This is a genomic window from Candidatus Woesearchaeota archaeon (assembly GCA_021735165.1).
Taxonomy (GTDB): Archaea; Nanobdellota; Nanobdellia; order Woesearchaeales; family 21-14-0-10-32-9; genus JAIPET01.
Map to the genome: position 1 here is coordinate 1 of JAIPHP010000009.1, position 46,152 is coordinate 46,152.

Sequence of the window (46,152 nt, forward strand, 5' to 3'; positions counted from 1 at the left end):
AGTATAATGAATCGGAGTCTTGAAAATTCTGCGAAACTTGCGAGGCTTGCGTTTTTTGTGCTTTCTCAAAATCATCATTATTATTTCTGCTGTTGGTCACAGGCATTTTTATAGTTCTGTTTCCTTTTACGCTCTCATGCGTTATTTGGCCGTTTTGAATTGATATAAGCCTACTTATTACGCCGTGTTTGTTGCTGTATGTTTCAAAGTAGTGCGAGTCTGCTAATCTGTTAAAATTGTTTTTTGGCAAATCGTTATTACCTTGCTTTAGATCTATTTGTTCTTTTAGTATTTCTTGCATTAAAGGCACTGTGTACACGGCGTGTGTTAGTTGTGTGTTGTCTGTTGCAGACAAAAAACCTTTGTTATCTAAAATTATGTAGTTCATAGGCGCTAATGCTTGGTGTTCTTTCATGCCTGTTACAATAGTACTTATTTCGTATTGTCCTTGTTCGTTGCTCATCGTATTAGTTCTTGATTGCCATGAACCGCTAACTAACTGTTCTATGTTTATAGGCACTTGCAAAGGCCTCTCCATTTCAGTTTTAGTCTTTACTTCACCAGAAAACGTTAAATTAGTAGTCTGAGCAGCATTTATGCTGTTTAACAACAATAATCCTGATGCTGTCAAGATTACTTTTTCAAGGCCTTTCCTAAAGAAACTCTTTTTCCTCATAGTCTTTAACAGATCATTCAACAGCCTTTAAATACTTTACGATTTTATACCACTCAAAAGTGACTATCGTTATTTTTTAGTTGAAAATGATGCAATACAACGCACCTTTTTTCAATAACAAAAACCTTATAAAATGCACCAATTTGCTTAGAACATAAAACTAGAGAACATACGATGGACACTGAAAATAACGAAAAAACAGAAAAACAAGAAAAAATAATACCTCAAGTAATTGAAGATGAGATGAAATCTGCTTATCTTGATTATTCTATGTCTGTAATTGTCGGAAGAGCACTTCCGGATGTAAGAGATGGATTAAAACCAGTACATAGAAGAATTCTTTATGCAATGAATGACATGGGCATAAGACACAATACACCTTTTAAAAAATGCGCAAGAATAGTAGGAGAAGTCTTAGGTAAATATCACCCACATGGAGACTCGGCAGTATATGATTCGCTTGTGAGAATGGCCCAAGATTTTTCATTAAGATACCCGTTAGTGCAAGGACAAGGAAATTTTGGATCAGTTGATGGAGATTCTGCTGCGGCTATGAGATATACAGAATCAAGAATGGCAAAAATAAGCCAAGAAATGCTTCAAGATATTGATAAAGAAACCGTGCCATTCATGGAAAACTTTGATGGTTCACTAGAAGAACCAAAGGTTCTACCAAGCAAAATCCCAAACCTTTTGATGAATGGAAGCACAGGAATCGCAGTAGGAATGGCAACAAACATTCCACCACATAATCTAAAAGAGATAGCCTCAGCGGTAATAAAAATAATAGAAGATCCCGATATTAAAGATTTAGAATTAATGGAATTAGTAAAAGGACCAGATTTTCCTACAGGAGGACAAATAGTGGGTCAAATGGGAATAAAATCTGCTTACGTAACAGGAAGAGGAAAAGTCCTTGTAAGAAGCAAAACTTATGAAGAAGAAAAAAACGGAAGAAAAAAAATAATAGTTACAGAAATACCATACATGGTAAATAAATCAGAACTAATAATTCAAATCGCCGAATTAGTAAAAGACAAAAGAGTTGAAGGCATCTCTGATCTAAGAGATGAATCAGACAGAAAAGGAATGAGAATAGTAATAGAACTAAAAAAAGATGCAAACCCAGAACTCATAAAAAACCAATTACTAAAACACTCAAGACTTCAAGAAACATTTGGAATAATATTTTTAGCATTAGTAAACAACAAACCAGAAATTCTAACACTAAAAGATATGCTTTCACACTACTTGCAACATAGAAAAATAGTTGTAATAAAAAGAACAGAATACGATTTAAGAAAAGCAGAAGAAAGAGCACACATATTAGAAGGGCTCACAATCGCGCTAAACAATATTGACAACATGATAGAACTAATAAAAGGTTCAGAATCTGCAAATGATGCAAAAGAAAAACTGACAACAAATTATGAATTAACAGACAAACAAGCCCAAGCAATATTAGATATGAAACTTCAAAAAATTGCAAAACTTGAAACTCACAAAATAAAAGAAGAATACACAGAACTAAAAGAAAAAATAACAAAATACAAAGAAATACTAGCCGACGAAACAAAAATACTTAACATAATAAAAGAAGAGCAAGAAGAAATAATAAGTACGTACGGAGACGAAAGAAAAACAGAGATAATAGAACAAGAAGACGAAGACCTAGATATTGAAGACTTAATTGAAGAACAAGAAGTCGTAGTAACCGTAAGCAACGCAGGATATGTCAAAAGAATGCCGCTAGACACATATAAAGCTCAAAGAAGAGGAGGCACAGGAATCATAGGAACAGAAAACAAAGAAGAAGATTTCACAGAAAAAATATTCATAGCAAATACGCATTCATACTTACTTGTACTAACAGACAAAGGACAAGTCCACTGGGTAAAAGTTTACAGAATCCCTGAAAGTGGACGTTATAGCAAAGGCAAAGCAATCGTAAACTTAATAGATATAGAAAAAGAAGAAAAAATATCAGCAATCCTACCTGTAAGAAACTTTGAAAAAAACAAATTCTTACTAGCTGCGACAAAAAAAGGAATAATTAAAAAAACGTCTTTGGCAGCATATAGCAAACCAAGAAAAGGCGGTATAAGAGCAATAACTTTAGATGAAGGAGACGAAGTTGTTTCAGTAACAATAACAGACGGCAAACAACAAGTACTCCTTGCAACAAAAAACGGAAACGCATGCAAATTCAAAGAAACAGACGCAAGATCAATAGGAAGAACATCAAGAGGAGTCACAGGAATAAGGCTTAAAGGAAAAGATGAAGTTGTAAGCATGATACTAGTAAACGATGAAACAAAAGTTTTAACATTAACAAGCAAAGGATATGGAAAACAAACAATAGCTTCAGAATACAGACTGATAAACAGAGGCGGATCAGGCGTTATAAACATAAATTTAACAGAAAAAAACGGGTACGTAGTAAGCGTAAGATCAGTTAATGGAAACGAAGATTTAATGCTAATAACAAAAAATGGGATGGTTGTAAGAACACCTGTGAGAGGCATTTCGACAATAGGAAGAAACACACAAGGAGTAAGAGTTATAAAATTAAGAGAAAACGATCAATTAGTAGCAGCAGGAAAAATACTAAACGAAGAAACAGCAGAAGAAGAAGTAGAAAAAGAAGAAGAAGACTTAAAGAAAAACCCTCGACCAGTACAAAAAGTTGAAGAAAACAGCGATGATGACGAAACAGAAGATGATAAAAATATAGAAGAAGACCAAACTAATTCTGACGACTAAAAAAAAGCTCAAAAAAATAAAAAATTTTAACAAATATTATAAACAATTAATTATTCTCAAAGAAATATGTCAGACGAAAAAAAAGAAAAGAAGTACAAATTATTGCACGATAGACCTGGATGTATTGGGTGCAGCGCATGCGCAGCTGTGGCTCCTGATCACTGGGAAATGGCGGATGACGGAAAATCAGACATCATAAATGGAAAAGACAGAGAAGATGGCTGGCAGGAAAAAGATATTTCTGAAGAAGAATTCAAAGAAAACATGGAAGCAGCAGAAAGCTGCCCGGTAAATGTAATACACCTGAAAAGATTAAAAGATGAAAAAGATTTAATCTAAATATGAAAATAAGAAATGCCAAAAAAGAAGATATAAATCAAATAATTGATTTATGGAAAGAAACAAATCTTTATTTCGAACCATTTGATAAACAAGAAAGATTAGAAGAAAAAATAACAAATGAACCCGAACTTTTCTTGATTGCCGAAGAAAATAATAAAGTTGTTGGCGCAGTAATAGGTAATTATGGCTGGAGAATTTCTATAGATCATTGGGCCGTATTAAAGAATTATCAAGGACAAGGTATTGGCAAAGCACTACTAAAAGAAATAAAAAATAATCTCAAACAAAAAGGTGCAGAAATTGCCCTAATCGACACAAATCTTCCGGAGGAATATGCAAAAAAGGTAGGATTTGAATACAGAGGAACAAATAATAATTATACTATTAAGTTATAAGTATTAGAAAATTATTTAACTTCAAAGCGAAAAATTATTCTATGAACACAACACAAATAATACTTCAATTTATAATATCCGGAGCCGTAGTAGTCGGAGCAACACTTCTTTCAAGAACAATAGATTCAAAATGGTCTGGGCTTCTTGTAGCATTGCCAATAATGACGATACTTGGATTAATATTCATATCTATGAATCCTCAGCTAGCAGTCACACAAAGATATTTACTCTCAGCATTAATATTTATGATACCTGCAGCGCTTTACATTCTTTCAGTTTATTTACTTTTTGGCAAAGTATCCTTAGTAACAAATTTATTAATCTCTATAATACCCTTAGGAATAAGCGTATTTATTATTCAGAGATTTTGGTGAATACAAATTATAAATCCAAAAAATCAAAATTATCAGTAACGCCCCAAATAGCTCCATCAGAATGCGCACGATATAATTTCACCACCCTGTCTTTCCAGCCAGGTATAGTTCTCTCTTCTATAATTCTATTCATTTCATGCGCGGCAGTCAAACCGTACTTCTCCATGCCCTCACTAATCCCTAAATCTTTGTAAAATGCAGATACATCAAAGAAAGATGCAATTCTAAGACCTGCTTGTATGCCCGCCATTCTTTCCGGATCGATTTTGTCATCAAGAATTCCTGGTTGTGTAAAGAATATGTGAGAGCCATAAGGGAATTCTCCCCTCTTTATACAATCATTAGCAGCTATTCTTGCATACGCAAGATTCCTCCTTATTATTTCAATATTATCTGACTTGTAAGGCGACTCAATTAGCACTAACTGTCCTTTCATAAGTATGGGAAACTACAGGCAATTAAAAACATTACTATTTTTCAATGGTGTTTTTTAAACATATAACAATCATCATCATGAGCTCCAGGCAAATAATTTGTACTCATCAAGAATTCGTTTGTTATTTCTCCGCCTGTAAACTTAAAAGTTTTCTTAAAGAGTTTTACCCATTCTTCCTTATTTTTGCATTCTTGTTTATTAAGCCATTTCTTAAAAGAACCATGTTCCTTCTGAAGCTCAATTATTTTTTTTGCATTATGAATTGCTGCATGAATCTTGAGTTTGTTTCTTATTATTCCTGGATTTTGCATGAGTTCAGCTATTTCTTTCTCTCCGTACTTTGCAACTTTCTTTACAGAAGGGAATGCTTTGTGTATAGTTTTCTTCTTTTTTAGAATTGTATCAAAAGAGAGTCCTGCTTGACTTATCTCTAGAATTAGACGTCTGAATAAGTCATCGTCATTCTTCGCAGGCACGCCATGTTCTGTATCATGATGTTCTTTATGATGATCATTTCTAGCTCTTGCGTATGTACAATATGAGGACATAATTAAAGAGAATTATTTTCATTTATAGATTTTGTCATGATGATCGAAGTTATCAAAGTAAACAGTCATTTCTTGATGTTCAATTCTGAATACTAAAACAAAATGACCTATGTGAACTCTCTGAAATCCTTTCATCACATTTTTTAGATATTTATATTCATGAAAAGGATTTTCACATATATCTTTAATTTTTTTTACAACATCTTTTCTTTGTGTCGTGTCTAATTTCTGTATTTTTTTCTCTGCTGTTTTAGAAAATATGCTTTTATACATTAAAGTGTTTTTCAAGATCTTTGACTTTGATATATTTTCCTTTTCTGATTCTTTCAAGTCTTTCAAGGTATTCTTCTCTGACTTCCCGTTCATCTTCAGTCATCGTTTTCATGAAGTTGTTTATTTGCTTGCTCATGCTAATTCCGGAAGACTTGCAGTACTCGGAAAACTTACGATATGTTTCTTCATCCACATTAAATGTTTTTATTGCCATTAAATAAAGTTATTTAATGTTATTTAAATATTTTTTTAAATCAACTTCGGAAATATATTTATTTTCTGTATGGAAGTTTATTATGGTACCCACCCTCTCCTCGCCCTAAAGGACGAGGTACCATTCGGGTGGGTACTGGTTATTATTTGAAACTTTTTTAGGGCTAAAGCCCTTTTAAGAACTAAATTGATGTTTTATCAATGAAAAATCCTAAGAAACAAATGATGTTTTTTTGGAGTGGCATTCACTCAATGGACTAAAGTCCACAGTACCTCTGCCACATAATCTGTATAGTAAATAATTATTCACAACCCAAAACCATTATAAACAACATATGAATTCTATTTCATATGAAATGCTACTCGTACACTGACTTTTTCAGCAACCTTGCTAATGAAAGCAACATCAAAATAATTGAATCGCTAAAACAAGGACCTAAAAACGTTACAACAATAAGCAACGAAACAAAAATTGAGCAATCCGCAACAAGTCACCGTCTAAAAAAATTAGTTAGTTGCAATGTCTTAAATGTAGAAAGAAAAGGAAAAGAAAGAATATACTCATTAAACAAAGAAACAATAATTCCCATACTAAAGTTAGTAGATGAACACGTACATAAACAATGCAAGACTTGTTGGAAAAGAGACCAACGCAAAGTAAAAAGACCTTTAAAAATAAAACTATAAAAATGGAAATAAGTAGACAACTATACGACAATAGAGACGAAACAAAATACATATTCAAAGTACCGATAGGCATAAACGAAGAAGTAGTTCGGCAAATATCAAAATACAAAAAAGAGCCTGAATGGATGCTTAAAAAAAGATTACAAGCACTCAAAATATTTCAGGAAAAACAAGTACCAACATGGGGGCCTGATCTAAGCAAACTTGACTTAAACAAAATATGCTTCTACGCAGTAGCAGACGCAAAATACAATTCAACAAAATGGGAAGATGTTCCTGAAAACATAAAGCAAACCTTTGAAAGACTAGGAATACCTGAAGCTGAAAGAAAGGCACTTGCAGGAGCAGGAGCGCAATTCGATTCTCAAACAATATACCACAACCTAAAAGAAGACCTAAAGAAAAAAGGAGTCATCTTTGAAGACATGCACGTAGCAGTAGAAAAATATCCAGAGCTCGTAAAAAAATACTTTATGACACAATGCGTCTCCCCAGCTCTGCACAAATATGCAGCTTTGCACGGAGCAGTATGGAGCGGAGGAACATTCATCTACGTACCAAAAGGAGTTAAAGTAAACCAACCACTTCAAGCATATTTTAGAATGAACGAATCCGGAATGGGACAATTCGAACACACACTCATAATAGTAGAAGAAAACGCTGAATGCCACTACATAGAAGGATGCTTTACAAAAGGAACACTAATAATAACAGACGCAGGATACAAAAAAATAGAGGACGTAACAGAAAAAGACAAAGTTTTAACTCATGAAGGAGAATACAGAAAAGTAAAAGATCTTCAAAAATACAAACACGAAGGAGAACTCTATGAAATAGAATACTATGGGGACTCAACACAAAAAATAACAGCAACACCAGAACACCCCTTTCTCTTTGCAAAAAGAAAAACACAAAATGACAGAAACAAAGAGTTCGAATTAGAATGGAACATACCAAAATACATGGAAAAAAAAGATTATTTAGCAATGCCAATAAATCAAGTGACAAAAACAAAAAAAGAAAGAACATTTGAAGTAAAAAAATGGGACCCTGAGAAAAAATTCAAAACAAGCAAAGTAAAAGTAAAAGCGACACCTGAATTTTACAGATTAATAGGATATTATTTATCAGAAGGAAGCACCATGAAAGAGCATTACTTGTGTTTTGACTTTAACAAAAAAGAAAGAACATACATAGATGACGTAAAAAAATGCCTAAAAAAAGTATTCAAAGTAGAAGCATACGAAGTACACCACAAAAAAAATAATGGAACGTCCGTAAGAGTAAACTCAACGGAACTGGCAAGAATATTCAAACAATTCGGAGATAGAAACTATAACAAACAAGTACCGCCGTGGATGCTTACAGAAAGCCATGAAAACCAAAAACAAATAATTCTTGGATGGTTCAGAGGAGATGGGAACTACTACAACAAAAAACATGAATCAGGAACTAAAGAAGCATTCAGAATTAACACAACATCCAAAACGATGACAAGGCAAATACGAGATATACTACTAAGACAAGGAATATTTGCATTCATAAACAAAAGAAACAGAAAAAAAGAAAACAGAAGAACCATTTATACACTAGGAATAACAGGAGAACACATGGTAAAATTCGGAAACCTAGTCGGAATAAAAATAAATAAAACAATAAACAACCACAAAAGAGCATCAATGTTTGGAATTGATAAAAAATTCGCCTATGTACCCATAAAGAAAATTACAAAAAAGAAAACCAAAAACAAAGAAGTATACAATTTCGGAGTAGAAGGACACGAAACATACACCGCCGGAAGCGTAATAGTGCATAACTGCTCAGCTCCAAAATACAAATCTCCTTCAATACATGCAGGCTGCGTAGAAGTAATAGTACATAAAGGAGCAAGAATGCGTTACAGTTCAGTAGAAAACTGGTCAAGAAACACATACAACCTAAACACAAAAAGAGCAAACGTATACGAAGAAGGAATAATGGAATGGGTTTCTGGAAATCTCGGTTGTCTTGCCGGAGACACAAAAATATCAACAAACCCAAAGGGACCGACAAAAATAATGGAACTAAAACCTGGAGATTATGTATATGCACTAAATGAAAAAACTAACAAATTAGAAAAGGCAAAAATCAAACAAAAAATTTACAGCGGCGATAAAAAAACATACAGACTAAAAGCCGGAGGAAGAGAAATAGAAGCGACCGGAAACCATCCCTTCCTTGCACTAACACATAAAAAAAACAACCCGAATCACAAAAAAGGATTTTTCAGAACAGAATGGAAAAAGCTTGAAGATTTAAAAAAAGGAGATTTAATAGCTATAGCCAAATCTCTGCCAGTAGAAGGAATACCCTATAAACTTCCATCATACAACTACAACAAACAAGTAAAAAGCAAAAACCAATACACCAAGGAGTTCTCCATGAGCATAAACCATTTATACAAAAAAATAAAACAACCAAAAGAAACAAATGAAGACTTAATGTGGCTTTTGGGAATTCTTCTAGGAGATGGACATATATATCTAAACAAAAAAAATGCCAAGATAAATATAGCAATACCTGAAAAGGATTCGTTGAGAAAAGAGGTAAAGACTGCTGTAAAAAAATTATTTCATATTGACGTAAAATATGAAAAAGACAGATTCCTTGTTATAAATTCCAGACCCTTAGCTGATCTAATAATCAAAATTGGTTTTTCAGGAAAAGCAGACACAAAAAAAATTCCGCCATGGGTTCACAAACTACCAAAAAAACAAAAAATGGCTTTGCTAGCTGGATACATTGACTCTGACGGACACATAGGCGAAGGAGGCGCATACATAACAAGCATAAACAAAGAAATACTAGAAGACATCCAAGAAATTGCACTATCTTGTGGAATAGGATTTTCAAATGTCTTTGTACACGGCAAAAAAAGGAAAACAAAAATCCTTGGAATAGATTGCAATGCAAACGACTCATACAGAATACTTCTAAATGGAAAAAATGTAAAAGAAATCCCTATAAAAAACAAAGAAAAGAAAGAAAAACTAAAAATTGTAAAGACAAAAAGAAACTATGTAAGCAGTAAAGGAAAAAACTTCAGAAGCAAAACAACCGATGAAATTGGATTCACTACAATAAAAGACATAATCCCTACGGGAATAAAACCAACCTTCGACATAGAAGTTGAAAAACATCATAATTTTGTAGCAGAAGGGATGATTGTTCACAATAGCGGAATAACAATGCTCTATCCAGCATCACTCCTACTAGGAAGAAAATCTCAAGGACACCATGTAACTATAGCATACGCAGGACCAGAGCAAAACCAAGATACAGGAGCAAAAATATACCACTTAGCGCCAGACACAACATCAACAGTAAAATCAAAATCAATAAGCAAAGATGGAGGAATAACTGCATACAGAGGAATAGTAGAAATAAAAAAAGGAGCAACAAATGCAAAATGCTCCGTACACTGTGATGCAATGATGTTTGACAACAAATCTCAATCAAACACATACCCAACAATAAAAGTAGAAGAGAAAGACGCAGATATGGTGCACGAAGCAACAATAGGAAAAATATCAGAAGATCAAATATTCTACTTAATGAGCCGCGGACTTTCAGAAGAAGACGCATTAAAACTAATAGTCTCAGGATTCATAGAACCTCTAATGAAAGAACTCCCGCTCGAATACGCAATCGAAATGAACAAACTGATACAAATGGAAATGGAGGGAAGTCTAGGTTGAACAAAAATAAATATAGTGTATTCGCTGAAAGCGACATACGCTCAGGTGTCAATGGACGATACCACTGCATGAAAATAATAACAATTCCAGAAAACTCGCAGCAAATCCTCGACATAGAAGAAAAAGAAGTTAAAATAGTTGCAAAGAAAAACAGCAAAGCACATATTTTAATAAAAGCAGAAAACATAATAACAGAAACAGAAGAAAACGCTAAAATAATTCTCTTTACATTATCTTCAGCAAAAGTCCACGCAAAACTAATAGGAGATAACAGCAATCAAAGAACAATAAATCTCTTCAAAGCAAACAATGAAGAAATAACAATAGACACAAAAAGCGAACACACAGGAAAAAACACAAATAGCAGAATAGAAACAAAAGGAACGCTAACAAAATCAACAGCAACAACAAGAGGAATGGTAAAAATAAACCCGCAGGCAGACGAAGCAGACGGATACCAAAAATCAGACTTATTAATTTTGGATAATTCAAAAGCAATATCAATACCAGACCTAGAAATACACAACCACAACGTAACATGCAGCCATGGATCAACAATAACCAAACTAGACCAAGACCAAATATTCTACATGCAAAGCAGAGGACTAAAAAAAGAAGACGCAGAAAAAGAAATAATAAATGGTTTCTTCACAGCAATGCTAAAAGACATACCAGAAGAACTAACAAAAAAAATAAAACAAAAGCTGGAGCTAATATGAAACAAGATTTCCCATTACTAAAAAAACAGAGTAAATTAGTTTATCTAGATAACGCTGCAACAACACAAAAACCAGAGGCATGTATAAATGCAATAAAAGAATTCTATGAAACGAGCAATGCAAACGCACACAGAGGATTATACAAACTAAGCATGGATGCAACTTCAAAATTAGACTGGGCAAGAAAAAGAATAGCAAAATACATAGAAGTAAAACCTGATGAAATAATATTTACAAAAGGAACAACAGAAGGACTTAACATGCTTGCAATAGCACTAGAACCAGAAATAAATTCAAAACACAATATCATAACAACAGAACTGGAACATCATGCAAACTTCATACCATGGCAACAACTATCTAAAAGAAAAAAAGCAGAATTCAAAGTAGCAAAATACAACAAAGAAAAAAACAATTTTGAAGACATAACAAAACTTGTAGACAAAAATACAAAGATAGTTGCATTTACAGCAATGTCAAACGTAACAGGACAAATAATAGACATAGAAAGAATATCAAAAAAAATAAAACAAAAAAATCCTAAAACAAAAATAATAATAGACGGAACGCAACTGCTAGCACATAAAAAAATAGACTTAAGCAAAACAAACATAGATTTCATAGCATTCTCAGCACACAAATTATACGGACCGCTAGGAACAGGGTTCTTGCACGGAAAACAAGAACAACTAACAAAACTAAGACCCTTCCTATACGGAGGAAACATGATAAGCAAAGTCACAACAAAAGAGACAACATGGGATGAACCCCCTTACAAATTTGAAGCAGGAACTATAGATACAGCAGGAATATATGCATTTGCAAAAACAATTGAATGGCTTCAAAAACAAGACCTTAACAAACTATTCAAAAAAGAAGAACAACTAAAAGAATACGCGCTGAAAAAACTAAGAAAAGAAGGAGCAAAAATATTTGGTCATGACATTAGCTTTCAGAATGAAGATCGTCAAATACAAACTTACGGGCCTGTCATTTCATTTGAAATAAAAAACATTCATCCTCATGACCTTGCTACAATCGCTGACAAACACAATGTTTGTATAAGATCAGGACATCACTGCTGCCAGCCACTAATGAACAGTCTCAAAATTCCTGGAACTGCAAGAATAAGCATAAGTTTTTACAACGACAAAAAAGACGTAGATAAATTAATAGAAGCAATAAAAGACGCGAAGAGATTACTAAAATGAACGACGAAATATACAAAGAAAACATCCTAAAAGAAAACAAAAATCCGAAGAACAATCATAAAATCATAAAACCAACAAATGAAGGAGAACATAGCAACCACATATGTGGAGACATCATAAAAATACGGCTAAGAATAAAAGACAACAAAATACAAGAAGCGGGATGGACAGGAAAAGGATGCGCATTATGCATTGCAACAGCGTCCCTCCTAACAGAACACATAAAGAACAAAACAGCAAATGAAACAAAAGAACTTGAAACCCACAACATAGAAAATCTAATCAAAATCCACGTACCGGAATCAAGAAAGGAATGCATACAAACACCACTAATCGCATTAAAAAACTCAATAGAAAAAGAATGACTAAAACAAAAAGCTACCTTGAAGACAAATTAAGATGAGCACATTGACAAAGTCAATAATGCTTGTGCTCATCAGTAAATATTTGCTCTTAAAGAAGGCAATAAATCTTCGTAGCTAAAACCACAACAAAACAAAGGAGACAAACAAAATGACAAAAGCACTCATAATAAAAAACTTAAACGCAAAAGTTGAAGACAAAGAGATAATAAAAAATCTTAATTTAGAATTAGATAAAGGAAAAATCCATGTAATAATGGGACCAAACGGTTCAGGAAAAAGCACATTAGCAAATGCAATAATGGGACACCCAAATTACGAAGCAGAAGGAGAAGTCTTACTAAATGAAAAAAATATTCTAAACATGGAACCTAACGAAAGAAGCAAAGCAGGAATATTCTTATCATTTCAATACCCTGTATCAGTACCTGGAGTTACCGTGTCAAACTTCTTAAGACAGGCAATTAATGCAAGAAGAGAAAAAAATAACGAAATAAAAATTCCTGAATTCGTAAAGAAACTAAACAAACAACTAGATATTCTGCAAATACCAAAAGAATTCGCTCGCAGATACTTAAACGAAGGATTCAGCGGAGGAGAAAAAAAGAAAATGGAAATCCTCCAATTAGCAATGCTTGAGCCAAAAATAGCAATACTAGATGAAACAGACTCAGGCCTTGACATTGACGCATTAAAAAAAGTATCTGAAGCAATAAACAAAGTAAAAGAAGAATTCCCAGACATGACAATACTAGTCATAACACACTACCAAAGAATGCTTAACTACCTAAAACCTGATACGATACACGTAATGATTAATGGAGAAATAATAAAAACAGGCGGACCAAAGCTAGCAAAACAACTGGAAAAAAAAGGATATGACGCATTTAAAAAATGATTTTTTTGTTCTTATGAAATAAATCCAGAAACTTTTAAAAACAAAAAATTTTATTTCATCTTTTTATTGCAACAACAAAAAATTTTCCCCCTCCAAAGTCAACTCTTTTATAATCCGCAATTAAAAAACCCTGACTCTCAACTAATCTTAACATTCTGTCTACAGGAAGAACTAAGCCCCTGTATTTTATCAAGCCCGTACCTTCATCTTCATAGTTTCCCTCAGCATCAATCTGAACATTTTTACCTACATCAGGAAAGTCAAAAATGAAAATACCATCACTGACTAATACCTTATGAATTTGTTTTAAAACATCAACTTGATATTCTTTAAATTCATTAATAACATGCCAAGTTAATATGACTGCTTGAAAACTATTAGAAGGCAAATCTATATTTGTAAGACTCATTCTTAAATATTTTGGATTATGCTTATTCTTGCTTTTATTACGAGCTTCTTTAAGCAAATTTTCATTAATATCAATACCTGTAATTATAAATCCCATAGCGGCTAAAGGTTCAGTTAACCTTCCATTTCCGCAACCGCCATCAAGAACGACTCCTGCTTTCCACACATCAAGATATTTCTTAATAAGTGATAATTCAATCCTAGTATTAGCAGTTATTGTAGATCTATAATCAAAAATATCTTTAACAGAATCATAAAATTCTTTTTTTTCAATAATTAATGATTCGATTGATTGATTTGGTTTTTTATTAAGAATAATATTTGTCAATAAATGTCTAAATAATTGAAAAGAAGAATATTTTTGTTTTTTTAAGTGCCTGTGAATAAATTCATCTTTTTGAAAGAAATAATCAACTCCCGCCATCAAATATTGATTTGCAAAAATAATAAGATCTAAACCTAAGACATACTTAGCACCATTATTTTTTGAAGCCTTAGTTAATATTTCTAAATATTTTATTTTATTTTTAGAAAATCCAAACTCTGGAAAACAAAAAACTACAACTGCAAATTTTTTAGTACTTAGTTCTTTAATGAATTCCTTATAATTTTTGACACTTATTAAATTACAATTTTCTTTTATATATTCATCATCAAATACTAAGTCAAGCCAAACAAGTTCCCTTTCTAATAAAATCAACACATCCATTTTTTTGTTAGTCTCCAAATTATTTTTATTCATCAGGCATACCATTTATTAACAATTCTTCATTAGTAAATATTAAATCATATTTTTTTATATAAATGCTTTCTTCTAGTTTCTCAATATATCTTAATAAATCATGTATACTCTTATAATGACATTCAAACTCCAAATCATACTTACCCCACGCATCAGTTATATATACTGTGTGAGGATTATTTGTTAATACTTCTTTAAGAATTTTTTTCTGAGAAGTATCCGCAAGCTCTATCATCACTTTAAAATGTTCATAATTAAACTTATCTAAATTAATTAATGGTTTATAAGAAAATATTATTCTTTTTTTTTCAAGAATCTGTAAATGATATTTAACAGTGGTTAAAGACACATCCATTCTTCTAGCCATTTCTAACAAAGTAATCCTGCCATCTTCTTCTAATAGTTCAATTATTTTTTTCTGATTTTCATCAAGACTAAAATTTTTTGTCTTCATTTCCTGCTTTAAGTAGTTTCTTTCACCACCATATAGATATGTGAGTGGAAAATGAGTTATTGAAAATACTAAAGAAGATATTTTTTTATCTATATATTTTCCAAATTTGATTATGAATTCTTCATATGTTTTTGAAAATTCCAAGTTACTTCTAGAATTAAATAAAAATACATAATCCCACGCGCCAGACAATTTTACTAACCAACTAAGAATTTTTAATTTTTTTAATTCTTCTTCAATTTCTGCTTTCTTTTTTTTTCCTTCAGGATTCAATAATACTTGTATCCTATATGTTGAATATCCTAATGCTGAAAAATCTATTATAGGAACAATTTTTAAAAGGATTCCTTCGTTTTGAAGTCTTTTCAATCTATAATTAGTAGCTTCCTTTGATAGGCCTATCTTAGAAGCCATTTCAGTTATAGATGCTCTGCCGTTATTATATAGCTCCAGAAGCAGCCTTTCATCCTTTTTATCAATATTTTTCATTTTTTAGTATAACATTAGTACTTTATACTAATTTTATAAATTTTTTCATTGAAACATTAATATATCTGTTTTCACTTACAAGTAGTATAAGAGGTGAATGAAATGGAACTAATGAAAAAAGCAAAAATCGGAATTGCAGGATTAGTACTAGCACTAGGATTGGCAACAACGCCACTAAAAGCACAAAGCACAACAGAAATAGAAGGAATCAAATCATTTGAAGCAGGAAAATCATATGTAAGACCGACAGTAGGCTTTGAACTACCAGGAGAAATCAAAGGAAGCAGTTTCCTGGAAATATACGGAGAAAAAGGATACTACGGAAAAACAACACTATCCAAACAAGTAGAAGGCCCAATAAGCATAATAGGCCAAGGAGTATACGGAAGCGGTTTTGACACAAGATACGGAATAGGAGCATCAGTAGGTGGAAAAATAACAGACGGAATATACGCAAAAGCACACATAATACCACTATACGTAGATGATCAAGGAAAAGTCCAAGACCACAAAGGAGTAGCAGGATACTACATAGGCGCAGACTTGCCACTAGATATGAAAATTTCAAGCTTTGGTGAAATAAGACTAGATGGAGGAAAAGGACCTGAATGGGCATATGGAGAACTTAGCCTATCAAAAGAATTAAGCGACAAACTAAGCGTAATGTACCAACCAGCACTAAAAATGCACAAACAAGGAGACTTGAAACCAAAAATAGAACACAGAATAGCAATGAAATACAAACTATGGGGTAAACGAAATGGATACAAAAGAAATCGAAAAAATGTACATCCAAGCATGCCAACCAAAATACGCTAAAATCGAAAAAGAATCAACACTAGAAAAACTAATTGCATAAAAAAAGGTTTGAAAAAATGAAAGACGCATATGAAAAACTGGATAAAAAACTCAAAATTAGAACAATGAGAAAAATAGTGAAAGAAACATACACAAAACAAGTAAGTGAAGAAGGGACGCCCTTAGAACATCTGGTTTACGGAGACAAACTCTTAGAAAAATACAGAAAAGAAAAAGAACCTGAAAAATTGTGGGATGCAGCAACACACTACATGACGATTCTAGCACCACAAAAACTGTATGCACCAGAAAAAATACCAAAAGTGCTCAGAGAACAATCAGAAAAAGAAAAGTACGCATTAAGCCAAGAAAGTGCGAAAGAAAAAGCAATCACAAGAATGTACAGAGCTGCAGAAACCCTTCTTAAAACTAAAGTGACAGATTTTACTGTAATAAGCGAAATAAGTACAATGATGAAATTTATCAAAGAACAATACAAAGGCGAAACAAAATGACCATAGAACAAAAACTTACGGACAAGGACATCAAAAAAATATTAGTGGTAGATGACAGAGAAGAAAACACACAAGCAGCAAAAGAATATTTCCAAACAATACCAATAAAAACAGATTACGCATCAAGCGCGCAAGAAGCAATAACAAAAATGAAAGAAAACTACAAAGCTGAAACAAAATACGATCTAATCATCACAGATCTTGAAATGGAAACAAAAAATGCGGGACTGGATGTAGTTAAAGAAGCATTAAACCAAACAATATACGTAACAATAGCAACGGGAATGAACTACGACCAACCAGAAGAACACGGACACGGACCAAGTACAACAATAATGCCAACAAAAGAGTCCATTAAAGGAAAAAAGAACAACCCAGAAGTCTGGGAACAAGCAATGAAAATAACGCTTGACTACATCGCAAGTCCGGAAATACAAAGAAGCTACAACTCAGCAAAAAGATACAAAAAATACACAGGAAAAGAATCAGAACTATTCAAAGAAATAATGCTGAAACTATACAAATAAAAGGTGAAACAAAATGGAATTAACAGACTTATTAACTAAAACAGTAGAAAAAATGGAAACAAAAGAAGAAGAAATACTAAAGGACGTTTTTGAAATGAGCAAAATGTATGTAGACGCAGAATTAAAATCATACGTTATGCACATAACAACAGATCAAAGTAAATATAAAACTGTTGTAGGTCAAGACGGCAGAATTTATGTTGATTCTGACAAAGATGAACTGCACTATATCACAGGACCACAAAGTCAAAGAAAAATAGATATGAAGCACAGATACATAACATCAAAGGAAAAGTCAATGAGTGCACTTTCAAGATACTCTGATTATCTAGAAGTATTAGAACAGTATCAAACAAAACTAAAGAGTGAACTAGACAAGAAAGAAGAAATTGTAAAGACATACTTACAAAAATTCCAAGACAAAGAATAGAAATCAAAAACAGAAGAAAAAAAAAGGTGAAACAAAATGGAATTACCCAAGACAAGCATTGAAGAAACAATATCAAAACTTGAAATAAAAAAAATACTGGTTGTAGATGACACACCAGAATTTATAGAAACTGCAAAGAAGGTTTTTTCAGAATATCAAGGAATATTATTTGAATATGCTTCAAGTGAAGAACAAGCAAAACGCAAAATAAAAACAGAATACGACTCTGGAAAAAAATATGATTATGTTTTAACAGACATGGTGCTCGAGAAAGAAGACAGCGGTAAAAAAATACTACAATACGCGTCAGATAACTTAACTTTTGGAGCGGTAATAACGAGAACATTTCATGAAGCGGCAAAAGAAGATGAACAAGGATACAAAACAGCATTAATAACACCACTCACACATTCAAAAGGCGGATTTGACCCGATAGCATGCAATACATACTATAAAGATATATTTAGATATTCAAAAAACCAACCAGAACTATGGAAACAAGCACTAGAATGGGGTCTTTACAGAGCAAGCACAGAAACACCAAAAGAATGGATGAAAATGTTCAATGACGAATACAAAAAAATAATCAAACAACAAGAGGATATAAAATGAATAAATTTCCGGAAAAAACAAGAAGAGTAAAAAACAGTGAACTAATAGAAACAAGCGGCATGTACACAATACCTTATTTTACAGGAATTGATACATTAAAAAACAAATTTATAGATCCTGATAAATTAAGAAAAGAGATTCCTTTAGCAGAGAAATTTTTACTAACAGTGCCAGTGGTAGATTTTATTATTTCAAAAGATTACAAAGCAATGTTGGTAGCTCCAATAGTTCATCATAGTCAATCTTATGATTATTATTATAGTGATATTTTAACGTTCTTCATAAATCAGGACTGCATATTCGGAAAAAAAGGAGAAGTTGTTGGTGGCAATCACAAATACATTACTTTTGATAGACTATCAAATCCTGAAATAAGAATGAACATAGAAACCATACACTCAAGGTACTTTATAGCAAACATAGAAAACGAAAAAATTATCGGATTACTCAAGGAAGAAAAATTGTATAACATAGAAACATTAGATATTTTAGCAAATCAGTTACTTCCAGAAGAGAAAACTCCTAAAATAGTGACTGATAAGGCGAGCGAGTTAATAAAAAAATATGCGGCAGATAGAATTTATAATTTTACAAGAAAAGTAGGATTTGAAGATAAAGAATTATTACCTATAAAATACAAAAGGTGAAACAAAATGAACATAGACGATATTGTAAAAAAGATGAGCAAGAAAAAACAACTATCATTGCTAGATAAGATAAAAGATAAAGAACTTGCAAACGAAATAGCAAACGAAATAGCAAACGAAGCAAAATACCAAATTAGCGACAATGAAATAAATCTAGTGGTAGAAAACACATACATTAACAAGGACGAATTTGTAAAAAAATACGGACTTGAAAATAATACAAGAATAAAAGAACTTAACAAAGACATTTACAAAAGTTTTCTTGTTGAAAAAACAAACATTGATGAAGCAATAAAATTTGGAAAAGAATATTTAATTGAAACAGACTATATAGAAATAACAAACAAAGTATTATCAGAAATCTCAACAACGCACGAGATAGATGCCAATGGAGCTCTTGGATGGCTTGTTTGGCCAGCCAAATTATCCGTAAAAGGAGAAAGGGTTCTTGAGATTTCAACAAAAGTACTTGAGGATAAAGAATTAGCAAAACAATACATGAATACAATCCTCGATAAAGGATTTAGATTCCCAGAAAATGCGTTGAAAATTTTTGAAAAAACAGAACTAGAAAACATGGTACTTGAAAAATTATCAAACGGAGAATCACCTAGATCGTCTAAATATCTAAAAGACATAATAGATATTGAAAAAAACAAAGAAACTTTAATAGATATTGTGATTAAAAAAATAGATAATTTTCAAACATATAATACGAGATACGTTGGAAGTAACCAAGGCGCATGGTTTAAAGAAGAACCCGTATATAATATGACAACAAACAAAGGTAAGACAGCAGAACTAATATTTAACTTGTACAAGGATTTAGATCTGAAAAAACAAACAGAGTTTGAAGAAATAATGTACAAACACATCAAAAAATCACTAGACAAAGAAGGAAAACTCCCACAAGACGGATTTAAACATAATTATGGGTCTCCAGAAACGGAACCAAAAAGACTTGATGCAAGAAAAATCCACGAATTAATCTCGGAAGAACATTCAAGTGAAATTTTAAAACAATTGTACAAATCAAAACTCGAAACAGATGAAGAAACTTACGAAATAAGAGAAGCCATAAGTTCGGATGATGCATTCAAAGTACTAATCGAACAATTAGAAAATCCGCACATATATAAAATGGACTTGTTGCTTAGAGAAAAACACAATTTAGTGCATCAGCAAAAAAAAGAATCTTCATACATAAAAGAATTTGATACAAAATCAAAAGAAATATCTATGAATATATGTGAGAACGCCATAGAAAAAGGCAGGTATGACAAGGTATCAAAATTCATACAAAACCACTACAAAGATAAGAAAGAATATTTTGACAAAAAAATTTTGGTTTCAAAAATTCAAAACAGCGAATATGATCTAAACGACCTAAAAAAAGCAGAATCAATATATGAAAAGAATCAAATTGAAGATTTAACCTTCAAGCTTTTCAAAAAAACCGCAGAAAAAGGCGTTAACGCAATAAGACTAGATAATTTAATAGAAGAATACAATATAGAAGGTCATGAAAAAGAAATTGGAACAATATTAATAGAAAATACACAACAAAAAAACTTCTTTGAAAACCTCACAAACTTAAACAGAGAATACAGAACTGGAATAAAACTCCTCGAAAAAACAGGAGACATAAACTTAATCAAGAAGTACATAAAAACAGCAACAACGCACGATATACTACAAGACGAATCAAGTAAGTACTTGTTTGAAATGGCAAAGAAATACGAAGTAAAAGAAAGTATTTCAATAATGCAAGAAATAGGATATCCAAATACCTAAATATGTTATTATTAGAAAAATCATTTCAAAAAGTTTAAATACACAAATACAAATAATTAATACATGATAAAAATCCTAATAGTAGAAGATAAAGAGCAATACTTAAAAACAATGACTTTTGTATTACAAAATCATTTCGCTGTAGATACAGCAGCAAGCCTGCAAACTGCTCTTAATAAAATCCAAAAAGAACATTATGACTTAATACTTCTTGATGCAATATTTCCTGAAAGAGACGGACGACCATTAGGCGACGGACATGGAAATTTATCTTCTAAAGATTTTAGGGGAAAAACAGTACTAGAACTTGCAAGAAGTAAAAAAATACCAGTAATAGGAATATCTTCAAATCCAGAATATTACCAAAACGAGAATCTTGCATTGAATCTCCATAAAAGAGACATCGACCTAGTCGCACTTCCTAAAATAATAAATGAAATAGTTGAAAAAAATGTTCGTCCACAATGAACCAGACCCAAAGACATGGAAAGAACTTCTTACCTCACAGAACAATCCATTATTCAAAAGAATAAAACACAAGTCTCCAATAATAGGACCTCATACAACTAAAGAAGGAAAAGTGGTGGGCGACCTTTTAGCCATGGAAAACAACCATTTCGAAACCTACGCAACAGAAGAACAAAAACAATATTACAATGAACTCCTAAAAATAAACAAACCAAGAGCGTATGAATATCTTCTTACAATTACAAACTCAATTGACATATGGAAACAAGATTTGCAAGCAATTTGGTACGTTAGAGCTTTGCTCACAACAGAAGCAGATTCTTTTAAACAAAGACTAAGACAACTTAAAGAATCCCTTAAAGAAGAACAAATAAAAGAAATACCCAATTCTCTGAAAAGACACATACCGGAACAAATATTTGATATAGAAATAGAGGAAATAATAAAAATAGCAAAAATAGAAGAAAAAGAAAAAGCACTCACAGAATACTTAAAAAAAATAGGAGAACAAATGCCTTTCTTATTTGAAGATATGAGATATATTTAAAGAAACTAGCACTAAATTTATAAATAAAAAATTTCAAAAATACAATGATGCAAGAAAATAAAAACTGGAGATCTTTCATAAGAGAAACTTTTTTTGAAGGAGATAACCTCTCAGTAGCCAGATTTGAAACATTCATACTCATAATAATAATCCTAAGCGTCTTAGCTGCTCTAATAGAAACAATACCTGGAATAAATCAACAATACTACAACGAATTCTACAATTTAGAATGGCTATTTACAATAATATTCACAATAGAATACTTGCTTAGAACAATAACTGCAAAACAGCCATTAAAATACATATTCAGTTGGCAAGGATTCGTAGATTTAGTAGCAACACTCCCATTATATGTAAGACTAATATTCTCAGGAAAAGAATACTTGTCATTATTCAGATTACTAAGAATTGCAAGAATATTCTCAAGAATGGGAAGATTCACAAAATCAATGAAAAAAACAAAGTATTTTTACAAAAACATGGAATCCCACCTCGGAACACATGAACACATAGTAAAATACTTTAAAAGATCAAGGCTAAGCTATTTAATACAATACTTCTTTGGGATAATAATATTTATAGCCTCTTTAATTGAAATAGTATCCCAAGCAATCTCAACAGCGATAGGAATTCAAGGAACTTGGATAACAATAACAGCATACATAATATTTATACTGTCAACAATCCTAATAATTGTATTTGAAATAAAAGTAATTTATAGAAGATACGCTGTTACGAATCACAGAGTGATAATGAACGAAGGCATATTACATGAAAACTTCAAAAGCACAACATACCATTATATAGCAGATACAGAATTACATCAAACGTTAATAGATAAAATACTAGGGACAGGAACAATAGGTGTAAAAACAACCGGAAGTGAAACAGAAAACATAAATCTAGAAAAAATAAGACATCCAAATGAAATTAAAAAAGTGGTACAAGACGCAATAGTACACGCGCACAATTCACACCTAAAACATCAATAATTTTATTAAAACAAAGATAATTCTTAAATTAACCTCATAAAAAGAAAGAAATATGAAAATAAAATGATAAAAGCAATACTTTTCGACAGGGACGGAGTGATTCTTGACTCGGAACACACAAATATAGCAGCAGCTACAAAGACATTCAAAGAACTAGGAATAGAAATAACAAAAGAAGATGTGCAGCAAATAATAGCAAAACATCCAAAAGACTATCTTACATATTTTCATTCAAAATACAAATTCAGCGAAGAAGACTTCATAAAAAAAGGAATGAAGAATTATCTTGACATGTTAGAGCACGTAAAATTCTTTGAAAAAACAGTAGAACTTGTAAAGAAACTAAAACAGGAAGGATACAAAACAGGCCTAGTTACAAGTTCAGATAGAAACAACACATTAGAAATTATAGAAAAAGCAGGCCTGGAAAAATATTTTGAAACAATAGTAACTCTTGATGAAGTAAACAACAGAAAACCACACCCAGAACCATACTTTCTTGCAGCAAAAAATCTAAACGTAAAACCAGAAGAATGCCTAGTAATAGAAGACTCCCAACAAGGAGTAGAATCAGCTAAAGCGGCAGGCATGAAATGTATAGCAGCCCCTACAGAGCACACAGAGCACCAGGATTTTTCAAAAGCAGACAAAAAAGTAAAAAAACATGAACTCACATTAAAACTAATAAAACAATTCGAATAAAAATGGAAATAGAATACCCAAAAATAAACAAACCAAACGAACTCAGATTCGGAACCTCAGGAATACCTATAACTACAGTTAAAGGAGATACTTTCGACGGATTAAGAGACATAAAAAAATTAGGATTAAAAGCAATGGAACTACCCTTTGTGCATTCAGTTTATCTAAACAAAACAACAGCAGCAGAACTAGCAGAAGAAGCAAAAGCAAACGACGTAACATTAACAGCCCATGGCTCATACTACATAAATCTTAATGCAAAAGAATCTCAGAAAATAGGTGCAAGCAGATCAAGAGTATTGCAGGCAGCGCACATAGGAAGAACAGCAGGAGTTTGGAGTTTAACATTTCACGCAGCATTCTATTTAGGCATGGAAAAAGAAACTGTTTATGATCATGTAAAGTTTCAAATGAAAAAAATAATTGATGAATTACAAGACGTTGGAAACGACATATGGATAAGACCTGAAACTACAGGAAAACCAACACAATGGGGACACTATAAAGAAATTTTAAAACTATCAGAAGAACTTGAGCAGGTAATGCCCTGCTTTGACTTTGCGCATCTGCATGCAAGAACTAATGGAAAATATAATACAAAAGCAGAATTCCAACAAGTCCTTGAAGACACAGAAAAAACATTAGGAAAAGAAGCCTTACAAAACATGCACATACACATGTCTGGAATAAACTACGGAGAAAAAGGAGAAAAAAACCATCTTTTCCTTGAAGACAGCGACATGAACTACAAAGACCTAATGAAAACCCTAAAAGAATTTAAAGTCAAAGGTACATTAATATCAGAAAGTCCTAACTTAGAACATGATGCACTACTAATGAAAAAAACATTTGAAAAATAAATCATAATCTTTTTGATACGTATCTTTTTATGTGCTCTATAAATTTTTTCTTTGTTTTAGAATCGATTTTTTTTGTTTGTCTTAATTCATAAGCTTCTCTGACAATATGATTTTCTGGAGAATTTTCTACCATAACTTTCCATCTTTTTTCGGGAGTTCTTCCTTTGGCTTTTTGTTCATTCTCATATAACCAAAATACCTGTTTTGCTATATCTTTAAAACCCATCTTCTTTTGTTCATAATTTGGAAAGAAAATACTATCAAAAGCTTTCAGCATGCCAACATAATCTTGTTCATCTGATTTAATTGGAAACTTTGATGTATCTAATTTTTCGCCATATATTTGTTCATACAAAGGAATATGTTTTACGAACCTGCTTGTTGATGCTCTTCCTGGTTTAACCCTGGATGTTTTTAATTCGTATAAAGTATAATTGCTTAACTGTATTGATGGATCATATTTTTTCTTATACTTTTTTTCTAATTCCTTAAGTTTGCTTGTATACTTTTTTGATTTTAACACTGTTACTGTATCTAAATCACTCTTTTCAATCAGTTCTCTTCTTGGAAAGCTTCCTTTTATGAATATAGCAATTATCTGATCTTTAGGAACATTACTAAGAATGATCTTTTTTGCAACAAGAGCTGATTTGATTGCTTTCTTTTCAAGATTCGTTGTATTTTTCCAAGATTCCCAAAAATATTTCATAAAACAATTGTAACAAAGAAATTTTTAAATATTCTTATTATAAAAAGGCATAATAATGCCTAAAAGCAAAACCTCAAAAACATATGAAATTCCATTCATATTTCATAAAAGCTTTAAATGACCGTTTATTCTTTATTCATAGAGGATGATAATAATGACACACGAACTACCAGAATTAGGATATAAATATGACGCACTAGAACCCTTCATAGATGCACAAACAATGGAAATACACCACACTAAGCACCACGCAGGATACGTAAAAAAATTAAATGCTGCACTTGAAGGAGCACCTGAAGAATTCAAAAACATGACTATAAGCGAACTAATCAAAAACATAAATAAACTGCCAACAGATATTCAAACAACTATAATGAACAACGCAGGAGGCCACTTTAATCACAGTATGTTCTGGGATTTATTAAAAAAAGATGTTCCATTTGAAGGAGAACTTGCAGACGCAATAAAAAACAAATGGGGCTCATTTGATAAGTTCAAAGAAGAATTCTCAAACGCAGCAGCAACAAGATTCGGATCTGGATGGGCTTGGTTAGTGCTAGAAGGCGATCAGCTATCAGTAGTCAGCACACCTAATCAAGACAATCCTTTAACTGATGGAAAAAAGCCAATTATTGGACTTGATGTCTGGGAACACGCATACTATCTAAAATATCAAAATAAAAGACCTGATTACATAGAAGCGTTCTTTAACATAATTAATTGGAAGCAAGCAAACCACAATTATAAAAATGCAAAACAAAACTAATAACTTTTTTATATTTTTATTTAAAATTCACAACATTTAGTTTTGATTCTATTGTTTCTTCCTTTTTCTCTTCTAAATATTGTTCATCAAGCAGCAATATTATTTTTTTTATATTCCTCTGAATTTGTTCTAATACAGATTTTAATTCATCTTTCAAAAGTATAGAAATTTCATTGAGTTTTTGATTTAACATTTTTTCTTCAGATTTGTTAAAACTCCCAGAGCTTCCAGAAGCTAAAGAATTAGCATAACCACTCCACAAACGAGCTTTTTTTTCAAGAATAGAATCATATTCTTCGAGTAATTTTATTAAGTTGGAATTTGAAGTGGATTCTACAGAAATAAGATTTTTTAAAGCTATTTGAGTGTTTTTATTTAATGCTTGATGATCTTGAATCAACTTTATTATGTTTTCCAATTTTCTCACCTGGATATTATGTTCATAATTTATTTAAGTATTTATATTATTTTTGGATTTGTTGAACATTTTTACGAGGTGAAGATAATATGTTAAAAGAAGGAACTAGAGCACCAGCATTCACATTAAAAGACCAAGATGGTAAAACACAAAAATTATCTGACTATAAAGGTAAGAAAATAATTCTTTACTTTTATCCTAAAGATAATACTCCTGGTTGCACTAAAGAAGCATGTGCATTTAATGATAATTTGGAAAAACTCAAAAAGAAAGCAGTACTCTTTGGAATTAGCGCAGATAGTGTGGAAAGTCACAAAAAGTTTGCTAATAAGTTCGGTCTAAAATTTTCTTTGTTGTCAGACCCAGATAAAAAACTAATTTCTAAATACAAAGCATATGGAAAAAAAAATACATGGGCAAAGAGTACATGGGAATTCATAGAGTAACATATATTATTGACGAAAAGGGCGTAATTCAAAAAAATTTTCCTAAAGTCAATCCTCAAGAACACGCAGAAGAAATATTAAAATATATTATTAATTGGCCTGATAAAAGCTCTCAATCTTGATTAAAAGAAATAAAAGGAGACATATTGACAACACAATTAGTTAAATTTTTATATTTACGTCATAATTAATTGTAACTAAGGAGCGTGATTTCATGAAAAAAGAAGTAATTGAAAAAATAGCTGCGCTTGTAACTGCAGCATTTGGATTAGTCGCAGCATTAGCTTGGAACGACGCCATAAAAGCATTATTTGTAGGTCCATGCGGAACTGAAGGTGCAGGAACGCTTTGTGCAGTATCAAGTGGCGGACCCTGGGTTTATGCAATAATAATTACAATTATAGCGGTTATTGCAGCTATTTGGGTTGGTAAAGCTGTTGAAAAGGCAAAATGAACATCTAATTTATATTTATTATTTCTTATTATAGAAATATTATTTGTTTCAAAGACTAACTAAAACTGATTTTGTGCTAATTGATAGACATATTGCCTAGCAATACTGTGTTTTTGACTAAACGGATGTGTCCTTAGGTCTTTCTTTTTCGTATTGCAAAGTATGTTAGCTGCTTTGCAGTCTAAGTTTTTTACTAAGAAACGCAGATCTTTAACGTGTTCCGCGTTGTGTTTCTCTCAATTGAGCTCTAGGGCAATACAGATATTTGGGACACGTCCTAACTAAACGCAAAAGTTTTAAAGAGTTATTTTTTCTTTTGAAATTATGGAAATTCACACATTTACTGCAGGACTCATTACTAAAGAAAAACTCACTGATGAAGTTTATAGGATTTCATTTACTCATCCTGATAAATTTTCTTTTAAAGCAGGACAGTTTATTCAAATTAAATTTGAGAAAAATGAAGAGATTAAATGGAGAGCTTATTCTATTTTAAACCCCCCAAGCCATAATAGCATGATTGAAATAATAGTTAAAATTGTTGATGGCGGATTTGCTTCTGAAATATTAAAAGAGTCTTTTCATGGCAATAAATTTGAGATAAAAGGTCCTTTTGGTCAATTTATTTTTGATGAGCAAGACACTAGCGAAAATATTGTGATGATTTGCACAGGTACTGGTGTTGCACCATTTCATAGTATTTTAAAAGAGAATTTGTTGAAATTTCCTAATAAAAACTTTACTCTGCTTTTTGGAGTTAAGACTTTAAGTAATATGTTTTTGAAAGAACAATTTGATGTTATGGAAAAAAGACATAGTAATTTTAAATTTGTTCCAGTTCTTAGCAAAGAGAGTTGGGAGGGTAAAATTGGACATGTCCAACAGTTTATTCCTAAACCAGACGGAAAGACCACATATTATATTTGCGGGCTTAAAGAACTAGTCTTAGAAACTGAACAATTACTTAAAGACAACAAAGTTCCTGAAGATAAAATAAAAAAAGAAAGATATAATTAAATTTTTTCATATTTGTATTGCGCTAAGTCTTTAAATAAAATTTGATATATTTGTAATTTTCCTTCTTGCACACTTCTTGCTATGTATTCATTTGGAAATAAATGAAGAATTATTTGTTTATAGAGATTTTTTTCAGTTTTATTAGATTTTACCAATTCGTTTTCCTCTGAAATTATTGAAGAAGTTAACGACTCTGAACCTATTTTTTCTATAAAGCTTACACGTCCATTTTTTAAATATTTGCCATCTTTCCTAAATAGCGTTTTGTTGTAAACCTTTACATCCTTTGGAGTTATTAATTCCAAAAGTTCGTTTAATGTCTCTTTTGAATAATGAACTATTTTAGGATATGTAAATAAGCGGGTTTTCTGATTGAATATTTCTTTTGAATTATATTGCACATCATAAGAAGGGTCATATTCAAATACTACTGGAAAATAACCTATTATTTGGTTTAAAGATTCTAGATGATTTATTATGTCTTGTTCAGAATGGCATGATTTAAGTATATTTTGTTGTGAAAACATAAAAGAAGGAGTTTTGTTTAATTTATAACTATTGCTATATTAATTTGCCAGCATCTATTTACATGCAAAAACCAAAAAGATCTATCTTTTAAGAAGGACACGAATGACATCTTGCTTCGTATGTTCAAAAATTTGCGATTAAGAAAAAATCATTAAAGCTTTATCTTTTAAGGCTGGAAATAGATTATTTCACCAAATTTTTTTTACATTAATTTCTGACTACTAGCACGCAATAGTTAACAGTGTCATAATATTTATATAGTTCTTAAATTGACATTGAATAAAATGGTAAATGTACAGATAGACAAAGAAATTAATACAAAAACTCAAGTTCTTGTTGTTGGAATGTTCAATGAATCTCATGATTACTTTAAAAATTTAAATCCTGAATTACATCAAAAAATAGCAGATGCTGTAAAAAGAAAAAAGTTTTCTTTGAAAAAAGATGAATATCTTTCAGTACATATAACAAACTCTGTTTATGAAAAAATTGTTGTTTGTTGTCTTGGCTTTGAAAATGAAGTCTCTTTAGAAAATATAAGACGTGCCGTTTATAATGGAATATATTCTTCTCAGATCGATAAATTTTCAAGCTTAACAATAGATTTAACAGACATTTTAAATAATAAATTCGATGAATATGACTTGGGAGTTGCACTAGGCGAATCTATTTTGATGTCCACATACACTTTTGAAAATCATATATCCGAAGATAAGAGAAAAACAACAATAAACAACATCAGCATTCATATGAGTAAAAAGAGCAGTAAATTTTCATTGGGTTTAAGACATGGACAAATTATAGGAGAATCTACTAATTTAACCAGAGACTTAGTAAATGAGCCTGCTAATATTGTGAATCCTGATTATTTAGAAAAGATTTGCAAAATGATTGCTAAAAAAAATAAGACTTTGAAGGTTACTGTTTTAAACAGATCCGAGCTTATCAAGAAAAAAATGGGAGGCATTTTAGCAGTTAGTAGTGGAGGAGGATTTGATCCAAAATTAATTATTATTGAATATAAAGGAAATCCTAAATCAAAGGAAAAATATGCTTTAGTAGGTAAGGGAATAACTTATGATTCAGGCGGATTAAACATTAAACCCACAGGATACATGGAAGATATGAAAATAGATATGGGTGGAGCAGGAGCTGTTATCGGCACTATGAATGCTGTAAGCAACATAGGCATTAAAAAAAATATTGTAGGCGTTATCCCTGCTTGTGAGAACATGATTTCTGGCTCAAGTTACAGACCAGGAGACATAATACGCATGTATAATGGAAAAAGTGTTGAAGTCAAGAATACTGATGCGGAAGGAAGATTAATTTTAGGTGATGCTCTTAGTTATGCTGAAAAGGACTTAAAGGCTGACAAAATTATTGATTTGGCCACGCTTACCGGTGCTTGTATGGTTGCTCTTGGATATGAAGCGTCTGGGCTTATGGGAACTGATGATGAACTTAACAGAGCTCTTAAAGAAGCTGGATTTCGTAGTTATGATAGAGTTTGGGAATTACCTTTATTTGAAGAATATATGGATCAAATGGATAATGACATTTCTGATTTGAAAAGTCTTAGCAGTCCTGGAAATGGAAAGTATGGAGGCGCGATTACAGCAGGTGTTTTTTTAAGTAAATTTGTTGAAAATGCTAAGTGGGCCCACATAGATATTGCAGGTCCTGCTTACTTTGAGAAAAAAAGATTTTATGTGCCAAAACACGCCACTGGTGCGGGTGTTAGATTGTTGACTTATTTGTTTTTAAAAAAATAAAAAAATAAGTTAAAAGAATTATTCTTCATCATCGCCGCCATAGTCGAAGTCATCATCGTCGTATTCGTCTCCTCTCATATGGTCCACCTTCTTACTTCTTCTTTGCTACTTTCTTTTTTACTGGTGCTTTCTTAGCTGCAGGTTTTGCTGCTGCTTTTTTAGCTGTTTTCTTTTTTGCTGCCATAGTGACAACCTCCGCGGAGACTTTTTTGGTCTCTCTAATATATAGTTAAAGTCAGAGAAATGACAATGAATAAAAAATCTAGAACTATATCATCATTTTGTTGTTGTGGAAGTATTTAAATATTTTGATTTGTATCTTAATGTAATGATCAAATTTTCGAATGTTGTAAAGGTGTTTATTTTTCTTATTCTAGTTCTTGGTTCCTATCAGATTTATCTTATTTATTTGGATGAATTTTTTGATGCTTTAGATCTGAATTTGAATCCTTCCCTTCAAGAAAGGAGCGTTGTTAGAGGAGAGAATTTTGAATTACGAGCGGATCTGGGAATAAAAGTAAAGGATTATTGTAATTTAAAATGTTTTTATGAATTGACTTCCAGCGGAGGAATTAGAGATGCTGATAATTTTTCTGTATTGCTAAACGATGATTTAGAGTTTTTGTTTGAGGAGAAGATTTCTAATTATGGTTTTGGAAAGTATCTTTATTCTTTAGATGTAAAGTGCGTTCCTGATAAAACTCTTGGTTGTTCTGATGATTTTAAAGAAACTGCTGATTCTGCTTTGTTTATCGTTAATTTCGAGCCTAATAAGCAGGATATTTTGTTGTTAGATAATTTTAGAAAAGATTATTTTGATCTGGCAAAATTGGATGTTTCTAGTCTTAAATATTATGATTTTGTTTTGGAATCAAAAAATATTTCAAAGATAAAGCTTAGGAATCTCGATGAATTTTTGCTTTTGATAAGACTAAGATTAAATCATACACAATCTGTTTTTGATGAATTTAGTAGTTTGTGGGTTGAACAGAATCCTAATGTTATTGAGGGTGTTGTTTCTAAAGATGAGATGATTTTTGCTAAAGAGACTGAATTTAAAATTAAATCAAAGTATTTAGAGATAAATAGTCTTATCACTTCTTATAATTATTCTGTCGAGGCAGCCAGGAGCATTCTTAATAAATCTCATTTAATTGACAGCATTTCTTTTAATGTTGTTTTTTTAGGCAATAATTATTCTTATTTATGGAAATCTAAATATGATTGGGCTACTAATGATATCAGAGATCTTAATTATGGTGGTGTTTATAATTATTCTTTTATTTTAGAGAATTTAGAAGAATTTAATGTTTTGGTGGATGAGTATTCTTATTTGTTTTTTGAGGATGTTTCCGATAGACGAGATTTGCTTGTTGAGTCTTTTTTACTAAGTAATGATTCTTCTGTGGCTGATTTGTTTTATAACAATATTAGCTGGTATGATAATTCTTGTATTTATTTTGATAATCTTTCATTTTCAGATAATTATAGTGGTTTTTCTTGGGAGTCTAGGTTAGATGACTTTTATGATTTGTTTGATGAACCTATTAATTTTTCTTATAATAAGAGTTTAGATGCATTTAATTATACAGTTGTCATCAACAATATCAATAATTTTTTAGGGGTTTGTAATTCCAGAAAAAAACTAGATTTATTGCCTGAGTTAGATTCGGAAGAAATAGATTTTAGATTGAAGAATCTTTCAAAGGACTATAGCTTGCCTGATCCTGGAGAGATTTGTTGTGCCAATAATGGATGTTTTGAATGTGACTTTGAACCTAAAATTCCTTTGATAATGCTTCATGGTCACAGTTTTAATAAAAATAACAGGCCCGAGTATAATAGCAACATTTTCAATGATTATGTTGAAAATTTTGATGATAGACGTTATTATCATGCAGGGTTATTTAATATTGAAAATGGTTCGATGGGCGTTTTGTCTGGGTTTGACAAACCTTTTTTGTTTAGGTATTCTTATTATTTAGATAGTGTCTTAGGAGAAGATAAAATTTCTAATGAAGCTAGTATATCTGAATACTCTGAAAGATTAGATTTTTTTATAGATAATGTTTTGAATTTAACAGGAGCTAATAAAGTAGATATTTTGGCACATTCTATGGGAGGTCTTGTTTCTAGAAAATATGTTTTAGATAATGGTCCTGAAAAAATTAATAATATGATTTTGGTTGGAACACCTAATAATGGCATAACTAAGACAATAAGCAATGTTTGTCCTGTTTTTGGTTCTAAAAGGGAATGTGATGAAATGAAAAAAGATAGTGATTTTATCTTGGCTCTTAATTCAAATGTTAATAATACATTAGTTGACAATACGTATTTGTTTGGTGGTGTTGGTTGTTTTTTGGATGGATTTGCTTCTGATGGCGTTGTCATTTTACCAAATCTTAATTTGACTGGCGTGCCTTTAATTTTGATAAATATGAGCTGTTCTAAGATGAATTTTATTCATAATGATTTGTTGAATCCTGAGATTTTTCCAAGTATTTACACAAGTATTGAAAATATATTATTTGAGTAGGAGGTTGTTAAAATTAGCGGCTATTTGTTTCATTGGTTTTTTTCTGTTTGTTTAGCAGCGTTATTCTTGTTAATTGGTATTTATTATAGCGTAGTTTCGTTGACGTATATATTTTTGTTTTATTGGATTTTTGTTGTTGTTTTAGGAGCATTGATACCAGACATTGATTCTAAGAGCTCTATGATCTCAAGGTTATTATTGCCTTTTGCTGGAGTTTTCATTATTTTAGTTTTTATTGGCATTATTTCTTTTTTTCAAGGGTTTATTCTTTGTTCGTTTTTACTTATTCTTAAGATTTATAGTGTTTTATTTAGCAGACAAGGAAAATTTCATAGAAGATCTCCTCATTCTGTAATTTTTGGGTTTTTTGTGGGTTTAGGAATATTCTTTTTGTTTGAAAGTTGGATTTTATTTGCGTCCTTCTTTATTTCTTTTTTAGCACATATTATTTTAGATAGATTTTTTTAGATACTCCTTATTTATCTGAAATCATTAGTGTTTATGCAGGATTCGGAGTAAATTATAGAAATGTTTATATATGAGAAGTGATGGGTTGTTATATAATTCGAGAGGTGGTTCGAAAATGAACAAAGCAGAATTAGTAGAAGCAGTAGCAAAAGAAACTGGATTTACAAAAGCGGATGCTGAAAGAGCACTTGAAGCAACAATGAAAACTGTATACAAAGCAGCTAAAAAAGCTCCTGTACAACTAGTAGGATTTGGAACTTTCAAGTTTTCAAAGAGAAAAGCTAGAACGGGCGTTAATCCAGCAACTGGAGCTAAATTAAAAATTCCAGCAAAGACTGTTTTCGTCTTTAAAGGAAGTAAAAACCCAAAATATTAATTTTTGGTTTTACTTTATTTTTATTTTTTTTATTTTTCTTGATTTATTTGATTGATACGTAATATATTATTATAAGTATCGCTAAAGATATTAGGTTTATTATTAGGCCTTTTTTCATTTTAGTTTTGCTTTCTATGCCTATAACAAATGACAGTATTGCTACTGATAAGAATCCTCCTAGATGCGCGAAGTGTCCTATTCCGTCTGCTGAAGGATTGAGTATTCCTATTATGTCCAGCCATATTGTTAGCCAACCTACAACCATTATTGGCAGAGGAAATATTAATTCATATGTAAAATAGAATGGCTCTATAAGTATTGCTGCTGCAACTAAGCCCATTATTGCGCCGCTTGCTCCTAATCCTGGCGTGTTATTTTCTAGGATATAAAGGTTTATTATTGATGTGAATATTCCTGAAATTATGAGTGCTCCAAAATATATTGTTGCTGTTTTTCCTGCACCTATTTTTCTTTCAAGAACTCTTCCGAATATGAATAATGCGAGCATGTTCCCAAGAAGATGTGCTATACCTGCATGCAAAAATCCTGCTGTTATTAAGGTATAAGGTCTTATCAGTAAATCTGCAGGGTATTGTATCAAGCTGAGCAGGGTTTGTTCTGGAAGAAACAATGAGATTATGAAAACTGCTATGTTTATGATTATTAGTGTTATTGTGAATTTTGGTTCAAATATGAATTGGTATAGATATTTAAATGGAGCAAAAAGATCTTTTGGTTTTCTTTTTCCAAAGAGCATAAGTATAAGAGTTGCTGGCGTTAGTAGTAGAAGTCCTATGAATTTCCAGAGGAATTTGCTTTCGGATTGTATTTCTGTTTTCATCTTATAAATTCGTTTTCTGCTCTATTTACAGTGTTTTTAAAGTCTGAATCTTTTTTTTCTATCGCGTCTATTATTGAGTTTAGAGAACTTAGAAGGGTTGTTTTTTGTTTTTTTTGAAATTGTATTATTGCTATTTTTATGTATTCGAATTCTTTTTTTAGTTTTTGAAGTTGTTTGTTTATAGATTTTAATTTTTCAATATGTCGCCAGGTTTCAGATTCTCTATCAATATTTGGTCTCCTTAGATCTGTAGCTTTTTTTATTGCTATTGATACGTTGAAAGATTCAAACATTTCCTTCATTAGGAGATATTTTTCAATTTTATGTTTTAAGTCAAATAAAGAAATTGATATTTCTTTTAGAATGTTTAGGTCATATTCTGTTAGTTCGAACTCGTATTGTTTTATTTTTATACTGGCCATTATGTTATTTTAAGCTCGCTGTTTTTATTTCTTTCCATAAAATTTAAATAGTATTATGAATATATATTCATAACTAAGCGTGATAAAACGCTGGAGGTAAATAAAATGCCAGGATTTGATGGAACAGGACCTGAAGGAAAAGGACCTAAAACAGGAAGAAAATTAGGAAGATGCACAGATAAAGAAGACCAGAATGAAATACAAAAAGGACAAGGACTAAGAAGAGGCCTTAGAAGAAGACAACAACAAAATTAATGAGTTTAAATGCCAAGACCAAGACATAGAAGAAGAATAAGCTTTGATCCAGAAGCAACTTTCTTCAAGCCTGCAGGAGTTCCGATGAGAGAACTAGAAGAGATTACTATAGAACCAGATGAGCTTGAAGTTCTGCGACTTAAAGATTTTCTTGGATTAGACCAAAAAGACGCAGCAGATATGATGGAGATATCTCAACCAACTTTTCACAGAACATTATTAGTTGCTAGAAAAAAGGTTTCTCAGGCATTAGTAGAAGGAAAAGCAATAGTTCTTAAAAAAACAAACTAGAGAATTCAAATTGGCTAGTACAACCTATCTAATGAATTTAGCACCGGAATCCGAAGCGTAAGAATCTTTTAATCTTTGAGATTCTGAAGATGAATAGCTAACTAAATCAACTGCCTTGTTTATTGCACTCAAATAGTTTTTATCATCATTTTTTTGCTTAACATAAGCTCTAACTATCGGCCCATTTGTCGAACCTCTAAAATAAACATCTCCTTTTCTTAGTAAAGTGACTTTATCTAACAACTTATCTATCGAAGAGGACTTGTCAGAACTAAATTTAGGCAAATTCGTAGCTGTAGAAACATAATTGTCTGCTACAGACTTATTTAAGTAATTAAAATTTATCGACATCGTATTATCAATAAAATGCGTTTGTTTATAAAGTTTTCGGTATGTTGTCATTTGCTAGTGATCATAAATTTGAAAATTGCAAGTTCTATAATGCGCGAAATTAATGAAAACTCAAAGCATCACAATCAACACTCAAACATATCTTAAAAAAACCATTTTACTAAATATAAAATATCTTCAACCATCTTGTTAAAAAAACCCCTATTTTTCCAAACTTCATAATTAAATAAAGAAGAATCTTTTATTGATTGCTTTATATGACTCTCTAAGCCTTTCATTATTAATTTATTTCTTCCTAAAAGACTTAATTCATACTGATGAAGAAAACTCCTATAATCAAGGTTCGCAGTATTTATAAGAAACGCATCATCTATGATAGAAAGTTTAGCATGAAGAATTTTTGGTTCGTAGTAATATATTTTTATTCCAAATTTATGTAATTTCCCTAAATATCTTTCTTTCAACAAATCTACTGTTTTTACATCCGATATTCTAGGAGTTATCAAAAATATTTTTACTCCTCTCTTCGCCGCTTTTTTTAGTGCGTTTGTAAAATGCAAATCCGGTACAAAATAAGGCGTTTCCAATATAATTCTTGATTTTGCTTTATTTATAAGTTTTATATGCCTGTTTTTTATGCTTTGAAAAATGTGACTTGGCTTATCTGCAATTAGTTCAAAATCTTTATATTTTATTTTATTAGTTCTTTTTAGAGGATTTGGAAAATGAAATTTTCTTTTATTAAAATTCTTCATAAATATTTTTACAAACTGTTCTACAATAGACCCTTTAATATTTATCACTAACTCCCTCCAAAAGAGGCATTGTTGTTCTATGTTCAAAGAACCAAAATAAACAATTTCCTCATCTATAACATACATTTTTCTGTGATCTCTCTTATGATGCGCAGCAATAAATTTCCATTTTAGATGAAATTTTCTAAAAAATTTAACTTCAGCACCAAGTGTTTTGAGCTTAGTAAAATAGCTTTCAGAAACTTCCGAACCAAAGGAATCTATGAGAAGTTTCACTTTTATACCTTCAAGCGCTTTCTTTTCAAGAACCTCCCTAAAATTGTGACCTATTGAATCGCCTGCATATATGTAAACTTCTATGTAAATAGATTTTTTAGCTTTAATGATATCCGAAAGAATATCATTATATGCTTTCAATGGTTCGTCATAGAGCTTAAAGCTTTTCATTACTGTGAATATACAAGCACAATATATAAATTTGATTAATTTTATTAATTTTATTACTAAAATAGATCCATGCATATTCATGCACTAATTTATTAAAAACAAAACATTTGCAAAAGTAAAAAAATGTCGAAACAATCTATTTCCACATTAAAATGTGGAGCTCTAACGATTAGTTCTTAATCGCAGATTTTTAAACAAACAAAGCAAGACGCTATTCACATCCATCTTAAAAGAGGAACTTTATAACTTTCATACATAAGAAGAACTCATTTTTGGCTAAATATGAACGAGCAGAGAAAATAAAATAACTACTGCTCTACTGCTCTTCCATCTCTTCTTTCAAATCAATTCCACCCGCAAGTTTATTTGCATGATTCCCTTTAGTTTTATCTTTTGGAAATCTTTTCTCATATTCAGCCATTACGTCTTTTATTGCTTTGTCCGAATCAACATCACAAAGATATGCAACTTTGAATATTAAATAAAGCATATCACCAACGTAATTTTCAACTTCTGATTTGTTCTCTTTTATTAGTTGCATTTGTTTTTCTGTGTCAACCCATTTAATAATATTCCAAAATTCTCCTATTTCTTCATTCATGTTAAGCATTAAATCTTTAATACTTCTAGGATGACTCCATTCTCTTTCATCATTGAATTCTTTTATGTATTCTTGCATTTCTTTTATTTCCATTTGATTCCCTCAATTTTTCTTTTATTTTCATATCAATATCTTTAGGCCTTCTTCTTTTGAAAACTCCAGTTATCTGGTTTGACAATAAAGATATGCCTATTGTAATTAACTTGTAATTTCTTTCAAATAAATGTTTTTCTGATAAAATCTTCAAATTAATTGAAATGATGAAAATCTTTGCTCCAATTTTACTTAGAAACAAAAAAAGCACATCTAACTAAGAACAAAGAATGAAAAGTGTTTATGTTTCTTTTTATTCAAATTCCATATCAGTACCGCAAAAAATGAAAATACTAATAAGTCCTCAATAAAGTATATAAATCAACAACCATTATTAAAAATATTAGAATCGTCGAGGTGTTATTATGGAAAATGTTATTATTTTAGGAACTGGTATTGCAGGAGAAACTGCTGCAATATATACTGCTAGAGCCAATTTAGAGCCTTTAGTAATTTCAGGCATGCAAGAAGGAGGACAATTAACTATGACTACTGAAGTGGATAATTTTCCTGGTTTTCATATGGGAATTACAGGGCCAGAACTTACTGCTAATGCTAAGAAGCAATCTGAAAGGTTCGGTGCAAAACATAAATTTGGTTTGGCGATAGAATTTAAAGAAATTAAAGGCGGTTTTGAAATCACTCTTGAGAGTGGAGAAAAAATTCTAAGCAAAGCATTGATAGTTGCTACTGGAGCCAGTGCCAGATGGCTTGGTTTAGAATCAGAAGAAAAGTTCAAAGGAAAAGGCGTTAGCACATGTGCTACTTGTGATGGTGCATTTTACAAAGGCAAAGAAGTTATCGTTATAGGCGGCGGAGATAGCGCTATGGAAGAAGCGACCTTTCTAACAAAGTTTGCTAATAAAGTAACTGTTGTGCATAGAAGAGACGAGCTTAGAGCTAGCAAAATTATGCAAGATAAAGCTAAAGCGAACCCTAAGATTGAGTGGCAATGGAATAAAGAAATTCATGAAATCATAGGAGATACCTCGGGAGTTACAGGAGTTAAGCTTAAAGACACTAAGACTGGAGAAGTTGCTGATTTCAAAACAGATGGCATTTTTCTTGCTTTAGGACACATACCAAATACAAATATTTTCAAAGGAAAGCTTGATATGGACGATCATGGTTATTTAAAAGTGAATACCAGAAATGAAACAAACATTAAAGGTGTTTTCGCTGCAGGAGATGTTCATGATACTAGGTATAGACAAGCAATAACGGCCGCTGGCTCTGGATGCAGAGCTGCTATGGAAGTTGAAAAATATTTGGAACAGTTAGAATAGATAATATTAAATACTGCATATTTTTATTAAGTGTTTAGGGGGTGGACAATCATGAAATACTTTGTTTATTTCATAATTTTTTTGTTAGTTGTTTCTTTTGCTAGTGCTAATGTTCTTCCAATAATAGAAGATAAAACGTATATGATTAATGCTGAGCAAAATCAGTTGAATAGATTTGTTTTTACAAACAGCCCTAAATCTGCAACTTTACATTTAGCCGTATCAGGAGGTTCTCTGAAAGCTGAAGGCAAATCAAATATGCAATCAACAATAGCTATTTTACCTGGCGAAACCAAAATCATTGAAGCGCAATTCTCTGAAGCGGGAACTCATTACATAATAAACTATGGAAAAGAAACAAGAATTTTTGCTGTTGTCAAAGTAAAAGAATCAAAATTTATTTTTCCTAAAAGCATAGCCTCTGAAGAAATGGCTTAAATATTTCTTTTTTCTTTATTTTTAATCAAAAAATAATAAATACTAGTACAAATTACTGATTTTATGAAATTATTTATTTGTGAAAGTTGTGGTGCTGAAATTAAGAGAAATAATACGCCTGAACACTGCCCTCTTTGTAGTAGGAAAAAGTTTTCAGTAGCTAAGGCTCCAGAGCCTTCAATACATGATGAAGAAGCTAAGAGAAAATATGATGAAGCCCTTAGTATTTTAAGTAAGTATGATGAAGGCACAAGTCCTAGAAAAATGGATGATCATACATGTTGTGTTTCATGTGATGATTGTGATGATAAATGCAATAACACTTGTAATAATAAAGATAAAAATTAAACTTTCTTTGCTATATTCCAGAAATGTTTAAAGTATTCTAAATTCGTTTGGGCTATTTCTTTTGAAGTTATTTTTATTATAGTTAATGGTTCTGTGTAAACGTATTGCGTTGTTACATCTCCATATATCAAAGTAGGTGCAGGAGGAATTAGCTTTTTGTCTAAAGCGCGATATTCACCTTTTTTTATTTTAGAGATTGGATCCCCTTTTGCATAGATTATTTTTTCAACCATCCCTTTCTTTTCTAATTGACTAAGAAACTTCTTTACTATTCTTGCATATTTTTCAATATATATAAGAGGACTTATATCTCCCCAAGAATAGTGCACAAGACCTGACTCTATTACTTCATAAAATACCGTCATCAAACCCTGTTCTCCTTTCAGTATTTCAACTTTGGCTCCTTTGGGAGTTTCTAGTGCTTCAAGTCTTGGTATTATTTCTGCGAAAGAATCCTGTCTGTGTTTTAGCTCTGCTAAAATCACATTGGGATTTGTTGGAGAGAATATTCTAGTTCCATTTTCTTCATAATAACTAGCTCTTCCTTTCTGAACGAGTCTTTCCAATATGTCATAGATGCTTCTTCTTTCTATACCAGTATTTTTTAGTATTTCTGTAACTCCTGCTTTACCTAGTTTTGTTAGTGCTATATATATTTCTGCTTCTTTTGAATCAAAACCTATTGCTTCTAATTGTTCTTTCACAATATTATAAATCAGAACTTGTTTATATTTCTTATGGGTGACAATTTCCCACATAAGTTTAAATATAAAACACTTATTAGTAGTAACATGAAAAGAAAACACAACAAAGCATATTGTCAAGAAAAATATAATAAAATTACAAAAGAAAAACAAATTATTGCAGACATAATAAAACATAATGTGAATTTAGAAAATATAACATCAATTCTAGACATAGGTTCAAACACAGGAGAGATATCTCAACAAATAAGACCAATAGGTAGTAAAATAACTTTTTGCGATCCAACAACACTACCAAAAACAAATTATGAAGAAGACATTTTTATAAAAGAAAAATTTGAAGATGCCAAAGTTAATGAAAAATATGATTTAATACTTGTAAATCATGTATGGGGTTATTTTTGGGAAAATTTCACAACAGATAAAGTACTTGAAAAAATATTCAAACACAAAAAAGAAAATGGAAGAGTAGTAATAACATACAACACAAATAAAGGATATGTTGATAAATTAACCAAACATGTCTTTTCATTAACCCCTGAAAGTAGATTTGAGCATTTTAAAGGACTTATAATACCCGAAAAGAAAATAAACTTCTGGACAGAAATAGAAACTCCTTCATTTTATGAACTAGCAGATCTGTGTCGCACTTTATACACTGCGTCTGATGAAGAATATGATAATAAATTCATATTCATTGAAAGTTATATGGAACAAACACTTTACAAACCAAAACTGATAATTGAACAAGAAATGATCATAATAAAATGATATTACTAGATTTCATGAATAACAAAATAAGGAGTGAAATAAATGACAGAAAACAACAAAGAATATTTTAGTTTGAATTTTTCAGTAAATAAAAAATCTTTAAAGAAACTTTTTGCTTGGTCTATTATTGCTTCAATATTAGGTTTTATGGCATTCAAATATTATTCTTCAAAAAAATACAGCTACGAATGGACAGAACAAAATTTCAAAGAGGAACTTGCAACAAAGATAATGCAATACGTAATAGATAATCCTAAATTCACACTAGAATATAACAAAGAATATGATTGCTTGGAATATAGAGACACAGTAACTAAAGAAAACAAAGACATATATGAAATAATCATGGCAGACTGTCCTCCTTTTGACAGCATTTCAACGGGAGATTCTATGATTTTAGGAAAACAATTTTCGGGAAGTAACACATTGCTTCAGCAAAGATTCGAAGTTAATTCAGATTATTTTGGAGCAAGAAGCATAGATAAAGAAGATTACACAACATACAGACTATTTATTGACTTTTTAGAATCAGATAAATAAATACTTCAAAATAACTGCTGTTTTATTATGTTCACCATTAAGCTTATAAATTGAAAGTATTTTCATAGTGTTGAGGTTATAATCATGTCAGAAATATTCAAAAACGCACAAAAACAATTGGAAAAAGCATTCAAACAAATTAAGTTAAGCAACGATGTTCACGAGATTCTTTCAAGACCAAAAGAAGCCATACAAGTCAACATACCTGTAAGGATGGACAATGGAAAATTAAAAACTTTCGAAGGCTATAGAGTTAGATATAACGATTCACTCGGACCTACAAAAGGAGGAATAAGATTCCACCCAGATGTTTCCTTAGACGAAGCAAAAGCACTTTCATTTTGGATGACTTTCAAATGCGCAGTAGCCGGACTTCCTTTCGGGGGAGGAAAAGGAGGCGTAATAGTTAATCCTAAAGAACTCACAAAACACGAATTAGAGCAATTATCAAGAGGGTACATGGCCGCTGTAGCAGACGTAGTAGGTCCTGACAGAGACATACCCGCTCCTGATGTTTATACAAACGCTATGATTATGGGCTGGATGAGTGACGAATACAATAAAATAACAAGAAAAATTCAGCCAGCTGTAATAACTGGAAAACCTGTTAGTATGGGAGGCTCATTAGGAAGAGATGAAGCTACTGCTAAAGGATCTTATTATGTAATAAAAGAGCTTATTGCAAAAAAAGGACTTAATCCTAAAGAGTTAAAAGTAGCAATTCAAGGTTTTGGCAACGCAGGATTCAATTTAGCAAGAATGCTATATGAAGATGGTTTTTGGATTGTTGCATTAAGCGATAGTAAAGGAGGCATTTACTGTAATAATTGCTATTTAAATCCTGACCTTATTATGGACTCAAAAAAAGCTAAAGGCATGATTGACAAAGAATACTACAAGGGATCGGTTGCAGACACTGAAGATCATTCCAGAATTACAAATGAAGAACTGTTAGAATGTGAATGTGATATCCTTATTCCTGCCGCGTTAGAAAACCAAATAACTAAAGAAAATGCTGAAAAAATTAAAGCAAAATATATAATTGAAGTTGCTAATGGACCAACAACTCCTGAAGCTGACGAAATTCTTGAAAAGAAAGGAATTCTTGTTGTTCCAGACATACTGGCAAATGCTGGAGGAGTAACAGTTAGTTATTTTGAATGGGTGCAAAATAGGCAAGGATATTATTGGAGCTTGGAAGAAGTAAGAAAAAAGCTGAAAGAAAAAATAGTTCCTGCATTTAATGACATATACAAAATAATGGAAGAAAAAAAGATTGATATGAGAACTGCTGCGTATGTAAGAGCACTAAAACTTATAGGGGACGCAATTGAAAGCAAAGGCACCGAGGAAACATTTCGTTAAGTGCTTCTAAATCTTTTTATTTAATAACATTATTCCATAAATGTTTTAAATGAAAAAAATAGACTAAATCAAATGAAAAAGTCTACATATTTATTATTTATGATAATTCTAATATTAACAATAACGGGATGTAATTCTAAAAGTCAAACAAACAATGAATTGGAAACGCAAAAAGAATTTGTTCATTGGCTTGATTATGAATTAAAAGATATAAATTCAAACGAGACTTTTAAAATATCAGATTTTAAAGGGAAAAAAGTAATGATGGAGACCTTTTCAGTTTGGTGCGTCAATTGTAAACAGCAACAAAATGAAATAAAAAAATTCAACGAACAATGTCTTAATGAATGTGGGGAAGATGTAGTTTTTATTTCTATAAACGCAGATCCTAATGAGGATGAAAAAATTGTTAAAAAACATATTGAAGAAAATGAATATTCGTGGAGATATGTAATAGCGCCTTCTGATTTTATGAATCAGCTGATGAATGAATTCGGATTTGTTATTTTAAATGCGCCGCAAGCACCAATAGTAAGAATATGTGAAGATCAGTCATATACATTAATACCTACAGGCGTTAAAACTGTAGAGGATTTAAAAGAAGTAATAAAAATGGGTTGTTAAAATGAGTTTTATTATAAGTTTGTGGAGTTCTTTTCTTTTAGGTTTGTTAGCTCCTATAACTGCTACTTGTATTCTACCACTATACCCAGGATTCATAGCATTTTTAACAAATGAAAGCACAGCTAAAAAAAATTCTTTAAAACTTGGTTTGTTTGTTTCTATAGGTTTACTAACATTCATGTTGTCTTTAGGATTTATATTTACAACCATCTTTCAAGTTTCACTAACTAATGTTATCCAAATAATTTCACCAATAGCATTTATCATCCTTGCATTATTTAGCATACTTCTTATTTTTAATATCAACATTTTCAAAATTAAACAACTAAAAGTTCCAACAAGTAAAAAACCTAATGTTGCAGCATTACTTTACGGTTTATTTTTTGGTGCAATAATAATTCCATGCAATCCCGGAATATTAGCTGTGTTTTTTACAAGAGCAATATCAACAACTGGCTTTTTAGGGAACATGCTTAATTTTCTATTTTTCGCAATAGGTATGGCGCTTCCTTTACTCATATTATCTGTGGCAACCCAAAAGTTCAGCAAACAAATCATAGGATTTTTAACAAAAAATTCAAAATTAGTAAATATTATTGCAGGAATAATAATGCTTCTAATAAGCATGTATTATCTAGTTTTTAATTTCAAAATATTTGGTTAGTAATAGATTTGAGTTCTATATTTATAGTTCATAAAGCATTAAAAAAAATAAAAACAATTGTTCTAAATATTTGGGAGTTATGACTCCTTCTCCGAATAATGTCCTAGCAACCTCCACGAAACGGGCTCCTTCCAAGGAGTCCTTTGTTAGGACTAAACAATTGTGTCTCTTACTATTTTCTTTCTTGATAACTTATTAATTATTAAAACAAGAATTATTCCTATTATAAGAAAAATAACTGAAACAAAAACAGACAAAGTATTATTTAAGCTTGCCAAAACTGTTGTTATAGGACTATATAATGCTCCAAACATCAATCCTGTTAAAAAAGCAAATGTTTTAGATTTATGGCTTTTTAGTAAATAAGAGAGCAATTTGCTAAACACTAATAAGCTTATAACACCTCCAAGACCAAAAAATAGAGCATATAAGTATTTAGAAGTTATGTTATGTGCAACTCCTAGCATAAATTCATATTTTCCCATCAATATAAGCATGTAAGAACCTGAGATTCCAGGAAGCATCATCGCCAATAAAGAAACCATCCCTACAAAGAATATTGTTACATAGGATGCGCTGCCTTCTTTTACAGGTTGCAAAACACTCACCAATAACCCAAATAGCAAACCTAAGACAAGAAATAAATTTGTATAAATGTTTTTCTTGCCTATTTCATTGTATAAAATGATGGTTGAAGCTATTATTAATCCTGCAAATAAACTAAAAACTTGAGCAGGATAACTTTTTAGCATGAATAAAATAAATCCTGAACCAACAAGAACAATAAAAATAACTCCTACGATTAAAGGTATGAAAAACTTAAAGTCAACAAGTTTAAGTAAGGATTTTAAATCAATTTTCTTCCCGGTAATTAATTCTTTAAAAAAGGTTTTCCCAAAAACAGCTATGTTTTTTATACCCTCTATAAAACGTTCATAAATTCCTGTAATAAAAAGAATGGTTCCTCCACTGATTCCGGGAACTAAATCCGCCATTCCCATAAGAATACCTTTAAGAAAAGTAAAAAAAATGTGTAATAATCTCTCCTGTTTCATAAAATCAAAAGCGACATTATTATTTATATGTTTTCCTCTTTTAGATTAAGTGTGTTATCCTGTAAGTATTTCCCTTCGATACCTTTTTTCGTTTTATCATTTATTAAACCTCCGCTTTCAACTTTCGTTGAAAGGCTTGTTCTGGTGTTTCCAGAACATTAAATCTAAGAGCCATGTGTGGCCTTA

58 protein-coding genes and 2 pseudogenes are annotated in these 46,152 nt (G+C 31.3%); 42 read left to right on the plus strand and 18 right to left on the minus strand.

Annotated elements, in window-relative coordinates:
- On the minus strand, positions 1-676 hold a 676-nt coding region (locus K9L97_03070; protein MCF7871993.1), incomplete at its 3' end, for a hypothetical protein.
- Between the two features lie 174 nt (positions 677-850).
- On the opposite strand from K9L97_03070, the gene gyrA reads away from it, so the two are divergent.
- The 4 genes from gyrA (at position 851) to K9L97_03090 (ending at position 4,550) form a co-directional block, all read left to right on the plus strand.
- Positions 851-3,439 (plus strand): DNA gyrase subunit A, encoded by a 2,589-nt coding sequence (gyrA, locus tag K9L97_03075; GenBank protein ID MCF7871994.1) that lies wholly within the window; start codon positions 851-853, stop codon positions 3,437-3,439.
- Positions 3,440-3,505: 66 nt separating this feature from the next.
- Entirely contained in the window at positions 3,506-3,778 is a 273-nt protein-coding gene (locus tag K9L97_03080; GenBank protein ID MCF7871995.1) for a ferredoxin, read from the plus strand.
- Between the two features lie 2 nt (positions 3,779-3,780).
- Entirely contained in the window at positions 3,781-4,176 is a 396-nt protein-coding gene (locus tag K9L97_03085) for a GNAT family N-acetyltransferase (GenBank protein MCF7871996.1), read from the plus strand.
- Positions 4,177-4,217: 41 nt separating this feature from the next.
- Entirely contained in the window at positions 4,218-4,550 is a 333-nt protein-coding gene (locus K9L97_03090) for a hypothetical protein (GenBank protein ID MCF7871997.1), read from the plus strand.
- A gap of 7 nt (positions 4,551-4,557) precedes the next feature.
- Here the strand turns inward: K9L97_03090 and K9L97_03095 are convergent, their stop codons facing one another.
- The 4 genes from K9L97_03095 to K9L97_03110 are packed head-to-tail and all read right to left on the minus strand — an operon-like array spanning position 4,558 to position 6,021.
- The gene (locus K9L97_03095; protein ID MCF7871998.1) at positions 4,558-4,986 is read right to left on the minus strand and encodes a hypothetical protein; all 429 of its coding nucleotides are present in this window, start codon (positions 4,984-4,986) and stop codon (positions 4,558-4,560) included.
- A gap of 41 nt (positions 4,987-5,027) precedes the next feature.
- Positions 5,028-5,534 (minus strand): DNA-3-methyladenine glycosylase I, encoded by a 507-nt coding sequence (locus tag K9L97_03100; protein MCF7871999.1) that lies wholly within the window; start codon positions 5,532-5,534, stop codon positions 5,028-5,030.
- Positions 5,535-5,552: 18 nt separating this feature from the next.
- Entirely contained in the window at positions 5,553-5,807 is a 255-nt protein-coding gene (locus tag K9L97_03105; protein MCF7872000.1) for a type II toxin-antitoxin system RelE/ParE family toxin, read from the minus strand.
- Positions 5,800-6,021, minus strand: coding sequence for a hypothetical protein (locus tag K9L97_03110; protein ID MCF7872001.1), 222 nt, complete (start codon positions 6,019-6,021; stop codon positions 5,800-5,802). The genes K9L97_03105 and K9L97_03110 overlap by 8 nt, the downstream gene beginning before the upstream one ends.
- Positions 6,022-6,371: 350 nt before the next feature.
- On the opposite strand from K9L97_03110, the gene K9L97_03115 reads away from it, so the two are divergent.
- The 8 genes and pseudogenes from K9L97_03115 to sufC all read left to right on the plus strand — a co-directional run bounded on the left by K9L97_03115 (position 6,372) and on the right by sufC (position 13,634).
- Positions 6,372-6,707, plus strand: a complete 336-nt coding sequence (locus K9L97_03115; protein MCF7872002.1) for a metalloregulator ArsR/SmtB family transcription factor — start codon at positions 6,372-6,374, stop codon at positions 6,705-6,707.
- A pseudogene (locus tag K9L97_03120) lies at positions 6,644-7,393 on the plus strand (Fe-S cluster assembly protein SufB). The gene K9L97_03115 and the pseudogene K9L97_03120 overlap by 64 nt, the downstream one beginning before the upstream one ends.
- Before the next feature lie 276 nt (positions 7,394-7,669).
- A pseudogene (locus tag K9L97_03125) lies at positions 7,670-8,344 on the plus strand (hypothetical protein).
- The gene (locus tag K9L97_03130; GenBank protein ID MCF7872003.1) at positions 8,318-10,444 is read left to right on the plus strand and encodes a SufD family Fe-S cluster assembly protein; all 2,127 of its coding nucleotides are present in this window, start codon (positions 8,318-8,320) and stop codon (positions 10,442-10,444) included. Before K9L97_03125 ends, K9L97_03130 begins: the two are co-directional and overlap by 27 nt.
- Positions 10,441-11,163, plus strand: coding sequence for a SufD family Fe-S cluster assembly protein (locus K9L97_03135; GenBank protein ID MCF7872004.1), 723 nt, complete (start codon positions 10,441-10,443; stop codon positions 11,161-11,163). The genes K9L97_03130 and K9L97_03135 overlap by 4 nt, the downstream gene beginning before the upstream one ends.
- Positions 11,160-12,374, plus strand: coding sequence for an aminotransferase class V-fold PLP-dependent enzyme (locus K9L97_03140; protein ID MCF7872005.1), 1,215 nt, complete (start codon positions 11,160-11,162; stop codon positions 12,372-12,374). The genes K9L97_03135 and K9L97_03140 overlap by 4 nt, the downstream gene beginning before the upstream one ends.
- A complete protein-coding gene (locus tag K9L97_03145) occupies positions 12,371-12,739 on the plus strand; it encodes an iron-sulfur cluster assembly scaffold protein (protein ID MCF7872006.1) in 369 nt (122 codons plus the stop codon). Before K9L97_03140 ends, K9L97_03145 begins: the two co-directional genes overlap by 4 nt.
- Before the next feature lie 148 nt (positions 12,740-12,887).
- Positions 12,888-13,634, plus strand: coding sequence for a Fe-S cluster assembly ATPase SufC (gene sufC / locus K9L97_03150; GenBank protein ID MCF7872007.1), 747 nt, complete (start codon positions 12,888-12,890; stop codon positions 13,632-13,634).
- A 55-nt stretch (positions 13,635-13,689) separates the two neighbouring features.
- Here sufC and K9L97_03155 read toward each other — a convergent pair whose 3' ends face one another.
- Together K9L97_03155 and K9L97_03160 are read right to left on the minus strand one after the other, a co-directional pair.
- Entirely contained in the window at positions 13,690-14,784 is a 1,095-nt protein-coding gene (locus K9L97_03155; protein MCF7872008.1) for a class I SAM-dependent methyltransferase, read from the minus strand.
- Entirely contained in the window at positions 14,777-15,727 is a 951-nt protein-coding gene (locus K9L97_03160; GenBank protein ID MCF7872009.1) for an Lrp/AsnC family transcriptional regulator, read from the minus strand. The genes K9L97_03155 and K9L97_03160 overlap by 8 nt, the downstream gene beginning before the upstream one ends.
- A gap of 102 nt (positions 15,728-15,829) precedes the next feature.
- Between K9L97_03160 and K9L97_03165 the strand changes: the two genes are divergently transcribed.
- The 12 genes from K9L97_03165 (at position 15,830) to K9L97_03220 (ending at position 24,619) form a co-directional block, all read left to right on the plus strand.
- Positions 15,830-16,546, plus strand: a complete 717-nt coding sequence (locus K9L97_03165) for a hypothetical protein (GenBank protein MCF7872010.1) — start codon at positions 15,830-15,832, stop codon at positions 16,544-16,546.
- A 56-nt stretch (positions 16,547-16,602) separates the two neighbouring features.
- Positions 16,603-17,040 carry a hypothetical protein gene (locus K9L97_03170; GenBank protein MCF7872011.1) on the plus strand — a complete coding sequence of 146 codons (438 nt, stop codon included), beginning with the start codon at positions 16,603-16,605 and terminating at the stop codon, positions 17,038-17,040.
- A complete protein-coding gene (locus K9L97_03175; protein ID MCF7872012.1) occupies positions 17,037-17,567 on the plus strand; it encodes a response regulator in 531 nt (176 codons plus the stop codon). Before K9L97_03170 ends, K9L97_03175 begins: the two co-directional genes overlap by 4 nt.
- A 13-nt stretch (positions 17,568-17,580) precedes the next feature.
- Positions 17,581-17,997, plus strand: a complete 417-nt coding sequence (locus K9L97_03180; protein ID MCF7872013.1) for a hypothetical protein — start codon at positions 17,581-17,583, stop codon at positions 17,995-17,997.
- Positions 17,998-18,033: 36 nt separating this feature from the next.
- Positions 18,034-18,609, plus strand: a complete 576-nt coding sequence (locus tag K9L97_03185) for a hypothetical protein (protein ID MCF7872014.1) — start codon at positions 18,034-18,036, stop codon at positions 18,607-18,609.
- Entirely contained in the window at positions 18,606-19,256 is a 651-nt protein-coding gene (locus K9L97_03190; GenBank protein ID MCF7872015.1) for a hypothetical protein, read from the plus strand. The genes K9L97_03185 and K9L97_03190 overlap by 4 nt, the downstream gene beginning before the upstream one ends.
- Before the next feature lie 6 nt (positions 19,257-19,262).
- Positions 19,263-21,050, plus strand: a complete 1,788-nt coding sequence (locus tag K9L97_03195; protein ID MCF7872016.1) for a hypothetical protein — start codon at positions 19,263-19,265, stop codon at positions 21,048-21,050.
- A 63-nt stretch (positions 21,051-21,113) separates the two neighbouring features.
- Entirely contained in the window at positions 21,114-21,518 is a 405-nt protein-coding gene (locus K9L97_03200; protein MCF7872017.1) for a response regulator, read from the plus strand.
- On the plus strand, positions 21,502-22,065 hold the full coding sequence (locus K9L97_03205; protein MCF7872018.1) for a transposase: 564 nt from the start codon (positions 21,502-21,504) through the stop codon (positions 22,063-22,065). The genes K9L97_03200 and K9L97_03205 overlap by 17 nt, the downstream gene beginning before the upstream one ends.
- A 44-nt stretch (positions 22,066-22,109) precedes the next feature.
- A complete protein-coding gene (locus tag K9L97_03210) occupies positions 22,110-23,057 on the plus strand; it encodes an ion transporter (protein MCF7872019.1) in 948 nt (315 codons plus the stop codon).
- 63 nt (positions 23,058-23,120) lie between these two features.
- Positions 23,121-23,759: an HAD family phosphatase gene (locus K9L97_03215; GenBank protein MCF7872020.1), complete on the plus strand. Its 639-nt coding sequence runs from the start codon at positions 23,121-23,123 to the stop codon at positions 23,757-23,759.
- Between the two features lie 23 nt (positions 23,760-23,782).
- Complete coding sequence (locus tag K9L97_03220; protein ID MCF7872021.1) at positions 23,783-24,619, plus strand: TIM barrel protein; 837 nt, start codon at positions 23,783-23,785, stop codon at positions 24,617-24,619.
- A gap of 1 nt (position 24,620) precedes the next feature.
- Here K9L97_03220 and K9L97_03225 read toward each other — a convergent pair whose 3' ends face one another.
- Complete coding sequence (locus tag K9L97_03225) at positions 24,621-25,328, minus strand: hypothetical protein (GenBank protein ID MCF7872022.1); 708 nt, start codon at positions 25,326-25,328, stop codon at positions 24,621-24,623.
- A 154-nt stretch (positions 25,329-25,482) separates the two neighbouring features.
- On the opposite strand from K9L97_03225, the gene K9L97_03230 reads away from it, so the two are divergent.
- Positions 25,483-26,094, plus strand: coding sequence for a superoxide dismutase (locus tag K9L97_03230; GenBank protein MCF7872023.1), 612 nt, complete (start codon positions 25,483-25,485; stop codon positions 26,092-26,094).
- Between the two features lie 16 nt (positions 26,095-26,110).
- On the opposite strand, the gene K9L97_03235 is transcribed toward K9L97_03230, so the two are convergent.
- Positions 26,111-26,512: a hypothetical protein gene (locus tag K9L97_03235; GenBank protein ID MCF7872024.1), complete on the minus strand. Its 402-nt coding sequence runs from the start codon at positions 26,510-26,512 to the stop codon at positions 26,111-26,113.
- Between the two features lie 89 nt (positions 26,513-26,601).
- On the opposite strand from K9L97_03235, the gene K9L97_03240 reads away from it, so the two are divergent.
- The 3 genes from K9L97_03240 (at position 26,602) to K9L97_03250 (ending at position 28,429) form a co-directional block, all read left to right on the plus strand.
- A complete protein-coding gene (locus K9L97_03240; protein ID MCF7872025.1) occupies positions 26,602-26,958 on the plus strand; it encodes a peroxiredoxin in 357 nt (118 codons plus the stop codon).
- A gap of 214 nt (positions 26,959-27,172) precedes the next feature.
- Entirely contained in the window at positions 27,173-27,412 is a 240-nt protein-coding gene (locus K9L97_03245; protein ID MCF7872026.1) for a DUF5654 family protein, read from the plus strand.
- A gap of 324 nt (positions 27,413-27,736) precedes the next feature.
- Positions 27,737-28,429 (plus strand): FAD-dependent oxidoreductase, encoded by a 693-nt coding sequence (locus K9L97_03250; GenBank protein MCF7872027.1) that lies wholly within the window; start codon positions 27,737-27,739, stop codon positions 28,427-28,429.
- Here K9L97_03250 and K9L97_03255 read toward each other — a convergent pair.
- Complete coding sequence (locus tag K9L97_03255) at positions 28,426-28,956, minus strand: hypothetical protein (GenBank protein ID MCF7872028.1); 531 nt, start codon at positions 28,954-28,956, stop codon at positions 28,426-28,428. The genes K9L97_03250 and K9L97_03255 overlap by 4 nt on opposite strands.
- Positions 28,957-29,241: 285 nt before the next feature.
- Between K9L97_03255 and K9L97_03260 the strand changes: the two genes are divergently transcribed.
- From K9L97_03260 to K9L97_03275, 4 genes are all read left to right on the plus strand, one after another.
- Positions 29,242-30,732: a leucyl aminopeptidase gene (locus K9L97_03260; protein MCF7872029.1), complete on the plus strand. Its 1,491-nt coding sequence runs from the start codon at positions 29,242-29,244 to the stop codon at positions 30,730-30,732.
- A 1,927-nt stretch (positions 30,733-32,659) separates the two neighbouring features.
- A complete protein-coding gene (locus K9L97_03265; protein ID MCF7872030.1) occupies positions 32,660-33,271 on the plus strand; it encodes an alpha/beta fold hydrolase in 612 nt (203 codons plus the stop codon).
- 99 nt (positions 33,272-33,370) lie between these two features.
- Positions 33,371-33,739: a metal-dependent hydrolase gene (locus K9L97_03270; GenBank protein ID MCF7872031.1), complete on the plus strand. Its 369-nt coding sequence runs from the start codon at positions 33,371-33,373 to the stop codon at positions 33,737-33,739.
- Between the two features lie 115 nt (positions 33,740-33,854).
- Positions 33,855-34,115, plus strand: coding sequence for an HU family DNA-binding protein (locus K9L97_03275; protein ID MCF7872032.1), 261 nt, complete (start codon positions 33,855-33,857; stop codon positions 34,113-34,115).
- A 43-nt stretch (positions 34,116-34,158) separates the two neighbouring features.
- On the opposite strand, the gene K9L97_03280 is transcribed toward K9L97_03275, so the two are convergent.
- Together K9L97_03280 and K9L97_03285 are read right to left on the minus strand one after the other, a co-directional pair.
- Positions 34,159-34,956 (minus strand): rhomboid family intramembrane serine protease, encoded by a 798-nt coding sequence (locus tag K9L97_03280; protein ID MCF7872033.1) that lies wholly within the window; start codon positions 34,954-34,956, stop codon positions 34,159-34,161.
- Positions 34,953-35,378, minus strand: coding sequence for a hypothetical protein (locus K9L97_03285; protein MCF7872034.1), 426 nt, complete (start codon positions 35,376-35,378; stop codon positions 34,953-34,955). Before K9L97_03285 ends, K9L97_03280 begins: the two co-directional genes overlap by 4 nt.
- Positions 35,379-35,483: 105 nt before the next feature.
- Between K9L97_03285 and K9L97_03290 the strand changes: the two genes are divergently transcribed.
- Complete coding sequence (locus K9L97_03290; protein ID MCF7872035.1) at positions 35,484-35,633, plus strand: DUF5320 domain-containing protein; 150 nt, start codon at positions 35,484-35,486, stop codon at positions 35,631-35,633.
- A gap of 9 nt (positions 35,634-35,642) precedes the next feature.
- The gene (locus K9L97_03295) at positions 35,643-35,924 is read left to right on the plus strand and encodes a DUF134 domain-containing protein (GenBank protein ID MCF7872036.1); all 282 of its coding nucleotides are present in this window, start codon (positions 35,643-35,645) and stop codon (positions 35,922-35,924) included.
- Positions 35,925-35,948: 24 nt separating this feature from the next.
- Here the strand turns inward: K9L97_03295 and K9L97_03300 are convergent, their stop codons facing one another.
- The 4 genes from K9L97_03300 to K9L97_03315 all read right to left on the minus strand — a co-directional run bounded on the left by K9L97_03300 (position 35,949) and on the right by K9L97_03315 (position 38,373).
- The gene (locus tag K9L97_03300) at positions 35,949-36,275 is read right to left on the minus strand and encodes a hypothetical protein (GenBank protein ID MCF7872037.1); all 327 of its coding nucleotides are present in this window, start codon (positions 36,273-36,275) and stop codon (positions 35,949-35,951) included.
- Positions 36,276-36,418: 143 nt separating this feature from the next.
- Positions 36,419-37,477 carry a hypothetical protein gene (locus tag K9L97_03305; protein MCF7872038.1) on the minus strand — a complete coding sequence of 353 codons (1,059 nt, stop codon included), beginning with the start codon at positions 37,475-37,477 and terminating at the stop codon, positions 36,419-36,421.
- Positions 37,478-37,793: 316 nt separating this feature from the next.
- Positions 37,794-38,171, minus strand: coding sequence for a hypothetical protein (locus K9L97_03310; GenBank protein ID MCF7872039.1), 378 nt, complete (start codon positions 38,169-38,171; stop codon positions 37,794-37,796).
- Entirely contained in the window at positions 38,128-38,373 is a 246-nt protein-coding gene (locus tag K9L97_03315) for a hypothetical protein (GenBank protein ID MCF7872040.1), read from the minus strand. Before K9L97_03315 ends, K9L97_03310 begins: the two co-directional genes overlap by 44 nt.
- A 163-nt stretch (positions 38,374-38,536) precedes the next feature.
- Here K9L97_03315 and trxB point away from each other — a divergent pair, with 163 nt between their 5' ends.
- The 3 genes from trxB to K9L97_03330 all read left to right on the plus strand — a co-directional run bounded on the left by trxB (position 38,537) and on the right by K9L97_03330 (position 40,243).
- The gene (trxB, locus tag K9L97_03320; protein MCF7872041.1) at positions 38,537-39,457 is read left to right on the plus strand and encodes a thioredoxin-disulfide reductase; all 921 of its coding nucleotides are present in this window, start codon (positions 38,537-38,539) and stop codon (positions 39,455-39,457) included.
- Between the two features lie 51 nt (positions 39,458-39,508).
- On the plus strand, positions 39,509-39,895 hold the full coding sequence (locus K9L97_03325; GenBank protein MCF7872042.1) for a hypothetical protein: 387 nt from the start codon (positions 39,509-39,511) through the stop codon (positions 39,893-39,895).
- A 63-nt stretch (positions 39,896-39,958) separates the two neighbouring features.
- Positions 39,959-40,243: a hypothetical protein gene (locus tag K9L97_03330; GenBank protein ID MCF7872043.1), complete on the plus strand. Its 285-nt coding sequence runs from the start codon at positions 39,959-39,961 to the stop codon at positions 40,241-40,243.
- Here K9L97_03330 and K9L97_03335 read toward each other — a convergent pair.
- A complete protein-coding gene (locus tag K9L97_03335; protein ID MCF7872044.1) occupies positions 40,240-40,947 on the minus strand; it encodes a helix-turn-helix domain-containing protein in 708 nt (235 codons plus the stop codon). The two genes, K9L97_03330 and K9L97_03335, sit on opposite strands and share 4 nt — an antisense overlap.
- An 87-nt stretch (positions 40,948-41,034) precedes the next feature.
- Between K9L97_03335 and K9L97_03340 the strand changes: the two genes are divergently transcribed.
- The 5 genes from K9L97_03340 to K9L97_03360 all read left to right on the plus strand — a co-directional run bounded on the left by K9L97_03340 (position 41,035) and on the right by K9L97_03360 (position 44,911).
- On the plus strand, positions 41,035-41,718 hold the full coding sequence (locus K9L97_03340) for a class I SAM-dependent methyltransferase (protein MCF7872045.1): 684 nt from the start codon (positions 41,035-41,037) through the stop codon (positions 41,716-41,718).
- Positions 41,719-41,760: 42 nt separating this feature from the next.
- The gene (locus K9L97_03345; GenBank protein ID MCF7872046.1) at positions 41,761-42,258 is read left to right on the plus strand and encodes a hypothetical protein; all 498 of its coding nucleotides are present in this window, start codon (positions 41,761-41,763) and stop codon (positions 42,256-42,258) included.
- An 84-nt stretch (positions 42,259-42,342) separates the two neighbouring features.
- Complete coding sequence (locus K9L97_03350) at positions 42,343-43,623, plus strand: Glu/Leu/Phe/Val dehydrogenase (protein ID MCF7872047.1); 1,281 nt, start codon at positions 42,343-42,345, stop codon at positions 43,621-43,623.
- A 72-nt stretch (positions 43,624-43,695) separates the two neighbouring features.
- Positions 43,696-44,247 carry a redoxin family protein gene (locus K9L97_03355; protein ID MCF7872048.1) on the plus strand — a complete coding sequence of 184 codons (552 nt, stop codon included), beginning with the start codon at positions 43,696-43,698 and terminating at the stop codon, positions 44,245-44,247.
- Between the two features lies 1 nt (position 44,248).
- A complete protein-coding gene (locus K9L97_03360) occupies positions 44,249-44,911 on the plus strand; it encodes a hypothetical protein (protein MCF7872049.1) in 663 nt (220 codons plus the stop codon).
- A 152-nt stretch (positions 44,912-45,063) separates the two neighbouring features.
- On the opposite strand, the gene K9L97_03365 is transcribed toward K9L97_03360, so the two are convergent.
- Positions 45,064-45,966, minus strand: coding sequence for a DUF368 domain-containing protein (locus tag K9L97_03365; GenBank protein ID MCF7872050.1), 903 nt, complete (start codon positions 45,964-45,966; stop codon positions 45,064-45,066).
- Positions 45,967-46,152 lie beyond the last annotated feature (186 nt).

What these genes read in the sequence shown, in the direction of transcription:
- K9L97_03265 (MCF7872030.1), top strand. Translation starts at nt 32,660, where the DNA reads ATGGGCGTTTTGTCTGGGTTTGACAAACCTTTTTTGTTTAGGTATTCT.
- K9L97_03095 (MCF7871998.1), bottom strand. Translation starts at nt 4,986, where the DNA reads ATGAAAGGACAGTTAGTGCTAATTGAGTCGCCTTACAAGTCAGATAAT.
- K9L97_03210 (MCF7872019.1), top strand. Translation starts at nt 22,110, where the DNA reads ATGATGCAAGAAAATAAAAACTGGAGATCTTTCATAAGAGAAACTTTT.
- K9L97_03100 (MCF7871999.1), bottom strand. Translation starts at nt 5,534, where the DNA reads ATGTCCTCATATTGTACATACGCAAGAGCTAGAAATGATCATCATAAA.
- K9L97_03170 (MCF7872011.1), top strand. Translation starts at nt 16,603, where the DNA reads ATGAAAGACGCATATGAAAAACTGGATAAAAAACTCAAAATTAGAACA.
- K9L97_03225 (MCF7872022.1), bottom strand. Translation starts at nt 25,328, where the DNA reads ATGAAATATTTTTGGGAATCTTGGAAAAATACAACGAATCTTGAAAAG.
- K9L97_03190 (MCF7872015.1), top strand. Translation starts at nt 18,606, where the DNA reads ATGAATAAATTTCCGGAAAAAACAAGAAGAGTAAAAAACAGTGAACTA.
- K9L97_03280 (MCF7872033.1), bottom strand. Translation starts at nt 34,956, where the DNA reads ATGAAAACAGAAATACAATCCGAAAGCAAATTCCTCTGGAAATTCATA.
- K9L97_03130 (MCF7872003.1), top strand. Translation starts at nt 8,318, where the DNA reads ATGGTAAAATTCGGAAACCTAGTCGGAATAAAAATAAATAAAACAATA.
- sufC (MCF7872007.1), top strand. Translation starts at nt 12,888, where the DNA reads ATGACAAAAGCACTCATAATAAAAAACTTAAACGCAAAAGTTGAAGAC.
- K9L97_03200 (MCF7872017.1), top strand. Translation starts at nt 21,114, where the DNA reads ATGATAAAAATCCTAATAGTAGAAGATAAAGAGCAATACTTAAAAACA.
- K9L97_03145 (MCF7872006.1), top strand. Translation starts at nt 12,371, where the DNA reads ATGAACGACGAAATATACAAAGAAAACATCCTAAAAGAAAACAAAAAT.
- K9L97_03355 (MCF7872048.1), top strand. Translation starts at nt 43,696, where the DNA reads ATGAAAAAGTCTACATATTTATTATTTATGATAATTCTAATATTAACA.
- K9L97_03175 (MCF7872012.1), top strand. Translation starts at nt 17,037, where the DNA reads ATGACCATAGAACAAAAACTTACGGACAAGGACATCAAAAAAATATTA.
- K9L97_03115 (MCF7872002.1), top strand. Translation starts at nt 6,372, where the DNA reads ATGAAATGCTACTCGTACACTGACTTTTTCAGCAACCTTGCTAATGAA.
- K9L97_03285 (MCF7872034.1), bottom strand. Translation starts at nt 35,378, where the DNA reads ATGGCCAGTATAAAAATAAAACAATACGAGTTCGAACTAACAGAATAT.
- K9L97_03110 (MCF7872001.1), bottom strand. Translation starts at nt 6,021, where the DNA reads ATGGCAATAAAAACATTTAATGTGGATGAAGAAACATATCGTAAGTTT.
- K9L97_03330 (MCF7872043.1), top strand. Translation starts at nt 39,959, where the DNA reads ATGAAATTATTTATTTGTGAAAGTTGTGGTGCTGAAATTAAGAGAAAT.
- K9L97_03240 (MCF7872025.1), top strand. Translation starts at nt 26,602, where the DNA reads ATGTTAAAAGAAGGAACTAGAGCACCAGCATTCACATTAAAAGACCAA.
- K9L97_03350 (MCF7872047.1), top strand. Translation starts at nt 42,343, where the DNA reads ATGTCAGAAATATTCAAAAACGCACAAAAACAATTGGAAAAAGCATTC.
- K9L97_03290 (MCF7872035.1), top strand. Translation starts at nt 35,484, where the DNA reads ATGCCAGGATTTGATGGAACAGGACCTGAAGGAAAAGGACCTAAAACA.
- K9L97_03255 (MCF7872028.1), bottom strand. Translation starts at nt 28,956, where the DNA reads ATGTTTTCACAACAAAATATACTTAAATCATGCCATTCTGAACAAGAC.
- K9L97_03205 (MCF7872018.1), top strand. Translation starts at nt 21,502, where the DNA reads ATGTTCGTCCACAATGAACCAGACCCAAAGACATGGAAAGAACTTCTT.
- K9L97_03295 (MCF7872036.1), top strand. Translation starts at nt 35,643, where the DNA reads ATGCCAAGACCAAGACATAGAAGAAGAATAAGCTTTGATCCAGAAGCA.
- K9L97_03345 (MCF7872046.1), top strand. Translation starts at nt 41,761, where the DNA reads ATGACAGAAAACAACAAAGAATATTTTAGTTTGAATTTTTCAGTAAAT.
- K9L97_03085 (MCF7871996.1), top strand. Translation starts at nt 3,781, where the DNA reads ATGAAAATAAGAAATGCCAAAAAAGAAGATATAAATCAAATAATTGAT.
- K9L97_03080 (MCF7871995.1), top strand. Translation starts at nt 3,506, where the DNA reads ATGTCAGACGAAAAAAAAGAAAAGAAGTACAAATTATTGCACGATAGA.
- K9L97_03305 (MCF7872038.1), bottom strand. Translation starts at nt 37,477, where the DNA reads ATGAAAAGCTTTAAGCTCTATGACGAACCATTGAAAGCATATAATGAT.
- K9L97_03180 (MCF7872013.1), top strand. Translation starts at nt 17,581, where the DNA reads ATGGAATTAACAGACTTATTAACTAAAACAGTAGAAAAAATGGAAACA.
- K9L97_03340 (MCF7872045.1), top strand. Translation starts at nt 41,035, where the DNA reads ATGAAAAGAAAACACAACAAAGCATATTGTCAAGAAAAATATAATAAA.
- trxB (MCF7872041.1), top strand. Translation starts at nt 38,537, where the DNA reads ATGGAAAATGTTATTATTTTAGGAACTGGTATTGCAGGAGAAACTGCT.
- K9L97_03160 (MCF7872009.1), bottom strand. Translation starts at nt 15,727, where the DNA reads ATGAAAAATATTGATAAAAAGGATGAAAGGCTGCTTCTGGAGCTATAT.
- K9L97_03185 (MCF7872014.1), top strand. Translation starts at nt 18,034, where the DNA reads ATGGAATTACCCAAGACAAGCATTGAAGAAACAATATCAAAACTTGAA.
- K9L97_03310 (MCF7872039.1), bottom strand. Translation starts at nt 38,171, where the DNA reads ATGGAAATAAAAGAAATGCAAGAATACATAAAAGAATTCAATGATGAA.
- K9L97_03165 (MCF7872010.1), top strand. Translation starts at nt 15,830, where the DNA reads ATGGAACTAATGAAAAAAGCAAAAATCGGAATTGCAGGATTAGTACTA.
- K9L97_03230 (MCF7872023.1), top strand. Translation starts at nt 25,483, where the DNA reads ATGACACACGAACTACCAGAATTAGGATATAAATATGACGCACTAGAA.
- K9L97_03365 (MCF7872050.1), bottom strand. Translation starts at nt 45,966, where the DNA reads ATGAAACAGGAGAGATTATTACACATTTTTTTTACTTTTCTTAAAGGT.
- K9L97_03105 (MCF7872000.1), bottom strand. Translation starts at nt 5,807, where the DNA reads ATGTATAAAAGCATATTTTCTAAAACAGCAGAGAAAAAAATACAGAAA.
- gyrA (MCF7871994.1), top strand. Translation starts at nt 851, where the DNA reads ATGGACACTGAAAATAACGAAAAAACAGAAAAACAAGAAAAAATAATA.
- K9L97_03300 (MCF7872037.1), bottom strand. Translation starts at nt 36,275, where the DNA reads ATGTCGATAAATTTTAATTACTTAAATAAGTCTGTAGCAGACAATTAT.
- K9L97_03245 (MCF7872026.1), top strand. Translation starts at nt 27,173, where the DNA reads ATGAAAAAAGAAGTAATTGAAAAAATAGCTGCGCTTGTAACTGCAGCA.
- K9L97_03090 (MCF7871997.1), top strand. Translation starts at nt 4,218, where the DNA reads ATGAACACAACACAAATAATACTTCAATTTATAATATCCGGAGCCGTA.
- K9L97_03325 (MCF7872042.1), top strand. Translation starts at nt 39,509, where the DNA reads ATGAAATACTTTGTTTATTTCATAATTTTTTTGTTAGTTGTTTCTTTT.
- K9L97_03140 (MCF7872005.1), top strand. Translation starts at nt 11,160, where the DNA reads ATGAAACAAGATTTCCCATTACTAAAAAAACAGAGTAAATTAGTTTAT.
- K9L97_03195 (MCF7872016.1), top strand. Translation starts at nt 19,263, where the DNA reads ATGAACATAGACGATATTGTAAAAAAGATGAGCAAGAAAAAACAACTA.
- K9L97_03260 (MCF7872029.1), top strand. Translation starts at nt 29,242, where the DNA reads ATGGTAAATGTACAGATAGACAAAGAAATTAATACAAAAACTCAAGTT.
- K9L97_03250 (MCF7872027.1), top strand. Translation starts at nt 27,737, where the DNA reads ATGGAAATTCACACATTTACTGCAGGACTCATTACTAAAGAAAAACTC.
- K9L97_03360 (MCF7872049.1), top strand. Translation starts at nt 44,249, where the DNA reads ATGAGTTTTATTATAAGTTTGTGGAGTTCTTTTCTTTTAGGTTTGTTA.
- K9L97_03215 (MCF7872020.1), top strand. Translation starts at nt 23,121, where the DNA reads ATGATAAAAGCAATACTTTTCGACAGGGACGGAGTGATTCTTGACTCG.
- K9L97_03155 (MCF7872008.1), bottom strand. Translation starts at nt 14,784, where the DNA reads ATGAATAAAAATAATTTGGAGACTAACAAAAAAATGGATGTGTTGATT.
- K9L97_03275 (MCF7872032.1), top strand. Translation starts at nt 33,855, where the DNA reads ATGAACAAAGCAGAATTAGTAGAAGCAGTAGCAAAAGAAACTGGATTT.